Source organism: Scandinavium sp., from assembly GCF_051650185.1.
In the GTDB taxonomy this organism is placed as follows: domain Bacteria; phylum Pseudomonadota; class Gammaproteobacteria; order Enterobacterales; family Enterobacteriaceae; genus Scandinavium.
In genome coordinates this window covers 1-40411 of sequence record NZ_JBOFIN010000008.1, presented here as the reverse complement: position 1 = coordinate 40411, position 40411 = coordinate 1, and the positions used below count along the sequence as shown (strand labels likewise).

The 40411-nt window shown below is 54.2% G+C and carries 40 protein-coding genes and 1 pseudogene; 13 read left to right on the top strand and 28 right to left on the bottom strand.

The window, feature by feature from the left end:
- Positions 1 to 162: 162 nt before the first annotated feature.
- On the bottom strand, positions 163 to 1008 hold the full coding sequence (nhoA, locus tag ACRCWW_RS01100; protein WP_438680742.1) for an N-hydroxyarylamine O-acetyltransferase: 846 nt from the start codon (positions 1006 to 1008) through the stop codon (positions 163 to 165).
- A 151-nt stretch (positions 1009 to 1159) separates the two neighbouring features.
- On the opposite strand from nhoA, the gene ACRCWW_RS01095 reads away from it, so the two are divergent.
- A complete protein-coding gene (locus tag ACRCWW_RS01095; RefSeq protein WP_438680741.1) occupies positions 1160 to 1732 on the top strand; it encodes a flavin reductase family protein in 573 nt (190 codons plus the stop codon).
- A 65-nt stretch (positions 1733 to 1797) separates the two neighbouring features.
- Here ACRCWW_RS01095 and ACRCWW_RS01090 read toward each other — a convergent pair whose 3' ends face one another.
- On the bottom strand, positions 1798 to 2574 hold the full coding sequence (locus tag ACRCWW_RS01090) for an SDR family NAD(P)-dependent oxidoreductase (protein ID WP_438680740.1): 777 nt from the start codon (positions 2572 to 2574) through the stop codon (positions 1798 to 1800).
- A 155-nt stretch (positions 2575 to 2729) separates the two neighbouring features.
- Here ACRCWW_RS01090 and ACRCWW_RS01085 point away from each other — a divergent pair, with 155 nt between their 5' ends.
- Complete coding sequence (locus tag ACRCWW_RS01085; protein ID WP_438680739.1) at positions 2730 to 3647, top strand: LysR substrate-binding domain-containing protein; 918 nt, start codon at positions 2730 to 2732, stop codon at positions 3645 to 3647.
- 91 nt (positions 3648 to 3738) lie between these two features.
- On the opposite strand, the gene ACRCWW_RS01080 is transcribed toward ACRCWW_RS01085, so the two are convergent.
- The 13 genes and pseudogenes from ACRCWW_RS01080 to ACRCWW_RS01020 form a co-directional block, all read right to left on the bottom strand.
- Complete coding sequence (locus tag ACRCWW_RS01080) at positions 3739 to 4224, bottom strand: M15 family metallopeptidase (RefSeq protein ID WP_438680738.1); 486 nt, start codon at positions 4222 to 4224, stop codon at positions 3739 to 3741.
- Positions 4225 to 4261: 37 nt separating this feature from the next.
- Positions 4262 to 4660 (bottom strand): hypothetical protein, encoded by a 399-nt coding sequence (locus tag ACRCWW_RS01075; protein WP_438680737.1) that lies wholly within the window; start codon positions 4658 to 4660, stop codon positions 4262 to 4264.
- A 67-nt stretch (positions 4661 to 4727) separates the two neighbouring features.
- Positions 4728 to 5540 (bottom strand): hypothetical protein, encoded by an 813-nt coding sequence (locus ACRCWW_RS01070; protein ID WP_438680736.1) that lies wholly within the window; start codon positions 5538 to 5540, stop codon positions 4728 to 4730.
- Between the two features lie 213 nt (positions 5541 to 5753).
- Positions 5754 to 5984, bottom strand: coding sequence for a tautomerase PptA (pptA, locus tag ACRCWW_RS01065; RefSeq protein WP_438680735.1), 231 nt, complete (start codon positions 5982 to 5984; stop codon positions 5754 to 5756).
- A 47-nt stretch (positions 5985 to 6031) separates the two neighbouring features.
- Positions 6032 to 6664 (bottom strand): glutathione S-transferase family protein, encoded by a 633-nt coding sequence (locus ACRCWW_RS01060; RefSeq protein ID WP_438680734.1) that lies wholly within the window; start codon positions 6662 to 6664, stop codon positions 6032 to 6034.
- A 76-nt stretch (positions 6665 to 6740) separates the two neighbouring features.
- The gene (locus tag ACRCWW_RS01055; protein ID WP_438680733.1) at positions 6741 to 7637 is read right to left on the bottom strand and encodes an ABC transporter substrate-binding protein; all 897 of its coding nucleotides are present in this window, start codon (positions 7635 to 7637) and stop codon (positions 6741 to 6743) included.
- Positions 7634 to 8410 carry an amino acid ABC transporter ATP-binding protein gene (locus ACRCWW_RS01050; RefSeq protein WP_438680732.1) on the bottom strand — a complete coding sequence of 259 codons (777 nt, stop codon included), beginning with the start codon at positions 8408 to 8410 and terminating at the stop codon, positions 7634 to 7636. Before ACRCWW_RS01050 ends, ACRCWW_RS01055 begins: the two co-directional genes overlap by 4 nt.
- The gene (locus ACRCWW_RS01045) at positions 8394 to 9323 is read right to left on the bottom strand and encodes an amino acid ABC transporter permease (protein ID WP_438680731.1); all 930 of its coding nucleotides are present in this window, start codon (positions 9321 to 9323) and stop codon (positions 8394 to 8396) included. Before ACRCWW_RS01045 ends, ACRCWW_RS01050 begins: the two co-directional genes overlap by 17 nt.
- 9 nt (positions 9324 to 9332) lie before the next feature.
- A complete protein-coding gene (locus tag ACRCWW_RS01040; protein ID WP_438680730.1) occupies positions 9333 to 9842 on the bottom strand; it encodes a GNAT family N-acetyltransferase in 510 nt (169 codons plus the stop codon).
- A gap of 9 nt (positions 9843 to 9851) precedes the next feature.
- Positions 9852 to 12112: pseudogene (locus ACRCWW_RS01035) on the bottom strand (NtaA/DmoA family FMN-dependent monooxygenase).
- Positions 12113 to 12154: 42 nt separating this feature from the next.
- Positions 12155 to 13276: a M20 peptidase aminoacylase family protein gene (locus ACRCWW_RS01030; RefSeq protein ID WP_438680729.1), complete on the bottom strand. Its 1122-nt coding sequence runs from the start codon at positions 13274 to 13276 to the stop codon at positions 12155 to 12157.
- Positions 13273 to 14274, bottom strand: coding sequence for an MsnO8 family LLM class oxidoreductase (locus tag ACRCWW_RS01025; RefSeq protein WP_438680728.1), 1002 nt, complete (start codon positions 14272 to 14274; stop codon positions 13273 to 13275). Before ACRCWW_RS01025 ends, ACRCWW_RS01030 begins: the two co-directional genes overlap by 4 nt.
- 98 nt (positions 14275 to 14372) lie before the next feature.
- Complete coding sequence (locus ACRCWW_RS01020) at positions 14373 to 14918, bottom strand: adenylate kinase (protein WP_438680727.1); 546 nt, start codon at positions 14916 to 14918, stop codon at positions 14373 to 14375.
- A gap of 449 nt (positions 14919 to 15367) precedes the next feature.
- Between ACRCWW_RS01020 and ansP the strand changes: the two genes are divergently transcribed.
- Entirely contained in the window at positions 15368 to 16861 is a 1494-nt protein-coding gene (ansP, locus tag ACRCWW_RS01015; protein WP_438680726.1) for an L-asparagine permease, read from the top strand.
- A gap of 112 nt (positions 16862 to 16973) precedes the next feature.
- Here the strand turns inward: ansP and ACRCWW_RS01010 are convergent, their stop codons facing one another.
- On the bottom strand, positions 16974 to 18035 hold the full coding sequence (locus ACRCWW_RS01010; protein WP_438680725.1) for a YncE family protein: 1062 nt from the start codon (positions 18033 to 18035) through the stop codon (positions 16974 to 16976).
- A gap of 258 nt (positions 18036 to 18293) precedes the next feature.
- On the opposite strand from ACRCWW_RS01010, the gene pqqU reads away from it, so the two are divergent.
- A complete protein-coding gene (pqqU, locus tag ACRCWW_RS01005; RefSeq protein WP_438680724.1) occupies positions 18294 to 20408 on the top strand; it encodes a TonB-dependent receptor PqqU in 2115 nt (704 codons plus the stop codon).
- 51 nt (positions 20409 to 20459) lie between these two features.
- On the opposite strand, the gene ACRCWW_RS01000 is transcribed toward pqqU, so the two are convergent.
- From ACRCWW_RS01000 to ACRCWW_RS00985, 4 genes are all read right to left on the bottom strand, one after another.
- Positions 20460 to 21119: a GntR family transcriptional regulator gene (locus tag ACRCWW_RS01000; protein WP_438680723.1), complete on the bottom strand. Its 660-nt coding sequence runs from the start codon at positions 21117 to 21119 to the stop codon at positions 20460 to 20462.
- A 253-nt stretch (positions 21120 to 21372) separates the two neighbouring features.
- A complete protein-coding gene (locus tag ACRCWW_RS00995) occupies positions 21373 to 22410 on the bottom strand; it encodes an NADP-dependent oxidoreductase (protein WP_438680722.1) in 1038 nt (345 codons plus the stop codon).
- A 64-nt stretch (positions 22411 to 22474) separates the two neighbouring features.
- Positions 22475 to 23050 (bottom strand): helix-turn-helix domain-containing protein, encoded by a 576-nt coding sequence (locus ACRCWW_RS00990; RefSeq protein WP_438680721.1) that lies wholly within the window; start codon positions 23048 to 23050, stop codon positions 22475 to 22477.
- A 49-nt stretch (positions 23051 to 23099) separates the two neighbouring features.
- The gene (locus ACRCWW_RS00985) at positions 23100 to 24008 is read right to left on the bottom strand and encodes an arginase family protein (protein WP_438680720.1); all 909 of its coding nucleotides are present in this window, start codon (positions 24006 to 24008) and stop codon (positions 23100 to 23102) included.
- 121 nt (positions 24009 to 24129) lie between these two features.
- Here ACRCWW_RS00985 and ACRCWW_RS00980 point away from each other — a divergent pair, with 121 nt between their 5' ends.
- Positions 24130 to 24648 (top strand): GNAT family N-acetyltransferase, encoded by a 519-nt coding sequence (locus ACRCWW_RS00980; RefSeq protein ID WP_438680719.1) that lies wholly within the window; start codon positions 24130 to 24132, stop codon positions 24646 to 24648.
- Positions 24645 to 25094: a DMT family transporter gene (locus ACRCWW_RS00975; protein WP_438680718.1), complete on the top strand. Its 450-nt coding sequence runs from the start codon at positions 24645 to 24647 to the stop codon at positions 25092 to 25094. Before ACRCWW_RS00980 ends, ACRCWW_RS00975 begins: the two co-directional genes overlap by 4 nt.
- A 45-nt stretch (positions 25095 to 25139) precedes the next feature.
- On the opposite strand, the gene ACRCWW_RS00970 is transcribed toward ACRCWW_RS00975, so the two are convergent.
- From ACRCWW_RS00970 to ACRCWW_RS00960, 3 genes are all read right to left on the bottom strand, one after another.
- Positions 25140 to 25421, bottom strand: coding sequence for a hypothetical protein (locus ACRCWW_RS00970; RefSeq protein WP_438680717.1), 282 nt, complete (start codon positions 25419 to 25421; stop codon positions 25140 to 25142).
- 95 nt (positions 25422 to 25516) lie between these two features.
- Positions 25517 to 26806 carry a TcdA/TcdB catalytic glycosyltransferase domain-containing protein gene (locus tag ACRCWW_RS00965; RefSeq protein WP_438680716.1) on the bottom strand — a complete coding sequence of 430 codons (1290 nt, stop codon included), beginning with the start codon at positions 26804 to 26806 and terminating at the stop codon, positions 25517 to 25519.
- Between the two features lie 38 nt (positions 26807 to 26844).
- A complete protein-coding gene (locus ACRCWW_RS00960) occupies positions 26845 to 27123 on the bottom strand; it encodes a hypothetical protein (RefSeq protein WP_438680715.1) in 279 nt (92 codons plus the stop codon).
- 515 nt (positions 27124 to 27638) lie between these two features.
- On the opposite strand from ACRCWW_RS00960, the gene ACRCWW_RS00955 reads away from it, so the two are divergent.
- Positions 27639 to 28223 (top strand): dihydrofolate reductase family protein, encoded by a 585-nt coding sequence (locus tag ACRCWW_RS00955; protein WP_438680714.1) that lies wholly within the window; start codon positions 27639 to 27641, stop codon positions 28221 to 28223.
- A gap of 128 nt (positions 28224 to 28351) precedes the next feature.
- Here ACRCWW_RS00955 and ACRCWW_RS00950 read toward each other — a convergent pair whose 3' ends face one another.
- From ACRCWW_RS00950 to ACRCWW_RS00940, 3 genes are all read right to left on the bottom strand, one after another.
- Positions 28352 to 28504 (bottom strand): hypothetical protein, encoded by a 153-nt coding sequence (locus ACRCWW_RS00950; protein WP_438680713.1) that lies wholly within the window; start codon positions 28502 to 28504, stop codon positions 28352 to 28354.
- 85 nt (positions 28505 to 28589) lie between these two features.
- Positions 28590 to 28823 carry a YdcY family protein gene (locus tag ACRCWW_RS00945; RefSeq protein ID WP_438680712.1) on the bottom strand — a complete coding sequence of 78 codons (234 nt, stop codon included), beginning with the start codon at positions 28821 to 28823 and terminating at the stop codon, positions 28590 to 28592.
- 11 nt (positions 28824 to 28834) lie between these two features.
- Positions 28835 to 30442 (bottom strand): ABC transporter substrate-binding protein, encoded by a 1608-nt coding sequence (locus tag ACRCWW_RS00940; protein WP_438680711.1) that lies wholly within the window; start codon positions 30440 to 30442, stop codon positions 28835 to 28837.
- Between the two features lie 498 nt (positions 30443 to 30940).
- On the opposite strand from ACRCWW_RS00940, the gene ACRCWW_RS00935 reads away from it, so the two are divergent.
- The 4 genes from ACRCWW_RS00935 (at position 30941) to ACRCWW_RS00920 (ending at position 38944) form a co-directional block, all read left to right on the top strand.
- Positions 30941 to 32278, top strand: a complete 1338-nt coding sequence (locus ACRCWW_RS00935) for an SrfA family protein (protein ID WP_438680710.1) — start codon at positions 30941 to 30943, stop codon at positions 32276 to 32278.
- Positions 32279 to 32280: 2 nt separating this feature from the next.
- A complete protein-coding gene (locus ACRCWW_RS00930; RefSeq protein WP_438680744.1) occupies positions 32281 to 35262 on the top strand; it encodes a virulence factor SrfB in 2982 nt (993 codons plus the stop codon).
- Positions 35259 to 37400, top strand: coding sequence for a virulence factor SrfC family protein (locus tag ACRCWW_RS00925; RefSeq protein WP_438680709.1), 2142 nt, complete (start codon positions 35259 to 35261; stop codon positions 37398 to 37400). Before ACRCWW_RS00930 ends, ACRCWW_RS00925 begins: the two co-directional genes overlap by 4 nt.
- A 149-nt stretch (positions 37401 to 37549) precedes the next feature.
- Complete coding sequence (locus ACRCWW_RS00920) at positions 37550 to 38944, top strand: aldehyde dehydrogenase (RefSeq protein ID WP_438680743.1); 1395 nt, start codon at positions 37550 to 37552, stop codon at positions 38942 to 38944.
- Here ACRCWW_RS00920 and ACRCWW_RS00915 read toward each other — a convergent pair.
- Entirely contained in the window at positions 38929 to 39693 is a 765-nt protein-coding gene (locus ACRCWW_RS00915) for an alpha/beta fold hydrolase (RefSeq protein WP_438680708.1), read from the bottom strand. The genes ACRCWW_RS00920 and ACRCWW_RS00915 overlap by 16 nt on opposite strands.
- Before the next feature lie 67 nt (positions 39694 to 39760).
- Positions 39761 to 39934 carry a GhoT/OrtT family toxin gene (locus ACRCWW_RS00910; RefSeq protein ID WP_438680707.1) on the bottom strand — a complete coding sequence of 58 codons (174 nt, stop codon included), beginning with the start codon at positions 39932 to 39934 and terminating at the stop codon, positions 39761 to 39763.
- 183 nt (positions 39935 to 40117) lie between these two features.
- On the opposite strand from ACRCWW_RS00910, the gene yncL reads away from it, so the two are divergent.
- Positions 40118 to 40210, top strand: a complete 93-nt coding sequence (gene yncL, locus ACRCWW_RS00905; RefSeq protein ID WP_330985049.1) for a stress response membrane protein YncL — start codon at positions 40118 to 40120, stop codon at positions 40208 to 40210.
- 128 nt (positions 40211 to 40338) lie between these two features.
- Positions 40339 to 40411: hypothetical protein (locus ACRCWW_RS00900; protein ID WP_244429745.1), on the top strand; the 73-nt coding region annotated here is incomplete at its 3' end.

The following is a 40411-nucleotide window of genomic DNA, read 5'->3' as shown; positions in this document are numbered from 1 at the left end:
TGGAGAAGTGCAGTCCGGCGCGAATTATCTACGCCACAGATTTGAGAATCTAAGGTCAGGTACGGCGTCCGGACTGCAGGCAGAAAGAACTGGCCGGCTCTTTCTGCACGTGGGGGATAATACAAGGTCGGGTCAGGCGTTAGCCGCCACCCGACAATGACATTATTTCCCCGCTTCCGGATGCGTATCAAACGCCGCCATTACCGCCGCTAAATCCGCTAACGTAAACCCGTTTTTCGGGTCGTCCACGCCCTCCCCGAACCTGTCCTGCAACAACAGATACAGGCTCTCCACGTCCGGCAGATGAAGGTTCTCCACCACATGGCCGTCCTGCTGATGAGTGAAATGGAAGTTAGTGAGCGTCAGTTTTCCTCCGTCCGGCAGATGACGGCACATCAGCAGATGGTGACGAAAATGCGACTGCGGCCAGTGGGCCGACCAGAAATTGCCCATCACGTGATCGGCCGTGAATTGCGGCACCAGATCGAAAACGTACATCGACTGCCAGCGATCGTGATGACGGAACTGTAGCGTCCAGTCGTTGCCTTCATTAAACAGACGATAGACGCCGTGGGGCGTGGTTTGCTCGCTATCCGCCTGAAGACGAATTGGTGCGGTCAGCGTTTGCCCGCCGAAACCCACGTCAGCAATCCAGCGTTCGCCTTTCAGTTCCACAAGCAGCAAACGATGCGTGCGCGGTGGCATCTGCGAGGGATTCGCCAAAATCACCCGGCCGAGCACGCTACGAACGTTAAAGCCAATCTCGCGGAGCGCACGTTCGAACAGCCCATTTTGCTCGAAGCAATACCCGCCGCGTCGGGCGGAAATCAGCTTATCTTCCAGCGACTGATCGTCGAGCTGAATTTCCCGGGGCAGCAACACGTCCAGATTTTCAAACGGAATAGTACAGTTGTGCTGCAGGTGCAGCGCACGCAAAGTTTCGATGGAAACAACGGCGTGTTCCGTCCAGTTAAGACGAGCGAAATAGGCAGTTAAAAATGGGCTCATGCGGCCTCCTTGCATCAGATATAGTGTGTTTATAACGTATTTTTTTCGCCGCAAAGGCGTTTTTGTGCGGTGACTTTTTCCGTTTGTGCGCGAGCGCTGTTTTCCGCTCGCGGAACACGATTTAATGCAGCAAACCGTCAGGAGAATTGCTATGAGCCGATTTCGTCCCGTTGAATTAAAACATGCCAGCCGTTTGCTCAATCACGGCCCGACCATTCTCATCACCAGCTATGACGAAACCCTCGACAGACGCAACGTAATGGCCGCCGCCTGGTCGATGCCGGTCGAGTTCGAACCGCCAAGAATTGCGATTGTGGTGGATAAAAGCGCCTGGTCGCGGGAGCTCATTGAGCGCAGCGGTCGCTTTGGGATTGTGATCCCGGGTGTGGACGCCGCCAACTGGACTTACGCCGTGGGCAGCGTGACGGGACGTGATGAAGATAAATTCAACTGCTACGGCATTCCTGCCGTGCGTGGCCCGGTGCTGGGGTTGCCGGTGATTGAAGAAAAATGCCTGGCGTGGATGGAATGCCGCCTGCTGCCCGCCACCGCCGCACAAGAAAAATACGACACGTTGTTCGGCGAAGTGGTGGCAGCCGCAGCCGATGAGCAGGCGTTTGTCGAAGGGCGCTGGCAATTCAACGGCGATCGTCGCAATACGCTGCATCATCTCGGCGCTGGCACGTTTGTCACCAGCGGTAAAATGGTCAAAGCGGCAGAGTAAGACAGGTGCAGCCTGATGCTCTCACCCCGACCCTCTCCCGAAAGGGAGAGGGAGCAAGTTTACGTTTAAGCGTTCCTGCCCGCCATTACGCCACCATCCACATCCCAGACAGCACCTGTGACCCAACCAGCTTTGTCGGACAGCAGGAAGACAACGGCTTCGGCAACGTCCGCTGGCGTTCCCACGCGACCAATTGGGTGGAAACTGTCGAAGCTGCTCATCACTCCTTTCACTTCGTCTTTCGGGATAAAGCCTTCATAAATCGGCGTGTGAACCACTGCCGGTGATACCGCATTCACGCGAATACCTTTTTCACCCAGCTCGATGGCCAAATTTTTGGTCAGCGCGTGTAAGCCCGCTTTCGCCATCGAGTACGCCGAGGATGGTGTTGCGCCGATCGCCTGTTGCGCCCACATCGAACCGATATTCACAATCGAACCCTGAATGCCGTTGGCAACCATGTTGCGCACCACATCGCGGGTGATAAAGAAGCTGGCACGGTTGATGCTCATGTACATGTCGTAATCCGCCATCTCGTGCCCGGTAAACGGTTTTGGGAAGAAGACCCCGGCAGCGTTGACTAACATACTGATATCCTGGTGATCGCGGTTCACGGTTTCCATCACTTTACGCATGCCGTCTTCACTCATCAGGTCAGCGAGAATGATGTCCACCTGACCATCCGCAGCCAACGCCTGACGCGCCTGCTCTGCTTTCTCTGCGCGGTTACCCACCAGAACGGCGCTGCCGCCATTTTTCAAAATCAGACGTGCGGTTTCCAGACCCATGCCGCTGGTGCCACCGACAACTAAAAGTTTTTTACATGCAAAGATTGTGTTCATCATAACCTCAGAGTGATTAACGGGCGTTTCGCCTTTCGATGTGGGGCATTCTGCCAGCCTCGCCTTACCATCACGACGCATAAGAAATCCGTCATCAGAAAAGAAAAACTATCTCGTCTGAAGTACACTTAGCCGGAAATAACCCGGAGAACATCATGCGCTCACTAAACAGACTAAAATGGCTGCACGCATTTGAAGCCACCGCTCGCCACGGGAGTTTTACCGGTGCGGCAGAGGAACTGGGCGTCACGCCTGCGGCGGTCGGGCAACTGGTTCGGGCACTGGAAGAATGGGTCGGACGCCCTTTGTTTGAACGTACGCGTTCAGGTAAATCGCGTATGACGCTGGTCGCCAGCGCGCAGGAAGCCCTACAGGACATCACGCTTGGGCTGGATAGTCTTGAAGCTGGTCTCAACAAACTACGCGGTCGTCAGGCGCGCGCGGCTATAGTGCTCACCGCTTCGCAGGTTCTGTTGATGAACTGGCTAATGGAGCGCCTGAGCCGCTTTGCTGAGCAACATGAAAGCATCGATCTTCGACTGGATGTGACAGAAAAGCTGATGGACGTGGAACACGAAGCTGCGGATATCGGTATTCGCTGTGGGCCGGGCGACTGGCCCGGTTTAAGCAAAACCTGGCTGATGGATGAAGAAGCGATCCTGGTGTGCAGCCCGCGACTGCTGGCGGAGAACATCGCGCCGACGGCGGACTGGCTGTGCCAGCAAAAGCTGATTACCGATGATACGCCACATCCTGGGGCAAACTTCCCTGGCTGGAAGAAAATCCTCACTACCCTTGGCGCGTGTACGGATAACCTGAGCGGCTTACATATCAATTCAACCTCGGCGGTGATCCTCGCTGCATTAACAGGACGCGGAATAGCCGTGGTTCGCCGCGCCCTGGTAGCACAACTGATCGCCACCGGGCAGTTACGCCAGCTGTTTGCAGAGCAAGCCTGGCCGCTCAGCTGGTCGTATTTTATCGTCACTTCTCCTCATGCGCGCCAACGGTCAGAAGTGAAGATTTTCCATGACTGGCTGGTGGAAGATGTTGCGCGTCATAGTGAGAAATAAAGATAGCCATTCCCACCTGCCGCTTATCAGTCAGAGAGGCAGATGGGAAATCATGCAAGCGCCCGTAATAGTGACTCTGCCACGTCAGGCTTTAAAGGTCCTGGTAAGGATCATACTGTTCGTCAGGATACCATTGGCCTGAGAAGAGCAACGCCTGACGGCCAATGGTACAGCGCTGTACATGGTCATCGTCGATAAAGGTATGCTTGATTGTCGGGGTGCCCCAGTCGCCGCCCCAAATCATTTTATTGTGCCACGCCAGTTGGCCTAACAAAGTGAAATCCCCTTTCCATGAGGGTTCACCGTTAATACTTTTCACTATATCGCAGGCTAAACCATAATGATGAACGCCAACTTTCTGAAGTTTGGTCGCCCCCTGCTCATAAAGCAGCGCCTGCCGGTCCTGGCTCCGATAGGTTTCGAAAACCATCAATTCAAGACCATTGAGCTTAGCCTGTTCAATAATGCTCAGAACTATTTTTCGGGTAACGGGTTCAAGAAGCAAAATATCAGAGATACGATCTTTGCTTTTGAAACGTTTATCACTCTTAATTGTATCGGTATAGAAATTTCCCATAACCGGCCTCACTTTACAGTAAATCGTGAATGAAAATTCATTTTCCAATTGATGAGATTTTATTAAAAATATAAGGAGCAAACAGCGTCCCGCCAAACATCAGATATTTCCCAGCGCTCTCCAGATTACTGCCAATATGTGAAGGATCATTGAATAAGGCATAGATAACGTAGTAGCCCGTGCCAACAAAAATGATCGCAATGATCACCATCCCGACAAACGCAATCAGGCGGCTTGAGCTGGCAAAGGGTTTAGGCAGTATGACTGGTGCTGCTGGTGCTGCTGGCTCAGGAGGCAGTGGCGGTTCCGATAAGGCATCCGTCAATGACCAACCCTGTTCCTTTAACAGTGAGAAAACTTGCCGAAAGACGACAATGTAAGCCAGCGTCATAATGATATAAATAAAAATCAATACAGGCTCTTTAGACCAGTCCATAACAGACCTCGGATAGGTGATTTTTGATTAAGACATAAAGATGACTACCATAAAGCTCCTTACCTTTTTATTGTTCCTCACTAATCTGAACGTTTTTATTTGAGGGGGAAATTTTGCAAAGCCCAACATCTGCAGAAATTTTATTGACGACGGCAAGTCGCTCTGTATTATCTGGCATTCTTATATAACTACGAAAATTTTGATTGCCACCAGATGCAGGTGGTTTACTTGCCAGCAGCTTATTGGCAGCATTTTTCTGCGTCAGAAACTGTGAGACGGCGCCAAGATCGGGAGCAACAACGCTGACGGTGGTTTGCTGTTTTTCAAGCTCAAACTCGAGATCGTTTAATACTCCCCCGATGTACGGTCGCAATGTTCCTGCTATCACATTGTCGCTATCGCTCACAATCAATAATTGTTCCTTTCCAGTGAGTTCGGTCATCGCCTTATAAATACAATTAAGCTTTGCTCTGGTGACATTATAATTAAGCATCTGGACATCATAATTGTATCGCTGAGACAGCGTGCTTCCGCCGATTGCCACCCCGCCGCTATACAGTGCGGTGGTCAGTGCACCACTTGCGGCAGCAATAACCGAGGTTAAACCGCCGAGGAACCCAATATCGCTAAGCGCGTATTTCTGATTGGATAGCTTAACGACTTTCTCTTTTATTTTTAAATCAACAAGTTTAACTTCGGCTGTTAGCCTTTCATATTCACTGATGCCCGCGGCATTATCAATCTCAATATTACCGCTATTTTCAGAGTTTTTATCAATGCGGGCCAACCCTTTAACTAAAGGAAAATCAGGTGTGGCCGTTGGGTACGGATTAGTACATGAAGCAGTCAATAAACACACAGCAATCAATGCCAGTCGCATATATGCACCTCTTACAATCCGCACGAAAGCAGCACGCATTGATACTCCCAAAATACGCGAAGAGAGAACGTCAAGTCAGAGAGATATCTACCACTCAGTTCATTTACATTATCAGAGAATTAAAAAGTAAGATCTGTCACCATAAAGAATGATTTTTACCCGGCAGAAAAAAGCCCGCGATCGGCGGGCTTCAGAATAATTCAGGCTTCGACGTCACATACTGTAACCGGGCTTCTTGATTAGCTCGTCCAGATTGGGCGCGATTTCGGTATCCCAGACCTGAGTCTTCCACTCATCCTGTTGCACCTGATTCAGTGCAACGCTGATCGCACCATCTTTGCTGCCTAAATGACGTGTGATGGCGGCGGCGATGTCAGCCGCCAGGGCATCTTTTTGTTCGTCGTTCAGTTCGCGCGGAAAGCATTTGATATCTACGTGTGGCATAGCAGTCTCCTTATTGTCTGCCCTAAAGCTATCATCTTCTGCCGGGGCTAATTAGCGATTTGTGCAGTTATCACGTTGTTTTCCAACAACACTTTTTGCAGCGCTGGAAGCTGCGCAATGTTATCTGCGATGGCGCTAAGGCGAGGCGTATTTTCTGCAAACCACGCGGCTCGTGGCCCCCAGGTTCGCATTACGACGATATAGGCATCCAGTAGTGTGACAGTGTCACCTAAAGCATATGGCCCGACCAACTGCCGATCCAGCCATTGATACAAGGTTTTACGGTAAGCAATACACGCGTTTTGAAGCTGTTCTGGCGCATCTGGCACGAAACGCTCCGGGTAATCCGCGTAGGTGAACGTGGGGTAGACATTGGCGACCAGCCATATCAATAAACGCTGAAACAAAAGACGCTGTGGTGTTCCCACTGCGGGTGCCAGTTTTTGCTGCTTATCGAGGATCATCAGCGCAACTGCGGCGCTTTCCGTCATGATTGTGCCATCGTCAAGCCGCAGCGTCGGCACCTGACACAGCGGATTGATTTGCATCAGCACATCACGCTGCGGACCCGGGCTGTCGAACCCTTCGACATCGACAAAATGGTATGGCATCTCCGCCATTGTCAGCATCACCTCGCTGATGGCCGAGCCCCAACCCGGTACGCCATAGACCGTCAACATAGCGTCACTCCGATTCATCGCAAAAACAAAAGTATGGTCCATAAAGTCCGGATGCGATGACTCCCCCAGCGAACGTTCAGTAGGTAATTCCCGGCGGATTCACTTCAGACTCCGCCACGCCTTCTCCCTCTTCTCCCCAGCGGGCGAGAATTTTTTGCACTTCTCCCCGCTGAATTGCCCCATTAAGCGCCGCCTGAAGGGCGTACACCAGCTCGTTGCCTTTTTTGGTGGTGGTGGCGACAAACGCTTTTTTCGGGCCAAGGCCGACCACTTTGGTTTTGCCACTCAACGCCGCTTTATAGGCTGAAACAGACTGCGGCCCGAAGAAAACATCCGCCCTGCCGGACTGAATATAGAGGTTGCCGGAAGCATCATCTGTCAGATAGACAGGTAACGCTGGCTCACGCCCCGCCTGTTTGTTTTCCTCATTCCAGCCAAGCAGGATGCGCTCCTGATTGGTGCCTGAACCGACGATCACTTTTTTACCGGACAAATCCGCAGGGCCATTTATCGCCTGAACAGGGCTGTCGGCCTTCACGGAGAAGGCCAGCGAATCCACGCGGTAGGTCGCAAAATCAAATTTCTGTTTGCGCTGTTCGGTCACGGCAATGTTCACCAGCGCCACATCGTAGCGCCCGGAAGTGATCCCGAGCGGCCAGTCTTCCCACGCGGTCGGCACCAGTTTCAGCTTTAACCCCAAACTGCCTGCCAGCAGCCGCGCAATATCCGGATCGCTGCCAATGCGTGTGCGGTTATCACTGGCAACCAGCGCCAGTGGCGGTGAGTTAAGCGCGGAAATGGCGACGGTCAGCGTGCCAGGCTCCACAAACTTGTAATGGGCCGGGATCTTCGCAATAGCCTGTTCATCGCGCGTCACCGGCAGCGGCTGTTCGTTGGCTTTCAAATCAATGCGCCCTTGGGCAAAGGTTGCGCTGGCACACAGTAACAGGCTGAGACTCGTCCATTTCGTCATGACAATACCTTCGATAAAAACTGGCGCGTGCGAGGGTGCTGCGGGTGATTGAGCACTTCGTCACTGTCGCCCTGCTCCACAATTTTGCCGTCCACCATAAACACCACCTGGTCGGCCACTTCACGAGCAAAACCAATCTCATGCGTCACGACAACCAGCGTGGTGCCTGAACGCGCCAGCGCTTTGATAACATCCAGCACTTCGCCGACTAACTCAGGATCTAACGCCGAAGTCGGCTCATCAAACAGCATGACTCGCGGGCTTAGCGCTAAGGCACGGGCAATGGCGATTCGCTGTTGCTGGCCGCCAGACAAGTGACGCGACCATGAATCGGCCTTATTACGTAAACCCACCACATCCAGCAGCTGATAAGCCCGTTCAATCGCCTGTTTACGGCTGAGTTGACGGTGGGCAATCGGCGCCTCAATCAGGTTCTCAAGCACCGTCAGATGCGGAAACAAATTGAAGTTCTGAAACACGTAACCCACGTTGACGCGCTGGCGCAGGATGTCTTTTTCTTTCAGTTCATACAGCTTGTCGCCCTGGCGGCGATAGCCGATGTAGTCACCGTCAATCTGAATAAACCCTTCATCGACGCGCTCGAGGTGGTTAATCGCCCGCAGCAAGGTCGATTTTCCGGAACCTGACGGGCCTAAAATCACCGTGACGGTGCCCGGTGGAATTTCCAGCGAGACGTTATCCAGCGCCTTGTGGCGACCAAAATATTTGCTGACGCCGGTAATCGAAATGTGGCCTTCAGGAGAGGTGTGCATGGACGGGCTCCTGCGTTGCGGTGGATGAGGTTGTGACCGAGGCAGCGACACGGCTACGGGTAGTATTGATGGCGGAACGCCGTTCGCTACGGGCCAGCGCTCGTTCAACCAGGTATTGAATCGCGGAGAGGAAGCTGGTGATCACCAGATACCAGACCGCGCCCACCATCAGCAGCGGGATCACTTCCTGAGTGCGGTTGTAAATCATCTGGATGGTGTAGAACAGCTCCGGCATTGCCAGCACGTACACCATCGCCGTGCCCTTCGCCAGACTGATGATTTCGTTAAACCCGGACGGCAAAATGGTGCGCAATGCCTGCGGCAGAATGATACGTAACGTGCGACGCCACGCGGGCAATCCCAGAGCAGCCGCCGCCTCATACTGCCCGTGATCGACGCCGAGGAACCCGCCGCGAATAATTTCTGCGGTGTAGGCGCTCTGTACCAGAGTCAGCCCTACCACGGCGGTAGAAAATTGCCCGAGCACGTTGATGGTCTGGTAGCTCGCCCATTCCACGCCGGTGAACGGAATGCCGATTGAGAGCGTGTCGTACAGGTAGGAGAAGTTGTAGAGCACAATCAGTACTACTATCAGCGGCAGCGAGCGGAACAGCCAGATGTAGGCCCACGCAAGGCTTCGCAGCAGCCAGGAGGCTGACAGCCGTGAAAGCGCCAGAACGCCGCCAAAAATGACGCTGAGCACCGTGCCCAGCAGGGTTAACAACAGCGTTTGCCCTAACCCTTCGAGGATCACCGGGTCAAAGAACCAGCGAGCGAACACGCCCCATTCCCAGCGCGGGTTAAACGCGACTGATTGCACCACGATCGCCAGAATGAGCAACGCGACACCCGCGCCAACGATCCGCAGCGGGTAACGTGCGGGAACCACCTTGATGCTTTCTTGCGTTTTCATCGTCACTCCTCAGGCACTTTTGCTCAGGGCAGTTACCGCCAGCGTTTTGCTAAATCGCAGCCGACCATCGAACGGCGGGCGGCTGTACTCTTCCGGATCGCGCGTTAAATCGAACTGCGGTTGATAGCCCTGGCTCAGGTACAGGCGCACGGCTTCCGGCTGACGAAAGCCGGTGGTGAGGTACATGTTGCTGTACCCGGCGAGCAGCGCACGCCGCTCCAGCTCTGCCACCACTCGCCCGGCGAGGCCCTGCTGACGCAGGGTTTTGTCGGTCCAGATGCGTTTGATTTCCGCCGTCTGCTCGTCATACGGTTTGTAAGCACCCGTGGCGATAATCACCCCGTCGCGCTCCAGCACGATGAACAGCCCAAGCGGTGGCAGATACCATTCCGTCAGCTCAACCTCTGCATCACGGGAAAAATAGTCGCCATATCGGGCGGCATATTCGGCAAACAGTCCGCTCAGAATCGGCTGTAATTCAGCGTCTTCCGGGGAAACATCACGAAAACGTTCGTTCATTTAACCCCCTTAATCGCCAAGCCCGGCAGGATTGAGCTCGGACTGCGGAATACGCTCCACGCCTTCGCCCCAGCGATTGAGCACTTTGTCGTAATCGCCATTTTTGATGACGCCATTGAGCGCGGTTTGCACCGGCTCAGCCAGCCCGCTGCCTTTTTTCAGCGTCACGGCAATGTGCGCCGCTTTCGGCCAGCCGCCGTCCACGCTGCCGACGAGCTTCGTTTTCCCGTTCAGGGCAGCTTTCCATGCGCCAATCACGTTCGGGCCAAAGTAGGCATCAGCGCGCCCGGATTGCAGCGCCAGCGTCTGCGCCGCATCATCTTTGGTGTAGACCGGCGTGAACGGCTTCAGGCCTTTTTTGAGGTTTTCCGCATTCCACGCAAGCAGGATCGCTTCCTGATTGGTGCCGGAGCCGACGATAATCTTCAGCCCGGCGATATCCTCTGCGGTTTCCAACTTTTTAATCGGGCTATCGGCTTTGACGTAAAAGCCCAGTGAGTCTTTACGGTAGGTGGCGAAATCGAACTTCTCTTTGCGCTCTTTGGTCACCGTAATATTGCTGATCGCGGCATCATATTTCCCTGAAGCCACGCCGAGCGGCCAGTCCTCCCACGAGGTGACGACCACGTTAAGCTGTAACCCCAGGCTGTCGGCCACCAGTCGGGCGATATCCACTTCGCTGCCGAGCAGCGTTTTGTTGTCGTCAGAGAAGACCGTCAGCGGCGGCTGATTGAGCCCCGCGACGGCCACCGTGAATTTTCCCGGCACTGCGGGGCGAAACTCTTTTGGCAGCTGCGCAATGGCAGACGGATTTTTATCGGTATTGACCGGCGTTTTATTGGCTTCGACGCTGACGCCTGTGCCGTTAATCGTGACGTCGCCAGCTTGCGCCAGCCCGGAAAAAGCCAGCGCGATAGCCAGCAGCAGCGAGGTTTTTTGCATGGTGAAGTCTCTTATTGTTGTGTGAACTGATTAAGCGGAAGCGGAAGCCCCAGGCTTTCACGCAGGGTCGTGCCGGGATACTCGCGACGGAAAAGACCGCGCTGTTGAAGTACCGGAACGACATGCTCAACAAAGCGTGGGAAGGTATCTGGCGTACCGCCCTGAATGATGAAGCCGTCTGCGGCGTGGCTTTCGAACCAGTGTTGCAGGCCATCTGCCACCTGTTCAGGCGTGCCAGAAAATCGCGGTCGTGGGCTTGCCGCTTCCAGCGCCGCCTGGCGCAGCGTCAACCCACGTTCGCGGGCATTGCGTTTGATTTCATCGGTGGTACTGCGAAAACTGTTTTGCCCTAATGTGCCGAGTTCCGGGAAAGGCTCATCCAGCGGGTACTGGCTAAAATCGTGGTGCTCGAAATAGCGGCCCAGGTAGTTCAGCGCATCTTCAATGGAGACCAGCGCGGCGGTCGTCTGGTATTGCTGCTCCACATCTTCGGCATCGTCACCCACTATCACGCTTACGCCCTGGAAAATATGCAGCTCGTCGGCCCGGCGACCGTGAATTTCCGTCTGACTTTTCACATCACGATAAAAGGCCTTAGCTTCTTCCAGAGAGTCGTGGTGGGTGAAAATAGCGTCCGCGTGGGTGGCGGCCAGTTTTTTTCCGTCGTCGGAAGCGCCGGCCTGGAAAATAATCGGTCGCCCCTGTGGGGTGCGGCCAATATTCAGTGGCCCGGCGACCTGGAAGAAATCTCCGTGGTGATCCAGGGTGTGTAATTTAGCGGCGTCGAAGAATTGCCCGCTGGCTTTATTACGCACAAAGGCATCGCCCTCCCAGGAATCCCACAGCCCTTTCACGACCTGCAAATATTCATCGGCGATCCTGTAGCGCAATGAATGATCGGGATGTTGTGCGCGTGAGAAGTTCTTCGCCGAGCCTTCAAGCGGCGAGGTCACGACGTTCCAGCCTGCGCGGCCATTGCTGAGGTGATCAAGGCTGGCAAACTGGCGGGCGGTGATAAAGGGTTCGCTGTAGGACGTGGAGAGCGTACCAACCAGCCCCAGATTATGGGTGACGCTTGCCAGCGCGGATAATACCGTCAGCGGCTCGAAGCGGTTTAAAAAATGCGGGATCGATTTTTCGTTGATATATAAGCCGTCGGCCACAAATATAAAATCGAGTTTCCCTTCCTCGGCTTTTAAAGCGGTCTGTTTCACAAACTCAAAATTAATACTGGCATCCGCCAGCGCCGCAGGATGACGCCAGGCTGACATATTTCCGGACGCACCATGCAATATCGTGCCTAAGCGCAATTGCCGTTCTGTAGACATAATCACCCCTTACCCTGTCGGTAATCGTTTATTCGTGTGCGATCAAATGGTGTGTAAGGCTTTTTCCGCCAGCGCCGCAAAATAACGTGCCGCCGGGCCGATCAGTGCTTCATCCGGATTAAAGGCCGGATGGTGTAAGCCAAATTCGCTGGCGCTGCCAATACTGACAAACGCGCCGGGGATCTGCTGCAAATAGACCGCAAAGTCTTCCCCGCCCATATGCAAATCGGCATGGCTTGTGCGATAGCCATTTTCTGCGGCGACTTCTGTTGCGAAGTCGGCCCAGTGTGGCGTATTGACCAGTGCGGTCGGCCCGGCGTACCAGATAACGTCAATCTGTGCGTTAAAGGCGCTGGCAAACCCTGCCGCCAGTTCACTCACCCGCGCTTTGACCTGCTGCTGCACTTCACTGCGATGCGTGCGCAGCGTGCCTTCCAGCTCGACGTGTTCCGGAAGAACGTTCCAGGTATTGCCTCCCTGAATGCGAGTGACGCTTAATACCACTGAATCCAGCGTATTCACATCGCGGCTGGCGACGCTTTGCAACGCGCTCACCAGCTGACTCGCCAGTAAAATCGCGTCTTTCCCTTCATGAGGGCGGGCTGCGTGGGCACCCTTTCCGTGCACTCGCACGACGAAGCGATCCACGTTGGCGTAAAACGCGCCGCCGCGAGTGGCAAAGGCGCCCACTGGCAGCCCAGGTTCGTTATGCATGCCGAAGATAGCCGACACGCCTTCCAGCGCTCCGGCGCGGATCAGCGTTTTCGCCCCTCCAAAGCTCTCTTCCGCTGGCTGGAACAGAATGCGCACGCGTCCGTTCAGCTCGGCTTCCCTTTGCTTAAGCAGCAGTGCTGCGCCGAGCATCACGCTGGTGTGAATGTCGTGTCCGCAGGCGTGCATCACACCACTGTTTTGCGAGCGAAAAGCCACCTCGGCGGTCTCTTCTATCGGCAGCGCGTCGATATCGGCTCGCAGGGCAATCAGCTTTTCGCCTTGCCCAATCTCCGCCACCACGCCGGTTTTCAGCGCGTAGGGCAACAATGACAAGCCTGCCGTTTGCAGCCAGTCGCGAATGCGTGCCGTTGTAGCAACTTCCTGCAATGAAAGCTCCGGAAACTGGTGCAGTTCACGCCGCCACTGGATCAGCTGTTGATCGAAACTCATGACAGCACCTCCGCACGGTTCAACGCTTGTGCCAGCAGGCGCAGTGACGCCAGTCGGGCATTTCCCTCAGCCACCGGCGTGTCGATAATAAATTCATTCACCCCGTAAGACTGATGCAACGCATCAAGCTGAGCGCGAACCTGCAAGGCTGTTCCGGCAATCAGCGACGTTTCACGGCGCACAATTTCCACCGCCGGGCTGCCCGCCTGGTGAGCAAAGGCTTCGGCCTGTTGCTGACTGGCAACCGAAACGCGCTGGCCGTTTTCCAGCCGTACGCCCCAGACTTCAACGGCTGAAGCCAGTTTTGCCGCCTGAGCAGCGTCTTCAGCCACAATGACCTGCACCGCAACCAGCACGTCGCGACGGCTGATTGAACGCCAGCGCTGGGTGACTTCGCGAAGCAGGTTTTTATCACCGTTTAGGTGTGCCGCGAACACGAAGTTCCAGTCCAGTTGTGCGGCCAGTTCGGCACTTTCGAGGCTTGCCCCCAGCAAAAAAACTTCCGGGCGCTGAGGCGGGATGGGTGTTGGCAACACGGTGTCTGGGTTGTCGGTGCGGGTTTGTGCCAGCCAGTGGTCAAGCTGCGTGAGCTGATCGGCAAAGGTGCCCTTCTCCTGAGCATTCACGCCCTGCTGCAAAGCGCGAGTAGAGAGCGGTAATCCCCCCGGCGCTTTGCCGACGCCTAAATCAACGCGACCCGGCGCGAGTGATGCCAGCAGATTAAAGTTTTCCGCCACTTTGTAAGGGCTGTAATGCTGGAGCATCACGCCACCGGACCCAATACGAATGCGGCGGGTTTGCCCCAGCAGCCAGCTAATCACCACTTCCGGCGAGGGGCTCGCCAGCTGCTGAGTATTGTGATGCTCGGCTATCCATAAGCGGTGATACCCCCACGCCTCCGCCTGTTGCGCCAGCGTTAATGTACGCGCCAGGGCCTGAGACGCGGTTTCACCGTCGGCCAGTGGGCTTTTATCCAGAATACTGATTCGATAAGACATGTCGCAGGCTCATTGTCAGGAACATGCCTGCATTATTAGAAGCGCTTGCGAACGGAGAGAAACAATTTATTTACATTTGCTCTGCACAAAATTAGATATCAAGCCGCCGCCTTTGCGACAAGTGTGGCAATAAATGCTTCGGTTTCTGCCTGATTGCGTAGCCGTACGAAGTGGAGATGGGCGTATTCGGGGTTACGGGTGTCGGTCAGATAGCGCTTTCTGTTCTTATGCCAGGTTTTCAGCGTCCACAGGATGATTGACTCCCGGCTCATAAAGGATCGACGAAAGGATTCGCGATTACCGGTTCCCGGCCAGAGCTCTTTTTGCCTCCATGCCCGGGATAGCGCGCGCGAGAAAGCCTGGCGGAATGTTCGCCAGAAGCCATAATCCACCCAGACGATAACGTCTACGTTCTGCCATTTTATCCGTCTGGTGCGGTTATAATTGCCGTCCAGCACCCACCCCTCGGTTTGCGCGAGGCGGGTTTCCAGCACAGCGAATAGCTCCGCATCCGGCGTGCCTTGCCACTGAGGACGCCAGTAAAGCGTGTCCATTTCAATGTATGGCACGTTTAAGTGAACGGCCAAACGACGTGCCAGCGTCGACTTTCCTGCTCCACTGGTGCCGACGACATTAATTCTCATGGCTGCCTCCTTTTTCATCGGACAAAAACTATAGACCGCAGCGGCAAAAGCGCAATAAGCGATGGCGTCGTAATGTATTCACCTCACCTTCCCACGCTCACGTCCAGCCGGATATTACTCATTCCTGAACATCTTTTTTGCCACCGCTCACCAGGATGGTTCTTGCAACACACTGAAATTTATCTTAAAGCCAGCCAAAGATTTCGCTTTGCCGTAACGGTTCAGGAAGCAGATCTGACCACACGAAAAGGGGCGATCTTCGTCACTCTGCGCGCCTGTAAGTTTTGCGTCGCTTATGATTTGCAGGTAGGATGCTGCGCCATGTTTTGCCTTATCTCTACGTCAGAATGCTGAGAAAGCCAGAACAATGTGCTGCCGCACAATCGTTAACGCTGCGGCATTTTTTGGGCCCCTGATTGGGGTAATGACAGGTTAATCGGGTTATTACAATGAGCACAAAACACAACAGCGCGGCGGAGCATCACGCAGCTAAGCGCCGCTGGCTGAACTCGCATGAGGCGGGTTACAACAAGGCGATGGGCAATCGTCACGTTCAGATGATTGCCATCGGGGGTGCCATCGGCACCGGTCTGTTCCTCGGCGCGGGCGCGCGTTTGCAGATGGCTGGCCCTTCCCTCGCCATCGTCTATCTCGTCTGCGGGATCTTCTCCTTCTTTATTCTTCGTGCGTTGGGCGAACTGGTGTTACACCGCCCATCAAGCGGCAGCTTCGTCTCCTATGCTCGTGAGTTCCTGGGCGAGAAAGCCGCGTTTGTTGCGGGCTGGATGTATTTCGTCAACTGGGCAATGACCGGGATTGTCGATATCACCGCCGTTGCCCTCTATATGCACTACTGGGGGTCGTTTGGCGATGTACCACAGTGGGTGTTTGCCCTTGGCGCACTGGCCATCGTCGGCACCATGAACATGATCGGCGTGAAGTGGTTCGCTGAAATGGAGTTCTGGTTCGCGCTGCTGAAAGTGCTGGCGATTGTCATCTTCCTGGTGGTCGGTACTGTGTTCCTCGGCAGCGGAAAACCGCTGGATGGTGGCGCGACGGGCTTCCATTTAATAACCGACAACGGCGGGTTCTTCCCGCATGGTCTGCTGCCTGCGCTGGTGCTGGTTCAGGGCGTAGTCTTTGCTTTCGCCTCGATCGAACTGGTCGGTACCGCGGCCGGAGAATGTAAAGATCCGCAGACCATGGTGCCAAAAGCCATTAACAGCGTTATCTGGCGTATCGGTCTGTTCTACGTCGGTTCCGTGGTGCTGCTGGTTCTGCTGCTGCCGTGGAATGCCTACCAGGCAGGGCAAAGCCCGTTCGTGACTTTCTTCTCCAAGCTTGGCGTGCCGTATGTCGGCAGCATCATGAACATCGTGGTGCTGACGGCTGCGCTGTCGAGCCTGAACTCTGGCCTGTACAGCACCGGACGCATTCTGCGCTCCATGTCGATGGGCGGTTCTGCGCCGAAGTTCATGTCTAAAATGAGCCGTCAGCACGTGCCCTACGCGGGTATTCTTGCCACGCTGGCGGTGTATGTGGTCGGCGTGTTCCTGAACTATCTGGTGCCTTCTCAGGTGTTTGAGATCGTGCTGAACGTGGCTTCTCTGGGCATTATCGCCTCCTGGGGCTTCATCGTGGTCTGCCAGATGCGCCTGCGTAAGTTCATCAAAGAAGGCAAATGTGCCGATGTCAGCTTCAAGCTGCCGGGTGCACCTGTCACCTCCTGGCTGACGCTGCTGTTCCTGTTGAGCGTGCTGGTGCTGATGGCGTTCGATTACCCGAATGGCACCTACACCATCGCGTCGATTCCGCTGATTGCGGTGCTGCTGATTGCTGGCTGGTTCGGCGTGCGTAAGCGCGTCCACGAGATCCACAGCACGGCACCGTTTCATCACGAAGGCGAGCAGGATCCGGCGTTGGTTGAGAAAACCTCTCAGTAAATGCCCGGCGGCACTGCGTTTGCGCGGGCCTACAAAAATTGTAGGTCTGGTAAGCGAAGCGCCACCTGACACAAAAAAGCCGCTCAATCGAGCGGCTTTTCTTATTCCTCCATCACAGCGCGATGCGAATCACCTCATCCGGCTGGGTCGCTTCTTTTTCGCGGGTGGATTCCTGCTTCACGCTGACGAACAGCGTTTTGCCATCGGCAGACAGCGCAAGGCTGTTTGGACGCGGCGGCGTAGCAAAGGTCTTCACCACTTTATTGGTTTTAGTGTCGATCACACTCACTTTCCCCGCCATACGATGAGTGACGTACACTTCATTGCGGGTTGGGTTAAACAGAATCGCCAGCCCTTCCGGGGCGGCAATTTTTTCCAGCACTTTGCCGTTGCGGTAATCCACAACCAGCACTTCAGGCTGTTTGAAATCCGTGATGTACGCGCGGTGGTTGGCTTTATCCAGCGCGATGTTCAGGAAAGCGTGCTCTTTGCCGTCATCCACCAGTTTCTGGCGCGTCAGAATAGTGTTTTTAGCGGTGTCGACTGTGACCAGTTCGCCTTCTGCGCTGACGGTATAAAGACGCTGAGCTTCGTTATCGAGCGCCAGTGCCGTGCTGCGATTCCCGGTGCCGCTAATGGTCGCTTTTAGCTTGAGCGTAGCTCCATCCACCACCCACACCACGCTCTCTTTGCCCACGCCGGTGACGTAAACGCTGTTGGTTTTCTCATCCACGGTCAGCTCGCGTGGTTGCAGCGGCTTCACCGTTTCACTGCGCTGACGTGAGTCGAGCACTACGCGCCCTTTCACGTCACCCGTTTTGGCGTCAATCGCCGTGATGGTGCCGTTGGTGGTGTTACCAAACCACAGCGTTTGCGCCTGATTATTGATGGTCGCGCCAAACGGTTTCAGGTCGCTGTGAACCGCCAGGGTGATATCCAGCGTTTGCGGGTCGAGGCGATAAACCACCCCGCCTTTGTCGGTCTTACGGCTCTGCGACGTGGCCACCCACAGCGCGTTTTCCTGTGAGCTCAGGGCCATTTCATAGACCCCTTTCCCAACGGCCTTGTGGATCATGTCATCGGCTGCCTGAACGTTAAACGTCCCGGCAAGCAGTAAAGAGGTTAACAGCAGAGAACGGCGAAAACGCGGCATGGACAAGTGACGTAAAGACATGACGACTCCCTTTGAAATACGAAATAGTGGTACTGCCCGACATGCTTCCTGCTCGCAGCGTCATGGCACTGCATTTTGTTGTTGAGAATAGTAATCATTAATGTCAGCAATGTGGAGCAATTATTTCCCCGCCTCGCCAGAAATGTGCCATTGTTAAGTCGATATTTAACGTAACGTGCCGTTATGGTTTTCAAATAATTTACATAAGCATTAACATATTCGCGGTTGTTCCATTTGGTTCATTATTACGAGAGTTGCATGAAAATCATTACAGTTCGCAGGGCTGCGCTTCCGGCATTGTTGTTGCCGCTTCTTCCCTTGCCTGACGCCTTTGCGGCCGACGATCAGACGATGGTGGTGTCCGCAACACCGCAAACCACCGTCTCTGAACTCGATACCCCCGCCGCAGTGAGCGTGGTCAACGGCGACGATATGCGTCATGCCACGCCGCGCGTGAACCTTTCGGAATCGCTTAATTCCGTACCCGGGTTACAGGTACAGAACCGGCAGAACTACGCTCAGGATTTGCAGCTGTCGATTCGCGGATTCGGCTCTCGCTCCACGTTTGGCGTACGCGGCATTCGTCTTTACGTCGACGGTATTCCGGCCACCATGCCGGACGGTCAGGGGCAAACGTCGAATATTGATATCGGCAGCGTAGACACCATTGAAGTGCTGCGTGGGCCCTTCTCTGCCCTGTATGGCAACTCGTCCGGCGGAGTGATGAACATCACCACCCAGACCGGGCAGCAGCCGACAACCATTGAAGCCAGCAGTTATTACGGCAGCTATGGCAGCTGGCGTTATGGGCTGAAAGCCACCGGCGCCGTCGGCGACGGCACTCAGGCTGGTGATGTGGATTACACCGTATCCACTTCCCGCTTTGCCACTCACGGCTATCGCGACCACAGCGGCGCTCGTAAAAACCAGGCGAATGCCAAACTTGGCGTGAGAATTAACGACGTCAGCAAGGTCACGCTGCTGTTCAACAGCGTGGATATTAAGGCTAACGATCCCGGCGGGTTGAGCTACAGCGAATGGCGCGCGAACCCGCAGCAATCCCCGCGAGGCGATCAGTACAACACTCGTAAAGATCTCAAACAAACTCAGGCCGGTTTGCATTACGAACGTCAGCTCAGCGAGCAGGACGACCTCAGTGTGATGATGTATGCGGGCGAACGTCAGACCACGCAATATCAGTCCATCCCGATGGCGCCTCAGCTCAAACCGTCTCACGCCGGGGGCGTTATCGATCTCGACAGACATTATCAAGGGATCGACACGCGCTGGACGCACCGCGGCAAACTGCTGGTGCCTGTCACCTTCACGACCGGGCTGGACTACGAAAACATGAGCGAGAAGCGCAAAGGCTATGAAAACTTTGTGCTGGACAACGGCGTGCCGGACTACGGTCAGCAAGGCGCCCTGCGCCGTAATGAACGCAATCTGATGTGGAACCTCGACCCGTATCTGCAAACCCAATGGCAGCTGACGAACAAGCTGTCGCTCGATGCCGGGGTGCGCTACAGCTCAGTGTGGTTTGATTCGAATGACTTCTACGTCACTCCGGGCAATGGCAATGACAGCGGCGATGCCAGCTACCATAAATGGCTACCGGCGGCGTCACTGAAATATGCCCTCACCGATGCCTGGAATGTGTATGTCTCTGCCGGACGTGGGTTCGAGACGCCGACCATCAACGAGCTTTCCTATCGCCCGAACGATCAAAGTGGCCTGAACTTTGACCTGAAGCCGTCGACCAATGAAACCGTGGAAGTCGGCAGCAAAACACGTATCGGCAACGGGCTGCTGACCGCAGCGCTGTTCCAGACCGATACTGACAACGAAATCGTGGTTGATAGCAGCAGCGGCGGACGTACCAGTTATAAAAACGCCGGGAAAACTCGCCACCAGGGGGCGGAACTGTCGCTCGATCAACAGTTCGGGGAAAGCTGGAAACTGAAAGCCGCGTGGACGTGGCTGGATGCGACCTACCGCACCAACGTCTGTGACGATACCAACTGCAACGGCAATCGCATTCCGGGTATCGCGCGCAATATGGGCTATGCCTCGTTTGGCTATGAACCCGAGCATGGCTGGTATGCAGGCAGCGATATCCGCTATTTGAGCGATATTCAGGCCAATGATGAAAACACCGCCAAAGCCCCTTCCTGGACCGTCGTCGGCCTGAACACGGGCTACAAATTTGGCGTGGGTAACTGGAATATGGACGTGTTCGGCCGCATCGATAATCTCTTCGATCGCGGCTATGTCGGCTCGGTGATTGTGAATGAATCCAATGGACGTTATTACGAACCGGCACCAGGGCGTAATTACGGTGTGGGATTATCGGTCGATTACTCGTTCAAGTAATATTTAAGCGCACCTTAAATAAGCGCGCTTAATACTTATTAATTACCGCAATCAATTAATATACTGGCGCTGCAAAATAGCGGCGCCTTGATCAATCGCCCTACAAATTGCAGCACAACTTTCCGCTTCATCTTTTTTCGCCAGCGCGCCAAGCAGATCGTCATAATAACGATGCTGTTTAAAGACCTCGCAAGAAAGAGGATGCAAATAGTTAAAGCAAGGCCCAATCCGCACCCACAGTTGTTCGATAAGCACCGTCAGCGTTGGCATTTCAGCGTAGTCGTAAAGACGGAAACGGAAGCGACAATTCGCCTGCAGCGCCTGCTCCATATCACCCCGTGATTTCGCTTCATGAAACGCTTCAACGTAGGTGTGCAGCGAATCCAGCTTTTCCCCTGTCATTAGCGTGGCTGCGGCACTCGCCGCCATGCCTTCCAGCTTTTTGCGAATCTGGTTGATTTCATGATACCGATGCTCCGAGACCTCCGGCACTAAAAACGCCTGAGCGGGCGTGGCGTGCAAGGCACCTGCTGAAACCAGCCGCAGCAGCGCCTCACGGACCGGCGTGATGCTGGTACCGAGCTGTTCGGCAAGATCGCGTGTCACCAGGCGAGCACCTGGCTTGAGTGCGCCAATAATTAATGCGCTTTTTAAATTGATTTCTACCTGAGTCGTCAGGCTCATTCGCTGTGCTTTTTCAAAATCCAGCATGTCTATTTCCTGTCTCCAATTTCATTGTTCTCGTGACGGCCTGAGAGCAAACAACTCTGCGCGGTAACAGGATATATCCTGTATCGCGGGTGGTGTTGGAAATAACATGGATCAATCGACTATAAATATTCATTATTAGGTTGTTAATTAGGCCGCACAAATCATACCAATTGACTGTTGCTCGATTAATTAAAGCCGCTTATGGAAAATTTGCACGAAAACTTGCGGCGTCTGTGACGCCGCAAGAGAGTTTTTACTCATCCGCTGCAACGCGAATAACGACTTTTCCAAAATTTTTGCCTTTCAGCAGACCAAAAAAGGCTTCGGGCGCATGGTCCAGCCCGTCAGTTATTTGTTCACGATATTTTATGGTTCCTTCACGAAGCCACTGCCCCATCGCCTTCTGGAACTCTTCAATTCGGTGACCATAGTCCTGACCGATAATGAAGCCTTGCATACGGATTCGTTTTTTCAGCAGCGTCCCCATCAGCAATGGCAAACGGTCTGGCCCGGCGGGTAAATCCGTGGCACTGTAACCGCTCACCAGGCCACAGACTGGCACACGAGCCGAGGTATTCAGCAACGGCAACACGGCATCAAATACCTTGCCGCCCACGTTCTCATAATAAACATCGATGCCTTTCGGGCAGGCTTTTGCCAGTTGTTCAGCGAAGTCTTCCGCGCGGTGATCAAGGCACACATCGAAACCGAGCGTTTCAACGGCATAACGGCATTTTTCGCTGCCGCCCGCCACACCCACAACGTGACACCCTTTTATCTTGCCAATTTGCCCCACCGTGGCGCCCACTGGCCCGGTCGCTGCGGCGACCACCAGCATTTCACCGGCTTTTGGCTGCCCGATATCCAGCAGCCCCATATAAGCGGTGAAGCCCGGCATACCGGCTATACCCAGCGCCCAGGAAGGATGCTCTGGGTTGTCGCCTAATTTGACCAGCCCGGTACCGTCGGAAAGGGTGTAGTTCTGCCAGCCGTCGTACCCCAATACCCAATCGCCCTTCCTGAAATCCGGGTGATGAGACGTTTCAACGCGGCTGACCGTGCCACCCACCATCACCGCGCCAATCTCTACAGGCGGCGAATACGATGGCGCATCACTCATTCGACCGCGCATGTACGGATCGAGGGAGAGATAAACCGTGCGCAGCAAAAGCTGCCCTTGCGCGGGAACGGGGATCTCCCCTTCTTCCAGCCGAAAATTTTCCTTCACTGGCTCACCGTGTGGACGGGAAGCCAGCACCCAACGACGATGGCGTGCCTGAGAGTCAGTCATGGTGTACTCCTTTTGTGAAAGCGTTTCCTGAGACTAGTCGGTGTATGGCCGGGCTGCATTGGCATTACGAGCCTGAATGGTTCAGACGCACCACCAGATAGACGCAGGGCTCTTCGGTTTCATTGATAAAACGGCAGTCGTTCGGCGGCCCCAGCTCAAGGCAATCTCCCGCTCGCATGTCGTGGCGAGTATCACCTTCGATAAACAGCAATTTTCCCTGCTGTAGCCAGATAAGCTGCCTCGCGAGCGCGTAAGACGACGCAGGCATGGGAATATCGCTCCCGGGGGGAAGCTCGACCTGAACAAGGTCAATCGGTAAGTCGCTTCGCGGGGAAACATGGCGACGTAAATAGTGGCTTTGCGGATCGCGCCAGACGGGCTGATTTTCCAGGCGCAGAAGTTTGCCTTCCTGCATTTCAGCCCGGGCGATTAACGTCGACATGCTGATGCCAAACGCGCCGGAAAGCCGCCCCAGCATCGTGGCTGTCGGGCTGCTGTCGCCGCGTTCAATTTTATGGATCATCGCCCGCGACACGCCTGCCCGCTCGGCCAGCTCGCTGAGGGACCAGCCACGAGATTCGCGTTCAATACGGATGCGAGCGCTGATGCGCTGGTTGAGAGTGTCTTCAATAGTATTCATGGCGTAATACTATAGTGCATAACGCGGTGATTGCCGCTACCTAAGTGACTCACTTGACCTGGCGACGAAACATGGCTTCCAGCAAAGCGACGATCAACTTCGCACAGCGGAAGTCCGGATCGAGGTCCGGATCGTAAACGCTGACCGTCATCCCGCAACAAAGCGGGTTTTGCAGTAAACGGGAGCAGATACTTTGGATCCACTCAGGTTCAATACCCGGGCTGCCGGGCGAGTCCACGGCAGGCATGATTTTCTCGTCGAGGACATCCACATCGAAATGAATCCAAAATCGCTGCGATGAGAGCTTCAGCCGCTCATGAATTTTTTGCAGAATGTTGTCTGGCCCGGCTTCGTTAGCCGCAAAAACGTCGATTCGGGTGATGGCCGTTTGCGCGATATCAGGCCATGCGTAATCACTGCCACGCGATTCCCTTTCCCCTAACTGGACGATTTCAGCTTCTGGCACAAGCGGCCCGTCTATCCCCGGCCATTTCGTTAACATCGCTTCACCACGCCCGGTGACTAACGCCAGATCCATCCCTGCAACAGCACCTAAAAGAGTTTGAGGGTCGTAGTTTCCCGGATGGCGAAAATCACTGTGACCGTCAATATGGATCAGGGAAACAGGGCCCGCACGACGAGCGCCAGCCAGTGCACCCAGTAGAACCGAACAATCACCGCCGATGACCAGCGGAAAAGTATTGTTGCGGTGGGATCGCGACACTTCATCCGCAATCCTTAAACAATACTCGCGGATGGCGTGCCCATTGCGAATGCGTGTTCCCGGTTCAGCATCCGGCGAATAGGCAGGCACAGGCAAACTGACAACAGCAGTTGGATTCAATTTTTCCGCCAGGCCGCAGGCCATCAGCACTTCCGGTGCGCGCCAGGTGCCGGGAATGTGCCCTGGCCGTAACGGTCGCAGACCAAGGTTTGTTGGGGCAAGGATGATGTTCATGCGCGGTCCCGCTAAGGATGACATGAGCAAAAGCTTAGTTGATTCTCAGGGATCGTCTTGTCAACGCCATAAGAACTATAGTATCTATACCGTACTACTATAGTGAACGCCTGAGGCTACCATGATCCTTCGTTATGCCAGCAGTGAAGACTGTGCGGCGATTGCCGAAATTTATAACCACGCGGTGCTGCACACTGCCGCTATCTGGAACGATCAAACGGTTGATGTGGATAACCGAATCGCCTGGTTTGAGGCGCGTAAGATTGCCGGATATCCCGTGCTGGTCAGCGAAGAGAATGGCGTTGTCACCGGCTATGCCTCTTTTGGCGACTGGCGTGCGTTCGATGGTTTCCGCCATACGGTTGAGCATTCCGTTTATGTTCATCCTCAGCATCAAGGAAAAGGCCTGGGCCGCGCCCTTCTGGCGCAGCTGATCCTCGAAGCTAAACAGATTGGTAAGCATGTGATGGTGGCGGGCATTGAATCGCAAAACGCTGCATCGCTTAAACTGCACGCCTCGCTGGGCTTTGTGACCACCGCGCAAATGCCGCAGGTGGGCACCAAATTTGGCCGCTGGCTGGATCTGACGTTTATGCAGTTGCAGCTTGATGAGCGCCAGGAGCCGGACGCGAAGCCATGAACCAGTCATTGACGCTCACCTTTCTGATTGCCGCGGGTATTGGGCTGGTCGTGCAAAACACGCTGATGGTGAAGATTACTCAATCAGCCTCCACCATCCTCATTGCGATGTTGCTCAATTCGCTGGTCGGGATCGTGCTGTTCGTGTCGATTCTGCTGATTAAGCACGGGCTGAGCGGCTTTCAGGAACTGGCCTCCACCGTCAAATGGTGGACGTTAATTCCCGGATTGCTCGGCTCTTTCTTTGTGTTTGCGAGCATTAGCGGTTATCAGTACGTTGGCGCGGCAACCACCATTGCGGTGCTTGTTGCCAGTCAGCTTATTGGTGGGCTGGCGATGGATATCCTACGTCAGCAAGGCATCCCCTGGCGTGCGTTAGTCGGGCCGGTTTGCGGTGCGGTGATGCTGGTGATTGGCGCGTGGCTGGTGGCCAGAAGGCAGTTTTGAACAAGCCTGCAGAGATAAGCACAACGACTGTGCTTATCTCTCATATTAAAACAGCGCTGAGTCGCTTCTGTTAATGATTTCGCCCGCCGTTCCCGCCAGCATTAGGGGCTCCCCGGACGCCGCTCTGACTTCCACCGCTGCCGCCGGACCCCGACCCGCCCCAATATCCATACGCACCAGACCCGCTTCCGTAGGGGGATTTTTGTGACAGAAACCCCTGTAACCCACCATTATTACGACCGCCAGTACCGCCAGAAGCAGAACCGCCATTGGTCGAGGATTTTCGTCCACTTCCATCGGCATCCTGCCATCCGCCAGAGATCTCATCGAATTGACTGCTTAAAATTTCCTTCATTACCATTCTCCATTAACTTTATTCTCTTCAGCACCAGAAATTGGCCTGAATCCGTCTATCACTACGTTTATTTTCTCCACGTGGAGCTAAAACCATCCGCTGTATATAAATTATGTTGATATAATGCGATGCCATATTTTTCATCCTGAAAAAATTCAGCAACAAAGGAGGGTTCCACACCCGTCAAATCAAATAACTGATAAGCCAACCCGAGCAACACTTCAACGATCAAGCCAGGCCCGGTTAAAACAGGCGTCACACAATAGTTTTTAGTGATGAGTTCAGTGCGCCATGTAAGAATGCGGGACAGATACAGCCCTTCGCCGCCACCATTATATTTTGCAAATATAACGTTATTTTCTTCTAAAAACTTATAACGTCTTTTCATCACCCGCAGGATTATCCGTAGAGCTTTCGAGCCGGGATGCGAAGCCATAAAATGATTAAAATAAACTCCTTTGAATCTTCTGAGTGACCCAAGAGCCAAAAGGTTTTTATAAACCTGTACCCGGCCTAATGGCGTTATATCATCGAAAGAGAATGCAGACATATCAAGATCAATGCGGCGCTGAATGTCCTCTACATCTTTTCTGGCTAATCCAGACTCAATGTGGCGCTCACCTGTTGTGTTAAAACAGAAATACTCACCACCAGCAGAGCTCAGTTCTGCTATTCTTTTTAAAACGGCTCTGGTTTTCATCAGACATAAAAAGTCATCTTCATCAATGCCTTTACGATCCAGAAACTGATTGACGCCATTGAACGCATTGTCCGTATAAGGCAGGGTATCAACATCGATATAAACACCACCATGCTGATACAAAATCAGCAATCTGGCGATATCACTGGCACAGGCCAGATTCCCCCTTAATATAATTTCGTAATAGTAATAGCGTTTAAAATCTTTAAATTCAGGTGTCAATACCTCCATGACATCCCGAATGATGATATTTCTGTTGTTTAACCGCTCCGTTAACGGCGTCTCAACAGATACGTTCCGGGGAATACCATAGCCGGATAAAAACTCTGCAACAAGCTCATCAAACGGCCTCCCTTCTTCCAGCCTGGGAAACAGATAGCCAAACGCATCGTTCTTTATCCGCATTTCTGTGCTGAGATGGTCTCCGCACGCCTTGCCAAGAACATATTCATGGATAGATTCATGAAAATAACGACATGCGAGAGCGCTTTCATCCAGCCAGAGATAAACCGTCTTGTCTGTATTGGCATTTTGCCAGATATCAATATAGTCGATGTTAAGCTGACTGCTATCGCCAATCCATACAAAATGGATGAGATCAGGCACGGTGACTTTTATTCCCTGATCGCATCGCAGCTCGGACAGTTCAGGCTTCATTTTGACATTCATGCTGCGCCCATTTCAGCCGTCAGTGATTAAAGAAAGAAATAAACCAGCGCCATTACCACAACGACCGCTGAGATAATCATGATGCTCCCTGAAAAGTCACCCAGGGCAGTAAGATAACCACTATTATGCTCGTTGAATTTATCAATGGCTTCATTTTCATTCTCAGCATCCACTTCAACAAAATGCTTTCTGAACCCCTGAGCTTTCATTTCGCTGGTAACAACAGACGTGATGTCTTTCTTGAGGATGGCCTTTGCAATTGCTCTGTTCTTATCACTCTTTATAAAAATATTATATTTAGTCATCATTAACTCCAAAAACAACTTTTGTGATTTTTATTTTTCTGGTTGGCAATAAAACTCTAAACACTGCACCGATCCGCTGCCACGGTGAGAATATACACATCAGGTTCACGTATTAAAATAGTCAAACCATTAACAGCATTTCGTTACAGGACTTTATTTATTCACTAAGAAAACAATAAGACATTACTGAAAAAGATTTGTGAATCATTTCCGCGACATCCGCTTAACGACAAGGGAAAGAAACAGAAGCTGCTATCAACAACATAGCTCGCCATTCTTTCATTAAGCCTTTGCGATGACTGATAAATGATTGTGTTACGTCATTCATTAAGACAGTGCTGATCTGTTTTTATATAAGACCGATAAATGACGGATGGTGCATTCAGGCTAGTCCCACCTTTAGTGAGCTGCTCATGGCGTGCTATGGATGATGAAAGTGATGGATTGTCACACCTCAATGGCGTGATTCATCTAACCTTCAAATACCTGCCCTAACCTTAGTGAAAGAGAAAATCATGAGAAAAATAGTGTCTTTTGTTCATGTGTCGCTGGATGGTTTTGTCGCTTCTACCGCTGAGGGCCAAGCGAGTCTGGCCTGGATAAGCATAAGCCCCGACTTGTTTGAATACGTGGAGCAGCGGATCCAGCAAACCGACACCGCCTTATATGGGCGCACTACCTTCCAGATGATGGAGTCTTACTGGCCAACGGCTGCCGATAAGCCTGACGCCAGCCCGCATGACCATGCGCATTCGCGTTGGTATAAATCTGCCCACAAAGTGGTGTTGTCGAAAACCCTGTCGGCAAAAAATCACCCCAATACACACATTATCAGTAGCTTTTTAAGCGAGGAAATCAGCAAGCTTAAGCATAGCGAAGGCAGCGAAATCTTAATGTTTGGCAGCCCCTCAGCGACTCACGCCCTGATGGCGGAAAACCTTATCGATGAGTACTGGCTGTTCGTCAATCCGATTCTGCTGGGGCAAGGGATCCCCTTGTTCAAAAACATAAAAGACAGAACTTCACTCACGCTGGTGAAGAGTAACGTTTTCCCGTCGGGCGTAGTGTGTCTGCAATACGAGGTGAAACGGAATCAGTGATGCAAGGTTCTGAAAGTGGGAAAAACCTCAGAACGGCTGCGTTTCTGCGAATGTGTAGCCCATCGATGTTTTGGCCAGCAACGTCTGCTGCTGGCACACGAACTCTCAGAACATCCCTGCCCCCTGAATCAGGGTCTCCCTTGCTGCCTGAAGTGCTCAAGCTCCTCGGTAGCCTCATCCAGCCTGGCTTTGTAGAACCTCACCAGCGCTTTATCTTTCATATTGTATTGATACTGTATCGCCAGCCCTGACAGCAGCAACGTGACAATTAAAAACCACATACCTGACTCCCCAACAAAAAAACCCGCCATGCTACGAGCATAACGGGGCTAATGATGAGCATTATGTGCTTGTTTGCCGCAGTTTTTAGAGGATAGTCCCACCTTTAGTGAGCTGCTCGTGGCGTGCTTCCTGCTCTTCTTTGTGCTGACGCCCATGGTGTGCAATCGCCGTGCGCAACCGCTGCTGCTGGGTGTAACGCTCATCCCGGCTTAACGCGGCGTCATCGCTGAGCGTAATCAGCAACTCATTCATGCCACTGATCACCCCGGCTTCGATGGCGGCATCCACCGCGACACTGACCTCATCCAGATGTGACATACCCTCTCCTGTTAATTCAGTTTTACTTTAGAAAAATCACTGCCCATCAGGCTGACGCTGTACCCGGTGACGTTGCTGCGGGTGGCGAAGAACGTTTTGCCGTTCGCCAGCGCGATCCACGGTGCCTGCTGCTGGAAAATCACCTGAGACTGCTCATACAGTTTTGCACGAGCCGCCGGGTCGCTGGTCAACTTCGCCTTCTGGACCAATTCATCATACCCCTTATCACACCAGCGTGCGGCATTGGAGCCGGTTTTAATGCTGTTGCAGCCCAAAAGCGTATCGGCAAAGTTATCCGGATCGCCGTTATCCGACATCCAGCCAAACAGCGCAGAATCGTGTTCACCTTTGCGCATGCCGGAAAGGTATTCGCCCCACTCATAGGTGGTGATTTTGGCTTTGATGCCCACCTTCGCCCAGTCATTCTGGATCATCTCGGCGATGCGGCGTGAGTTCGGGTTATAAGGACGCTGTACCGGCATCGACCACAGGGTGACTTCCGTGCCCTCTTTCACTCCCGCTTGCTTCAGCAAAGCTTTTGCTTTTTCAACGTCGTAGCTGTAATCCGGCAGGTCTTTCTTGTAGCCCAGCATATTCGGTGGGATCGGCGATTTCGCCACCGTACCGGAGCCCATAAAGACCGCATTCACAATCGCTTTTTTATCCGTAGCGTAGTTCAGCGCCTGGCGAACGAGCACGTTATCAAACGGTTTTTTCTCGGTATTAAACGCCAGATAGCCGACGTTCAGCGCCTCTACCGCGTGCAGAGTCAGATCTTTGTTCTTTTTAATCACGTCGAACTGTACCGGTGACGGCGCAGGGATAATCTGGCATTCGTTAGTTTGCAGTTTCGCCAGGCGCGTTTCGACGTTCGGGGTGATGGAGAAAATCAGGTGTTTCGTCGGAACCTCGCCATCCCAATAGTTCGGGTTAGCCACATAGCGAATCAGTGAATCCGTTTTGTACTGCTGGAAGGCGTATGGCCCGGTGCCAATAGGCCAGGTGTCGACATATTCCGGCGTGCCTTTTTTCAGCATCGCATCGGCGTATTCTGCGGAAAGAATGGAGGCAAAATCCATTCCCCAGTCGGCAAGAAACGCCGCGTTCGGTTCGGTTAAGTCGAACTGGACGTGGTAATCATCAATTTTCTTCACGTCTTTGATGAGCTTGTCGAGCCCGACATCGGTGAAATACTCATAATTACCCTGTGAGACTTTATGATAAGGGTTATTTTCATCTTTCTGACGCATCACCGAGAAAATAACGTCATCGGCGTTAAAGTCCCGGGTTGGCTTAAAGTATTTGTTGCTGTTGAACTTCACGCCCTGGCGCAAAGTAAAGGTATACGTTTTGCCGTCCGGAGAGATGGTCCAGGCCGTCGCCAGCGAAGGAACCGGCGTGTTTTTCTGCGGATCAAAGTTGATCAGACGGTTATACAGCACCTGAGAACTGGCAACGAACGACGGGCCGGAACTCGCAATTTGTGGGTTGAAGGACTCAGGTGACGCCTCGGAGCAATAAATCAGCGTGTCGTTTGCTGCCGCCATTGCGGCCCCGGCGGGCAGCACAGCGCTCAGCGCAAGTGCCAACAGCGTTTTCCCTGCTAATGCTTTAGACATGGTTATAAGCCTTATTGTTTTATTCTAAGAGGCTTAATCACAGCACAGGGCAGTTATTCTGGCAAATAACCAAAGGGCATCAGGTTATGCTAAAGCCGCAAATATTGCCGATTTCTTCACCATTTCTGCGGCAACATTCAAGAGATAAAAAAAAGCCACCGGGGGGCCGGTGGCGAGTCGCTTGCATTGAATACGTCGATAGTTGCGTGATGTAAAACATCTTTATTTTTGTGGGATTAAGACTATCGCAATCACCCAGTTAATACCATGGCGAGAGTTAAAAGAGTGGATTCGAAAAATCCTAAATCCAGTCGTTGCCGGAAGCGATATTTTCCCCTTTTAGCCGGTTAGTGGTTTGGCTTAAGTGTCGTCAGAAATCAAGCAAAACGGCGCTCATCAATGGCCCGAAGATTTGCCTTTTTTGCCCTGTCCTCTGCCGTTTAGTTTGACGTTCTCTGCCGTAAAGTAGAGGCGTGAAAAAGTCTATGGGATAAGAACGTGGCAAAAACTCTTTTACGCAGCGGCAAGCTGGACGACTTCCAGTCCGTGGGCGGCGGCGGCCAGGCCGTATTTGCATCAGCATTACAAATCCGCGAAACGCTGCGTCTGCGCAAACAGCAGGCTCTGGTGGAGTGTCTGGCGATCCCGCAGGTCAACGATGACGGCGACCGCGTTGACTGGTATTCCCCGGTTGAAGGCGACGTCGTTTCCTGGAAAGCCGCAGAAGACGAACAGCGCGATCGCGCCCTGCATCAGCTGGAAACGATGGCCGATACCGCACTGAGCCTGGCGCGAAAATGTCAGCAATCGGACAAAACCGCCCAACAGCTGTTTGGCGCGCTGCTGGAAAAAGCGCTGCAATTTCCTGGCGAAAACCACGTGTTTCTGGTCGACGGGAAACCGGTCATCACCTTCTGGGGCTTTGTGAACCTGAACGAAAGCGCCCGTGAGGAGTTGTTTGGCTGTCTGCACACGCTTCCTGTGGATGAACCTTTGCTGATTGTGGATGCGGAAGACGACCTCATTGATGAAGAGCCGCTGAAAGTCACCCTGAGCCACGCCGACGAACCGCTGCTTGCCGCGCCATTAACGCTGACCACAGCCGTTGAACCTGTAGAAGAACCCGCACTGGAACAGGTATCAGAACCCGAAGTCGTTGAACCAGCGCCGATGGCTGTGCCGGAAAAGAAAGCGCGCCGCGTGCCGCTGTGGAGCCTGCCGGTTGCTGCCGTCATTGTTGCCGCCATTGCCGGGCCACTGCTTTGGCCGCGCCAGACAACGTCCGCCGAACCTGCAATCGCCCACGTTGAACCGCAAACCGTCGAAGTTCAGCCTGCGCCAGAGCCGCTGCCAGAGCTGAAAGCCGCCCTTCCACTGCATCTGGCGAGCGTGACTGAACCGGTTAAAGAAGAAAAACCTGAGCCTAAGCCGGTTGTTATCGCGGCCATTCCTAAAGATGCGCTGGTGATGGAAGCCGACCAGATGCGCGCGGGCACCACCAAATTCCTTAACGGTAACTGGCGTGTACTGGTTGACGTGAAAGATCCGGTGAGCGGTAAGCCGCTGTCGCTGCGTTATCAGATACTCAATAACAAAGGCAGCGCCCGTCTGGTGCATGGCGATAATGTGGTCTGCAAAGCCGATATTTTCTCTGGCCTGCATCAGAACGGGGAATTGCTGATCAAAAGCCGCGGGCACGCGCGTTGCAGCGACGGTTCGCGTTATCCGCTGCCTGAAATCTCCTGTAAGGCTGGCACCAGCGACGTGGCTGAGTGCACCGGCCGCTACGATGCCAGCACCGTGGTACCGTTAACTTTCCGTAAAGTGGGAGCGTGATGATGCTGGTTACCCTCTGCGATTACCAACAGAGCGTCACGCTCATTGCCAACAGCGGCGTGCAATTCCTCGATTTTGGCCTGACGCCGCAGGATTCCCTGAGCAACGGGCGCTTTGTGCGTAAAACGGCGAACGGCCCGTTGCTTCGTCTGAACTACGATATCGTTAACAGCCGCTACACGCTGCCTGCCCTTGATGGGCAGAAGGCGGAAGTGGTGAAACCTGAAAGCACGCTTTCCCTTGAGCACTCCCTCGCGATGCTGGATGGCGTCTGGCTTCCCCTGCCGTTCCTGCGTTTTAACCCGCCGCGAACCTTTGTGGAAGGCCCGGAAAACTGGGCGCGCGTACAGATTCGCAAGCTGCCAACGCCGGACTCTGCGGGGAATACTCACCGCGTCACTATCGCCCTCGACAGCCAAATTCGTGATGACGCGCCTTCGGGGTTAGCGCCCGTTGAAAATGATTTGCTCAACGGCACCCGCTTTGCTCTCGCCTGGCGTGATGAAGAAGTGGCGGACTTTCTTGACCAGACCTGGATTGATGGCTGGCTGAGGGAAGTTTTCACTCAGTACGCCAGCCATGAGGAAAACCGGAGCGAACGGGAAATCACTCAGGCGATGCGTGGCTTCGAATATCAAGGGCACTGGCTGAACCTGCTGGCGCTGCTGGGCGAGCAGCTTAGCGTGCCGGAAGTGAAAATTGTCACCGCCACGGTGAGCACACCAGCTATTCCTGTCGACCTGATTCTGGATGTCGGTAACAGCCACACCTGCGGGGTGATCATCGAAGATCATGGGGATGCTAACGACGGCTTGCGCCAGACCGCCGAATTGCAGGTTCGCTCGCTGAGTGAGCCGCAGTTCCTCAATGCGCCCCTCTTTACCAGCCGTCTTGAGTTCTCCGAAGCGCGTTTCGGCAAACAGCATTTTTCCGTAGAAAGCGGGCGTGAAGATGCGTTCGTCTGGCCTTCGATGGTGCGAGTCGGTGATGAAGCACGCAAGCTGGCGATGCAGCGTCTGGGCACCGAAGGCAACAGCGGCATTTCCAGCCCACGTCGTTATCTTTGGGATGAAACCCCGACGGTTCAGGACTGGCGCTTCAGTCAGATGAACAGCCGCACTCAGCGCGAACCCGTGGCCGCCGCCTTCCCTCTGGCCTATTTGATGAATGACGACGGGCAACCGCTGTTTACCTTGCCGCCCGATGAGCGAATGCCGGTCTTTTCCCCGCAGTACAGTCGCAGCACGCTGATGACCCACATGCTGTGCGAAATTCTCTCGCAGGCGCTGGGGCAGATTAACAGCGTAGCGACTCGCCAGCGTCTGGGCTTCCCGTCTTCGCCGCGCCAGCTTCGTACGTTGATTCTGACGTTGCCTTCTGCGATGCCAAAACAGGAACGCGAGATTTTCCGCCGCCGCATGTTTGAGGCTATCGCCCTGGTCTGGAAAGCGCTGGGCTGGCATCCGCAGGATGAAGACTTCGCCACAGCTAAACAGCAGGACAAGAGCGTGGTGCCGGTGCCGAACATTCATATGGAGTGGGACGAAGCCAGCTGCGGTCAGCTGGTCTGGCTCTACAACGAAGCGATGTCTCATTTTGGCGGCCAGACCGAAGCGTTTTTTGCCGCCCTTTCGCGCCCGGACAGAGAGCCGGAAGCCGGTGCCAGACCGGGTCGTTCGCTGCGCGTGGCTGCCGTAGATTTGGGCGGTGGCACGACCGACATGGCCATCACCCATTATCGGCTGGATGATGGCACGGGCAGCAATGTCAAAATCACGCCAGAGCTGCTGTTCCGCGAAGGGTTTAAAGTTGCCGGTGACGACATCCTGCTCGACATTATCCAGCGCTGCGTCCTGCCAGCCCTGCAAACCCACCTGCAAAAAGCGGGGATCGCCGATGCGCCCGCGCTGATGGCTACGCTGTTTGGCGATTCTGGCCGTATCGATACGCAGGCGGTGTTACGCCAGCAAACCACGCTGCAGCTGTTCATGCCGATAGGTCACGCCATTCTCGGTGGCTGGGAACAAAGCGACATCAACGACCCGCTGGCGGGACTGCATGCCACCTTTGGCGAGCTGCTGCCGCAGAGGCCGACCCGCAATGTGATGAACTATGTCAGTCAGGCTATCAGCCATGCTTTACCTGCGGGCGCAGAGCCGTTTGATTTGCTGAGTACGCCCCTTCAGGTGAGCTTCCGCGATCTTCATGCCGCCATGCTGGCGGGTGAGTTTACGATTGCCGCTCCGCTGCATGCTGTCTGCGAAGCGATTTCCCATTACAGCTGCGACGTTTTGCTGGTGACCGGAAGACCGGGATGTTTACCTGGCGTGCAGGCGCTGATCCGCTATCTGCAACCTGTCCCGGTCAACCGTATGGTGTGGATGGACAGCTACCACGTGCACGAATGGTATCCGTTCAGCCAGCAAGGCCGTATCGGTAACCCAAAATCAACCGCTGCGGTGGGCGCGATGCTGTGCAGCCTGGCGCTGGATTTACGTTTGCCGCGCTTCAATTTTAAAGCAGCGGATATCGGGGCTTACTCGACCGTACGTTACCTTGGCGTGCTCGATAACACCGTCAATACGCTGCGCGATGAAAACATCTGGTACAGCGAACTGGATCTCGATAAGCCCGGGGCAAAGCTGGATGCCCGCATCCACTTCCCTTTACGCGGCAATGTTACCCTCGGATTCCGTCAGTTAGCGAATGCGCGCTGGCCCGCCACGCCGCTTTACACCCTGAGCATCAACTCGCCGGAAGTGGCGAAAGCCATCGCCGGTGACGGCGTATTGCAGGTGCGCTTGCAACTGACAGGCGGTAGTCGCCAGCAAGGCCCGGAAGCCTTTACGCTCGCTGATGCCTGGCTGCAGGATGGCACGCCCGTCCCGCCTGATGCGCTGACGTTAAAACTGAACACCCTGGCCGACCGCCGTCACAGCGGCAGCCACTACTGGATTGATAGCGGGAGCGTTTACCTGAAATGAGCCGACTGCAAAACATCATCGACTGGACCCGGCAAACCCGACGGATTTCACCGCTTTTCGATACCGATGCTGACGCGTTGCTGACCCGTTTACACATGCTTAAGGCGCAGGAAACGACGCTCACTGAAGCACACTCGACTCCCGCCAGCATTGGCCTTTTTGGTCATTCGCAGGCAGCAAAGGCCCATTTGCTCAGTGCGCTTTGCAGCAGCGGCAATGGGCGGTTACTGGTGCAAACGGGCAGTAAGACACTCGACTATTTTACGCATCTGAATCCGGGCCATAACCTGACGAGAATGGCGATCCGCTTCAGCCACCAGGCCTCTGTGCCCGATGAAGCCTTCCCACTCCGCCTGCGTATTCTGCGGGAAGCTGAGCTGGTTCAGGTGTTCCTTGTTCATGCTTTACAGCAAGGCCACGTCCGTCAGGTCGCGAAATCGGTGGTGATTGCTCGCCTGAAGGCCTGGCAGTCGCTTCGCCAGACTCAGCCTGTACCGGGCATTAACGAGGAAGATGTCGCCGCGATTGCGCGTTTCTGGCAGGAGAATATTCCTGCACATCAGCAGCAGATTGATGAAAGCCTGTGGCAGCAGTTTATTCAGCTGCTGCCCTGCCTTGATCTGAGTGCCCGCGCCAACGCCTGGGCATTGTTATGGGGTGAGCAACAGGAGTTGACTCGTCAGTGGCTGAGCCTGGCGCATGTCCTTCAGCAATGCGGCAATGCACGCGAACTGGCGGCGCCCTTAAGCCTGCTGGTCGACAGTTTTGCCCTGCCCGCAGAAGGTTTTCTTACGCCGGAAAGCGAACCCGAAGGGGAAGCGCTTCTGCATCCACTGGTGAATAATCAGCTGCAAAGCGCCGTGAGCCTGCCACTCAGCGCGCTGGGATTACTGACCGTAGAGCTGGTTCTGCCGACGGAAAATGGCGTGCTGGATAATGTGGATCTGATTGATATTCCGCAGCCTGCGCAGCAAGACGGCGCGGAGCTTTGGGTCAGCAAATGCCACTGGTTGCTTGACCACTACCGTCAACTGCATCAGCCCGATCTGCTGCTGATTTGTAATGCCGCCGCCCAACGCTCACAGATCCCTCACAGTGCGAAAACATTGATGAAATGGGTGAGCGATACCCAGCCGCAGCAGGAAGGTGCGCTGCCAGGGCTGGTCTGGGCGATCACCCCGCAGGACGATCGCTTTGTTCGCAAAATGAATCTGGATGAAGCTGTTCAGCAACTGATTGAGAAACCTGGCCAGCGCTGGGGAACGTTGCAGGCGCTGGACGGCAGCAGCCTGCAACGCCTGATTGAATGGCTCTCTCAGGCTACCGTTCCGTCGCTGCGTACTGCACGCTTGCAAAGGCTGGCTGAGCGCCAGCAGCACCAGCTTGAGCATTTGATGTCCGGCTGGCGAGAGGGCATTCAGGTAAGCCCTGCCACTTTGCGCCAGCAGGCCGAAAATGTGGTGCGTGAACTTCAGGGGCGCGCCGCCATTCTTGGGGAACTGCTGGAAGGCCTTCTGCCACCGTTGAGCCATTTCGAACAGCTCATTCAGGTGCATCAGCCGCGCGAAGAAAAAGTCAGCGGCTTGTTTAGCGATAATCTCGACCTGTTCGCGCAACCTGACGACACGCAGCAAGGCCGCAATGGCAACCAGCATAACGCTGCTCAGGCCCATGCCCTGTGGGTCAAGTACCTGCGCCAATGGAGCCGAAGTGAGAGCAATGCGCAGCGCTTTGGTCTGACGCCAACCACCCTTCAGCAGCTCGCGGATATCCTGGTGGTGGCGAGCTATCGTCTTGATCTGCCCACTCAGTTGCAAAGCGTTGTGCCGGATGAACGCGCCAGCGCGGCTCGCCTGCGCGCCACGATCAGTAACTATCTGGCCTGGCTTGGGTACGCAGACCTTCCCCTCGAAGCACGCCCGGCAAGCCGTGTGGTGAAAGGAAGCAGCTTGTTCGCCCCTTCAGCCAGCAACACTGAGCGCCTGACGCAGCTGGGCGAGCGGCCTGCCCATGCGGCAACTCGCTACGTTTATGACTGGCTGGTTGCGTTGTTCACCCGCGCGACGGAAGCACCGGATTACCGCCATCCACTGGACGTTTCGGACAGTTCCCGAGCCAGACTCTCTGCATTGATGTAATCGTCGCTGAACAGAATGCGCAAAAAATAGCGTGCGATTAACGCCCTCTCTCTGGCCTTCTCACTTCGGCTCTCTACACTCATTTAGTCAACCAGAACAATGAGGTAATCATGACGACCACCTGTACTCTGTTTATCAATGGCAAGGACATGATGGCAAAAGCGGGCCGCGTCTTTGAACGTCAAAACCCTGTTGATGGCACACTTGCCAGCCGTAGCGCTGCCGCTGACGTCGATGACGCTCTTAGCGCCGCTCAGGCAGCAGAAAAGGCTTTCATGCACTGGCGAAACACCACGCCCTCAGAACGCCGCGGTCTGCTGCTAAACGCCGCCGAGGAACTCGAAAAACGCGCTGAACAATTTGTGGCCATCATGGCCGCTGAAACCGGCGCAACGCCACACTGGGCAGGTTTTAACGTGCACCTCGGCGCAGAAGTGTTGCGTGAAGCTGCCGCAATGACCACCCAAATTGACGGGCAGGTCATCCCTTCCAACGTCCCCGGCAATCTGGCGATGGGCGTACGTCAGGGTGCAGGCGTCGTGTTGGGAATGGCCCCGTGGAATGCGCCCATCATTCTCGCTGTTCGCGCCATCGCCACGCCATTAGCCTGCGGAAATACGGTGATCCTCAAAGGCTCTGAGCTTTCTCCTGCGACTCAGGGGCTGATTGTCAGCGCCCTCAACGCCGCAGGATTCCCGCCGGGCGTGGTGAATTATCTTTCGTGCACCGCCGAAGATACCCCCACTGTGGTAGAAAGCCTGATTGCCCACCCCGCCGTTCGTCGGGTCAATTTCACCGGGTCGACCAGCGTCGGCAGAATCATTGCTCAAACCTGTGGCCGTCACCTGAAACCCGTTGTGCTGGAGTTAGGCGGCAAAGCGCCGTTGCTGGTGCTCGACGATGCCGACCTGCAACAAGCTGCGGCGGGAGCCACCTTTGGCGCTTTCGCCAACGCCGGGCAAATCTGCATGTCCACCGAACGCATTATTGTCGATGTGGCGATAGCGGATGCGTTCGTCGATCAACTGGTCAGCCGGGTCAAAGCCCTGCCGCCGGGCCTGCTGGGGCCTGTTGTCGACGCTCGCACAGTGGAGCGCTGCAACGCCCTGATCGACGATGCCCTCAGCAAAGGAGCAACGCTGCTGACAGGCGGCAAAGCCAGCAATACACAAATGCCAGCCACGCTTATCGATGGCGTAACGCGTGAAATGAGGCTATGGAGCGAAGAATCTTTTGGCCCGGTGAAAGCAATCATCCGCGCCAAAGGCGACGCAGCGTTACTGGCTATCGCCAATGAAAGTGAATACGGCCTCTCTTCGGCGGTTTATACGCAAGATACCGCACGCGGCTGGAACGTTGCCCAACAACTGCAAAGCGGCATTTGCCACATCAATGGCCCAACGGTGCACGATGAAGCCCAAATGCCTTTTGGCGGCTGTAAATCATCGGGCTACGGACGGTTTGGCGGACGTGCAGGCATCCATGAATTTACCGAGTTACGCTGGATAACCCTGCAAACCACCCCGCGTCAGCTGCCATTTTGAGCAAAGAGGTGACCTAAGACCCCAGCCAGCCCCGCCGGATTCTCCCAGGACATGGAATGTCCTGCCGCAGGCACAATGTGCAGAGGAATAGCTTCACGAGAAATAGCCTCGGCGTCTGCATCGGGTAATGATTGTTCGCCAAAGACGACTGCCTTGTGGCAAGACAGCGCTAAAAAGCGCGACATCCATGAAGGAGACACGCCTTCAATAAGGCTTTTGGAACCGCGCCACATGGCGTGCGGAGAGCAGTTTTGCAGGCATCCTTTCCACGGTGAAGTCTCTGTCGCCACAAGCTCTTTGAACGTTTCCGCAACAAAGCGCTCCTCAGTATTTGCCACCACTTTGCGGCTATAGAAGCCGCCACCGCTGTGAAAATTAGGCTCAGAAACGACCAGCGTTTTCACGCCATCGCCCATCAGTTCAGCCACCTGAATGGCAACGCTGCCGCCCATGCTGTGCCCAAAAAGGTCGACTTCAGCGAACCCTTTCGCCTTCAGCCATTCCGCCACAACGTTTGCCTGATGCGTAATAGTGTAATCAAAGTGAAGAGGCTTATCGCTGTAACCAAAGCCGGGAAGATCGATGAGCAGCGCCCGTCGACCTTTGAAGCCGGGATCGGTGACTATCGGGGGATATTCGTAAGAAGATGCGCAGGACAAACCATGGATAAACACCACTGGCCTGCCCTGGCCTGGAAACTCATGCCAGCGCACTGCGGCACCGGCGATCGCTGAATAAAAACTCTGCATGATTCTCTCCTTCATCCAATTACTGTGTTTTTATACAGCAGAATAAGGAAGCCCGCAACGGTCCGAATCAGAACAGGGAGAGCAACAAGGCGACAGGGAAACTGAACGGCCACGTAGCGCCAATCAATACGGTGGCGATGAAGCGAATACGCTTGCGCTCTTTGGTGAGAAACCACGTAATCAATGCGCTGATGGTGGCCATAATGGCGTAGAAAACCAGCATTTTCTGGTAAAGCGTCATCTGTAAAACCCGATCGAAATCAAAAAAATTCGCGCGCACTATGCAACGTTTTTTGACGAGCATCAAGTTTTTACACACTGAATTGTCTGAGTTGGGAACTTCTGTAAAAACCTACTTTGTCTGATTGCGAACTTCTCTTGCGCAGACTATATCAATAGAGGCAAATAACTCGAGGTAGGTCTTATGGAAGTTTCCAGCAGAACCGTATTCCTGATAAATGTCTGTGTCGCCGTTGCTCTTATTAGCCTGCTGTCGTTTCGCTTTGGCTGGATTTGATTTGTTGTTACTGATACCTCAGAACAAAAAAAGCAGCCTCGGGCTAATGCCGATCAGTTAAGGATCAGTTGACCGATCCAGTGGCTGTGTAAGAATCCGGAAACGCTCACTCGTTTCCGGATTTTTTTATGCTCATTGGACAGGCACTTGATTTGGTATCCCGTTACGATTCTCTGCGTAACCCACTGACTTCTCTGGGGG

Bases quoted from the DNA above. Each gene is read 5' to 3' on its own strand.
- nhoA (WP_438680742.1), bottom strand. From the start codon at position 1,008: ATGAGCCCATTTTTAACTGCCTATTTCGCTCGTCTTAACTGGACGGAA.
- ACRCWW_RS01095 (WP_438680741.1), top strand. From the start codon at position 1,160: ATGAGCCGATTTCGTCCCGTTGAATTAAAACATGCCAGCCGTTTGCTC.
- ACRCWW_RS01090 (WP_438680740.1), bottom strand. From the start codon at position 2,574: ATGAACACAATCTTTGCATGTAAAAAACTTTTAGTTGTCGGTGGCACC.
- ACRCWW_RS01085 (WP_438680739.1), top strand. From the start codon at position 2,730: ATGCGCTCACTAAACAGACTAAAATGGCTGCACGCATTTGAAGCCACC.
- ACRCWW_RS01080 (WP_438680738.1), bottom strand. From the start codon at position 4,224: ATGGGAAATTTCTATACCGATACAATTAAGAGTGATAAACGTTTCAAA.
- ACRCWW_RS01075 (WP_438680737.1), bottom strand. From the start codon at position 4,660: ATGGACTGGTCTAAAGAGCCTGTATTGATTTTTATTTATATCATTATG.
- ACRCWW_RS01070 (WP_438680736.1), bottom strand. From the start codon at position 5,540: ATGCGACTGGCATTGATTGCTGTGTGTTTATTGACTGCTTCATGTACT.
- pptA (WP_438680735.1), bottom strand. From the start codon at position 5,984: ATGCCACACGTAGATATCAAATGCTTTCCGCGCGAACTGAACGACGAA.
- ACRCWW_RS01060 (WP_438680734.1), bottom strand. From the start codon at position 6,664: ATGTTGACGGTCTATGGCGTACCGGGTTGGGGCTCGGCCATCAGCGAG.
- ACRCWW_RS01055 (WP_438680733.1), bottom strand. From the start codon at position 7,637: ATGACGAAATGGACGAGTCTCAGCCTGTTACTGTGTGCCAGCGCAACC.
- ACRCWW_RS01050 (WP_438680732.1), bottom strand. From the start codon at position 8,410: ATGCACACCTCTCCTGAAGGCCACATTTCGATTACCGGCGTCAGCAAA.
- ACRCWW_RS01045 (WP_438680731.1), bottom strand. From the start codon at position 9,323: ATGAAAACGCAAGAAAGCATCAAGGTGGTTCCCGCACGTTACCCGCTG.
- ACRCWW_RS01040 (WP_438680730.1), bottom strand. From the start codon at position 9,842: ATGAACGAACGTTTTCGTGATGTTTCCCCGGAAGACGCTGAATTACAG.
- ACRCWW_RS01030 (WP_438680729.1), bottom strand. From the start codon at position 13,276: ATGAGTTTCGATCAACAGCTGATCCAGTGGCGGCGTGAACTGCACCAG.
- ACRCWW_RS01025 (WP_438680728.1), bottom strand. From the start codon at position 14,274: ATGTCTTATCGAATCAGTATTCTGGATAAAAGCCCACTGGCCGACGGT.
- ACRCWW_RS01020 (WP_438680727.1), bottom strand. From the start codon at position 14,918: ATGAGAATTAATGTCGTCGGCACCAGTGGAGCAGGAAAGTCGACGCTG.
- ansP (WP_438680726.1), top strand. From the start codon at position 15,368: ATGAGCACAAAACACAACAGCGCGGCGGAGCATCACGCAGCTAAGCGC.
- ACRCWW_RS01010 (WP_438680725.1), bottom strand. From the start codon at position 18,035: ATGTCTTTACGTCACTTGTCCATGCCGCGTTTTCGCCGTTCTCTGCTG.
- pqqU (WP_438680724.1), top strand. From the start codon at position 18,294: ATGAAAATCATTACAGTTCGCAGGGCTGCGCTTCCGGCATTGTTGTTG.
- ACRCWW_RS01000 (WP_438680723.1), bottom strand. From the start codon at position 21,119: ATGCTGGATTTTGAAAAAGCACAGCGAATGAGCCTGACGACTCAGGTA.
- ACRCWW_RS00995 (WP_438680722.1), bottom strand. From the start codon at position 22,410: ATGACTGACTCTCAGGCACGCCATCGTCGTTGGGTGCTGGCTTCCCGT.
- ACRCWW_RS00990 (WP_438680721.1), bottom strand. From the start codon at position 23,050: ATGAATACTATTGAAGACACTCTCAACCAGCGCATCAGCGCTCGCATC.
- ACRCWW_RS00985 (WP_438680720.1), bottom strand. From the start codon at position 24,008: ATGAACATCATCCTTGCCCCAACAAACCTTGGTCTGCGACCGTTACGG.
- ACRCWW_RS00980 (WP_438680719.1), top strand. From the start codon at position 24,130: ATGATCCTTCGTTATGCCAGCAGTGAAGACTGTGCGGCGATTGCCGAA.
- ACRCWW_RS00975 (WP_438680718.1), top strand. From the start codon at position 24,645: ATGAACCAGTCATTGACGCTCACCTTTCTGATTGCCGCGGGTATTGGG.
- ACRCWW_RS00970 (WP_438680717.1), bottom strand. From the start codon at position 25,421: ATGAGATCTCTGGCGGATGGCAGGATGCCGATGGAAGTGGACGAAAAT.
- ACRCWW_RS00965 (WP_438680716.1), bottom strand. From the start codon at position 26,806: ATGAAGCCTGAACTGTCCGAGCTGCGATGCGATCAGGGAATAAAAGTC.
- ACRCWW_RS00960 (WP_438680715.1), bottom strand. From the start codon at position 27,123: ATGACTAAATATAATATTTTTATAAAGAGTGATAAGAACAGAGCAATT.
- ACRCWW_RS00955 (WP_438680714.1), top strand. From the start codon at position 27,639: ATGAGAAAAATAGTGTCTTTTGTTCATGTGTCGCTGGATGGTTTTGTC.
- ACRCWW_RS00950 (WP_438680713.1), bottom strand. From the start codon at position 28,504: ATGTGGTTTTTAATTGTCACGTTGCTGCTGTCAGGGCTGGCGATACAG.
- ACRCWW_RS00945 (WP_438680712.1), bottom strand. From the start codon at position 28,823: ATGTCACATCTGGATGAGGTCAGTGTCGCGGTGGATGCCGCCATCGAA.
- ACRCWW_RS00940 (WP_438680711.1), bottom strand. From the start codon at position 30,442: ATGTCTAAAGCATTAGCAGGGAAAACGCTGTTGGCACTTGCGCTGAGC.
- ACRCWW_RS00930 (WP_438680744.1), top strand. From the start codon at position 32,281: ATGCTGGTTACCCTCTGCGATTACCAACAGAGCGTCACGCTCATTGCC.
- ACRCWW_RS00925 (WP_438680709.1), top strand. From the start codon at position 35,259: ATGAGCCGACTGCAAAACATCATCGACTGGACCCGGCAAACCCGACGG.
- ACRCWW_RS00920 (WP_438680743.1), top strand. From the start codon at position 37,550: ATGATGGCAAAAGCGGGCCGCGTCTTTGAACGTCAAAACCCTGTTGAT.
- ACRCWW_RS00915 (WP_438680708.1), bottom strand. From the start codon at position 39,693: ATGCAGAGTTTTTATTCAGCGATCGCCGGTGCCGCAGTGCGCTGGCAT.
- ACRCWW_RS00910 (WP_438680707.1), bottom strand. From the start codon at position 39,934: ATGACGCTTTACCAGAAAATGCTGGTTTTCTACGCCATTATGGCCACC.
- yncL (WP_330985049.1), top strand. From the start codon at position 40,118: ATGGAAGTTTCCAGCAGAACCGTATTCCTGATAAATGTCTGTGTCGCC.